This is a genomic window from uncultured Rhodococcus sp., assembly GCF_963525155.1.
GTDB classification, from domain to species: Bacteria; Actinomycetota; Actinomycetes; order Mycobacteriales; family Mycobacteriaceae; genus Rhodococcus_F; species Rhodococcus_F qingshengii.
Genome location: NZ_CAURKP010000012.1, coordinates 1 through 56176 on the forward strand (window position 1 = coordinate 1; position 56176 = coordinate 56176).

A 56176-nucleotide genomic window follows, 5' to 3' on the forward strand; every position below is an offset into this window, starting at 1 on the left:
ACAAGGTCACCGGTACTGCGAAGCCGCCGACGGGTCCGGAGATCACTCCTCCGCCCGTGACTACCGAACACCCGGTGGATGGCACACCCGCGATCGAGGTACTGAAGTCCTCTGTTCCGTCCACCACGAACCGTGTGGTTGGCGGCCAGGAGATCACGTACACGCTCACGTTCAAGAATGTGGGTACCGCGGATGGTGAGATCAGCTTCTACGACGATCTGACCGATGTTCTCGACGATGCAGTAATGACGAAGAATCCGGCTACCACTTCCACGCTGGTTGTTTCGGGTGTCGTCGACAACGTCTTCACGGTCACCGGAAAGCTGGCCAAGGGTGAGAGCGCGACGGTGACGTACACCGTCAAGGTCAATCCTGAGATCGGAACGTTGTCAGGTCCCGGATTCACTCCGGGCGTCCTGAACAACTACCTGGTGGTTGGTGGCGAGAACCCGCCGGTGGACTGTGTCCCGGGCGACGCTCTCTGCACCGAACACCCGGTGGACCCGCCGGAGACCACCACCACGGTGCCGCCGACGACCACCACGACGCCGCCGGTCACGACGGAGCCCTGTGTTCCTCCGACGACGACTACGCGGATGGTTCCGACCACAACGGTTGCGACGACGACGGCTAGCGCGACCACTGCCGGTGACGCTGATGTGGCCGGTACGGAGGAATCCACCACCACGGAGGAGACCACCACAGAGGAGACCACGACAGAAGAAGTTGTCGCGGAGGAGATTGTGGATCCGTGTGGCGTGACGACAACGACGCCGCCGACGACAACGCCGCCGGTCACGACAGTTCCGCCGACCACGACGGTTCCGAACACGACGGTGCCGGTTACACCGACGATCATCATTCCCCCGATCGTCGTTGTGCCTCCGATCGTCGTTGTGCCTCCGATCGTCGTACCGCCGACGGTTCCGGGTCAGCCGGTTCCGAGCACGGTTCCGGGACAGCCGAAGCCGCCGACAGCAAACCCGGGTCAGCCGGGTCAGCCGAAGCCGCCGACGTCTGCTCCTCAGGGTGGAACGATCAACTCGGGTGGTGGCGCTGGTGAGAGTGGCGTGAACACCGGGTTGCTCGCAGCAGGTGGATTGGTTCTGCTGCTGGCGCTGGGAACGGGTGTTGTTCTCCTGACGCGTAAGCGTCGCGAGGATGGTGACAACTGATTCTCTTGAGAATCTGAGGTAAACGACGTGGGGCAGATCGCAGAGTATGCGATCTGCCCCACAGTCGTTTTCGTGTGTGTTACGAGCCGAGCCGAGATCCGTCCTTCTTCCAGGCTGCAACTACCGACGGGCGAGGCTGGGAAGAACCACCGTCGGGCCAATGGGATGCGGGGCTTTCGATGCTGGCGTCGTCGGTCTCGCCGGGGTGCTGGACGCAGACGATGACGCGCTTCTCGTCCACGATGGGGCCGCAGGTTTCGGCGCCGACGGGAACGGTGAGGAACTGCTTTGTCTCACCGCGGTTTTCGCCTTCGAGGACAACGCTGAACAGCCCGTCGTTGGACTTGAGTGCGTTGCCGTCGGTGGAGATCCACAGGTTGCCGTGCGGGTCGAAGGCAAGGTTGTCCGGGCATGAGATGGGGCTGACCTTGCTCTTGTCGAACCCGCCGAAGTAAGTATCGGCTGTGGCCGGATCTCCGCAGACGAGAAGAAGATTCCAGCCGAAGGTGGTGCCGGCGTGGTCGTCGGTGATTTCGAGGACCTGGCCGTTCTTGTTGTTGTTGCGCGGGTTCGCCTCGTCGGCCGCGGCACCACCGTCGACTCCGCGCTTGGTGTTGTTGGTCAGTGCGACATAAACCTTGCCGCTCTTCGGGTTTGCCTCGAAGTCCTCGGGGCGGTCCATCTTCGTTGCCCCGACCTTGTCGCCGGCCTGGCGGGTGAAGACGGCTACCTCTTCGGCACTCATGCCGTCGACCAGCGATTCGCCCTTGCCGTCTTCGCCGGTGCGCAGGATGGCTACCCACTCGCCGGTTCCGTCGAACTTGCCGTCCGACGGAAGTTTGCCGCTGCCGTCGATCTCGCCGGCGGAGTTTCCGCTGAGCTTTGCGACGTACAGTGTTCCGGCGTCGAGCAGAGTCATGTTGTGGCGCATGGCTGCTTGACTCTTGCCGTCCTGCATCTTTCGGCTGGAGACGAACTTGTACATGTAGTCGAAGCGCTCGTCGTCGCCGCTGTAGGCGACGACGGTGCCGTCCGACGTGATGTAAATGGTGGCGGCTTCGTGCTTGAAACGTCCGAGCGCTGTGTGCTTGATCGGAGTCGACGACGGATCCCAGGGATCGATCTCGACGACGTATCCGAATCGGTTGACCTCGTTGGGTTCTGCGACCAGATCGAACCGCTTGTCGAAGCGTTCCCACTTGCGCTCGGAAGCGGCACCGGCAAGACCGTAGCGCTTCAGTCGCGCTGCGACCGTGGGATCGGTGACACCCTCGGCGTTCGCGAAGTACTGGTTGAAGTTCTCTTCGCCGGAAAGCACTGTGCCCCAGGGTGTGACGCCGCCAGCGCAATTGTTGAGGGTGCCGAGCACTTTGGTTCCCGTGGGATCGGCACTCGTCTTGAGGAAGTCGCTGCCTGCAGCGGGGCCGGTCACGACAAATTCCGTGGTTCCGGTGATGCGGCGATTGTTCGATCCGATCTCCGGTACGAGCTTGCCGTTGTCGGATTCGCCCTTGACCTGGACGACCGACAGTCCGTGGCTGGCCAGGCCGATCTTGAACTGCTCCTCGGTCGGGTTCTCCGCATCGTAGCCGCGGAACATCGCCGGCTCGGTGGAGTATTCGTGATTGACCACGAGTAGGTAGGTGTTGGGCTGCCCGTCGACCGGGAGCAATCCGGCGAAGTCGTTGTTGAATCCGAACTGCAGTTCCTGCGCTGCCGCAGTCTGCTTGTCGAAGTCGAAGGCCGGGGCGCCGGCGAGAACGGCGTCACCCCAGCGAATCACGACGGCTTGATCGTATCCGTCAGGGACGGTGACCTTGTCTTCCTTGTTGGGCGCGACGGCGCCGAAGTTCGTCCCCGCGGGTGTCGATCCGCTGCTGCTGCCGCTCGTCGATCCGGTTCCCGGTTCGGCACTTGCGGATTCGTCCGAACAGGCGACGAGGGCGCTGCCCGCTCCCACCGCGAGCACTGCCATGCCGCTGCCCCGGAGCAAGCCGCGACGACTCAGCGCCGTGCGTGCGATGTCGCGGAAGTACTCGCCGCCCGAGGTGTTGGGGACCTCGTGAGAGCACGCGTTTCCGCACTTGTACTGGCAGGTGATCGACGAGCGTGCAGACACGCCGTCGTGTTTGACGAACAAGGCCAAAGGCTTGATAGCCACCGTGAACTCCCGAGATTCGATGTACGGACTTCGGGAACCGTAGAAGCTCGAAGCAAGGGTAAAGGAACGTAAAAATGAACGGCAAAACAACGAGGTGACCCTTACCCGCGGTTTACGACGCGTCCCCGCGGGGACGTCGCATGACATTTGTCATCGCTGATCCGTGACGGTGTCACCGCAGGTGATGACGCTGTGCACTGTTTTCGGCTCTGACTTCCCGCGAAGCTTGGAGGCATGAGAGAACCACATGAGGGAAGCCTCCTGACGGACCTGATGGACATCGGACCCGCACCCACGATGGGCCGCGAACTTGTAGTGATCGTGGTGAACATCGCGATCGTCGGAGTGGTGTTCGCGATCATCGGCTCCAATCCGGTGTTCTGGATCCTTGTTGCCGCTCTCGCTGTCTATGCGGGTATTCGATTCGCGATCGGACTGCGCGGCTGGAACCGAGCGGAGGCGCAGCGATGAAGGGCGATCCCGTGATCGACGTAGTCGGAATGTCGCGGCGTTACGGCTCCGGCAAGGAGGCGTTCGATGCTGTTCGCAATCTGGATCTGAGTGTTCAGGAAGGCGAGCTGTTCGGCCTCCTCGGAACAAACGGTGCCGGCAAGACATCCACTCTCGAAGTGATTCAGGGCCTTTCGCGAGCCAGTGCCGGAACGGTGCGCGTTCTGGGCATGGATCCGGTGCGCAACCGCAAGCAGATTCGCCCGTCGCTTGGCATCATGCTCCAGAAGGGTGGCTTGCCCCAAGACCTGACTGCTCGTGAGAGTTTGGCGATGTGGGCCGGAACCTGCTCGAATCCGCTGCCCGTGGACGAGGTGCTCGAGCGCGTGGACATGCGTGACCGTGGTGATACCCGCGTGAAGTTCCTCTCGGGAGGTGAGGCCCGGCGACTGGATCTGGCGTGCGCGATCATCGGCCGGCCACTCGTACTGTTCCTCGACGAACCGACTACTGGATTGGACCCCGAAAGTCGGCGTAACACTTGGCAATTGATTGCTGACTTGAAAGCGTCGGGCGTCACCATCATGTTGACGACGCACTACCTCGACGAAGCCGAGTCCCTGTGCGACCAATTGGCGATCATGCACCGAGGATCGGTGGTGCGCAGCGGAACCGTGGCGGACGTCGTCGCGGATCATCCCGCCCAGATCAAACTGCACCGTCCAGGTCTTCCGCTCCCAGCGCTGGCCGGCGCCGAGGTACGCGTCGAAAACGATCTGGTGGTGATCACCACTCGCACAGTGCAGGAGACGCTGACGGAACTGCTGCTGTGGGCACAGCACAACAACATCCTGCTGACTGGCCTGGATGCCCGCGCGGCATCCCTGGAGACCGTATTCCTCTCCATTGCAGACCAATTCGATCATCACGCAACTCTCGAAGGAGCGTCGGCATGAACCGCATAGCAACCCTGTCTCGTTCGGAGTTCACGCTCCTGGGACGAAATCGACTGTTGCTCTTCAACGCAATCGTCCTCCCGTTGATCTTTCCCGTGGGGATGCTGTACCTCTCACGCGATGGCGGGTTGTCCGACAAGTCGGTGTCGGCAGGCCTCGAGGTGTTTGCACTCTTCCTGCTCGTGTTCGTGGTCTTCTACAACCTCCTGTCGGTGTACGCGACGCGTCGTGACGAGTTGGTTCTCAAGCGACTACGGACAGGGGAATGCAGCGACGCCGAGATCCTCGCGGGCCCGGCAGTGCCGTCGTGGGTTCTCACCGGCCTGTTGACGGTGGTGATCGGAATCGCCGTGATGGTTCTGGGCGGTAGTGCTCCGGTCAATCCGGTCCTGGTGCTGGTCGCGGTGATCGGCGGCGCCGCGCTCTTCACGGCGCTGGCGTTGATCACTTCGGCTGTCACGCGAAATGCAGAGGCGGCGCAGATCACCTGCATGCCGATTCTGATTCTGGCGACGGCAGGTATGTCCTCGATCAGGAATGTCGTGCCGGACAACGTTGCTCGCATTCTCGATTTCACTCCGCTGGCCGCAGTAGTGGACCTTCTCAATCTCGGATGGCTGGGGCGGACCACTGGCGAACTGGCTGATCTGGGCGATGCGCCCGGTGCGGCAGCGGGATTTGTCGACACCTTCGGTTCGGCTGCGCAACCGCTGTTGGTCATGCTGGCGTGGATCGTCGGTTCGGTTCTGATCGCGAACGTCCACTTCCGCTGGGAACCGCGTTCGTAGAACTCTGAGAAGGTAGTGGGCATGATCGCGCAGAACTTCGGACGCTGGAATCCGAGACGGACGTGGCGAACCGCGTCGAACGTCGACAAGGTTCGCCTCTACACGCGGCAATCGTTCATCATGGTCGCAGTGGTTTTCGGTGGCTTCGGTGCGGTCACCGAGATAGTTGCGGATCGGTACCTGTCGGGTGTCTTCCTCGGAATCAGTGCCGTTGCGTGCGTCATCGCCGTGTCTCGGATGCCTGATCTGGGCGGAGTCGTGGCCAAGCCCGTCCAGATTCCTCTTGCCGTGATGACGTTGTCGGCGTTCTGCTCGGCGGGAATTGCCTTGGGAAGCAATGGCGAGAACGGCCCGTACTTCTGGCTGGCGGCAATCCTTGTCGTGCCCCTTGCGGGGTTGACGTCGTTGCGCTGGCTGATCGTGGGCTCGGTGGCCGCCGGGGTTGTACTGGGACTGCTTGCGGGTCCGGAAAGCGGCGTGTCCGTCGGAATCGTCGCCGCCTTCATGGGGCTGACCGTCTACATGTCGGTGTGGCTGCTGCGGATGGTCACCGAATTGGACGAGGCACGCGGAGCCGCTGCCGCTCTGTCCGTCGCCGAGGAACGGTTGCGATTTTCACGCGACCTCCATGACGTCGTCGGGCGGGCACTGTCTGCAATTGCGGTGAAAAGTGAACTTGCAGCTACTCTTTCACGACGCGGCGACGATCGTGCCGCCGCGCAGATGGACGAAGTACGCGAACTTGCGCAAGATTCACTCGACGAAGCGCGCGAGTTGGTTCGGGGATACCGGTCCATCGCCTTGGCGTCCGAGCTGGCCGGTGCGCAGTCTCTGCTCGAGGCCGCCGGAATCTCCACCGCGATACGTGGATCGGCAGATCAGCTGCCGGTGGAACTGGCCGAAGCTGCCGCCTGGGTCGTCCGTGAAGGCGTCACCAACATTCTCCGGCACTCGAGTGCCGAGAATTGCAGCATCGAAGTGTTCGCGGACGGCGTCGTGATCGCCAACGACGGCGCACGGATCGCAGAGCCGAACAACGGAACCGGCCTGAACGGATTGCGCGAGCGCGTCGGCGCCGTCGGAGGAATTGTCGAAACCGTGCAGGACGAAGATCGCTTCACCCTCACCGCCCACTTTCCGTCCCGAACGAAGGAGTCTCGGTGACCGAGCCGATCAAGGTACTGCTGGCCGACGACGAGAACCTGATCCGCTCGGCTCTGGCCATGATGTTGTCGCTCGAGGACGACATCGTTGTCGTCGCGGAAGCCGAATCGGGCGAGGATGCCGTGGTCGCTGCTGCAAAACATCAACCTGACGTAGCCGTGCTCGACCTTCAAATGGCAGGTATCGACGGCATCGAGACGGCGCAACAGATTGCGCAGACGGTCTCGGGGTGCGTCTCGATCATCGTGACGAGCCACGGGCGTCCCGGGTATCTGAAGAAGGCACTGTCAGCAGGCGTCCGAGGATTTCTGCCGAAGACGACGCCTGCGGCGACGCTCGCCGAGGTGGTCCGCAGCGTCCACGCGGGCGGGCGGTACGTCGATCCGTCGTTGGCTGCCGAGGCAATCGGCGCCGGCGACTCACCGCTTACTCCGCGCGAAGCGGACGTACTCGAGTACGCGGCCGATGGAGCATCCATCGAGCAGATCGCTTCCCGGGCACACCTCTCGGCAGGAACCACCCGGAACTATTTGTCGTCAGCTGTCACCAAACTCGGTGCAGCCAATCGGCACGAAGCTGCAGTGATCGCCCGCCGGCAGGGGTGGATTTAGGGCCTTCGGCCCCGTGCGCCTTTCTGGTTGCGGGCACTACCAAAAAGGCGCACAGGGCCGAAGGCCCCGCGATGTCGAGAATCCCCGACTTGCTTCGTCCCTGTAGTGAAGTGCGACCAGAATGGGTGGCACCGACACAGAGGAGATTCACGATGGCCAAGTACTTGCTGCTCAAGCACTACCGCGGCGCTCCGGCTGCAGTCAACGACGTGCCGATGGACCAGTGGACGCCGGACGAGATCACTGCCCACGTGAAGTACATGCAGGACTTCGCGGATCGGCTCGAGAAGGCGGGCGAGTTCGTCGACGGTCAGGCTCTCGCTCCTGAGGGCACCTTTGTCCGGTACGACGGTGAGGGTCGCCCGCCGGTCACCGACGGTCCGTTCGCGGAAACCAAGGACCTCATTGCCGGCTGGATGGTGATCGACGTCGACAACTACGACCGTGCCGTCCAATTGGCCGGCGAGCTCTCGGCCGCGCCCGGCGCAGGCGGGAAGCCGATTCACGAATGGCTCGAACTGCGCCCCTTCCTGACCGAGCCGCCGACCATCACGGACTGAAACCTGTCATGGACGACGCCCTGCTTCGGAGTCTGACTCCGAGCGTGCTCGGCATCCTCGTCCGCCGCGGAGCAGATTTCGCGTCGGCCGAGGACGCCGTGCAGGACGCTCTGCTCGAGGCGGTCAGGACCTGGTCGGACAACCCGCCGCGGGACCCGAAGGGCTGGCTGGTCACGGTGGCCTGGCGGCGGTTCCTCGACGGGATCCGGTCGGATGCGGCTCGTCGCAAGCGGGAGTTTCTGGTTGACGAGCAGCCAGGCGAGCGGCCGGTCAGCGGGTCGGTGCCGGGCGTGGACGACACACTCCAGCTCTACTTTTTGTGCGCGCACCCGTCGTTGACGCCGTCGTCCGCCGTCGCACTCACGCTGCGCGCTGTCGGCGGGCTGACCACCCGCCAGATTGCGCGGGCCTACCTGGTGCCCGAGGCGACTATGGCTCAGCGCATCAGCCGAGCCAAGCGCACGGTCTCCGGCGTCCGGTTCGAGCAACCCGGCGATGTCGCCACCGTCCTGCGTGTCCTCTATCTGGTCTTCAACGAGGGGTACTCCGGCGACGTCGACCTCGCTGCCGAGGCCATCCGGCTCACCCGGCAGTTGGCGGCCGCGATCGATCACCCCGAAGTCGCAGGGTTGCTCGCACTGATGCTGCTCCATCACGCTCGTCGAGCCGCGCGAACTGCCGCGGACGGCAGTCTGGTTCCGCTAGCCGAGCAGGATCGCAGCCGGTGGGACACCGATTCGATTGCCGAAGGAGTCGCAATCCTCCAGTCAGCTCTCGCCCGCGACCGGCTCGGTGAGTTCCAGGCCCAGGCCGCCATTGCCGCACTCCATGCCGACGCTTTCACAGCAGACGAGACCGATTGGGTGCAGATCGTGGAGTGGTACGACGAACTCGCAGCCTTGACCGACAGCCCGATTGTCCGGCTCAACCGAGCGGTGGCCGTCGGCGAGGCAGACGGACCACGCGCCGGATTGGCAGCTCTTGCAGCGCTGGATGATTCACTTCCACGCCATGCCGCAGTCGAGGCCTATCTGCGTGAACGCGACGGAGACCTGGAGTCGGCGGCGAGGTTGTATGCCGATGCAGCGCACAAGGCATCCAACCTCGCCGAACGCGACCATCTGATGCTTCAGGCGTCGAGGATCAACGCCCGTCGATCTCTGAAGCGTCCTGGGTCAGAGAACCTGTGACAGGAACGCCTGCAGTCGATCGGTCTCGGGATCGTCGAAAAGCTGTTCAGGAGTACCGGTTTCGACAACTGCGCCGCGGTCCATGAAGAGCACCTTGTCGGAAACGGAACGCGCGAAGCCCATTTCGTGCGTCACGACGACCATGGTCATGCCGGACTTCGCGAGATCGGCCATCAATGCCAGAACACCCTTGACCAGTTCGGGGTCGAGAGCTGACGTCGCCTCGTCGAAGAACATGACCTCGGGCTTCATCGCCAGGGCGCGGGCAATGGCGACGCGCTGCTGCTGACCGCCGGAAAGGTTGCCGGGCCGCGAGTCGGCCTTCTCCCTGAGCCCCACCAGATCCAGCTGCTCGAGCGCGAGCGCCCGAGCTTGCTCCTTCGACAAACCCTTGAGCTTGTTCGGCCCGAGTGCGATGTTCTCGGCGACGGTCTTGTGTGGGAACAGGTTGAAGTGCTGGAACACCATGCCGATTCGCTGGCGTAGCTCGTCGGGGTTGTCCTTCAGGACGGACTTCCCGTCGAGCAGCACGTCACCCTGCTCGGGCTCGTGCAGACGGTTCAGCACGCGCAGGAGCGTCGACTTGCCCGAACCGGAGGGCCCGATGACGGTGACGGTGTTTCCGGCGTCGACGTGCAGGTTGACGCCGCGAAGCACCTTGTTGGTACCGAAGGACAGATGCAGGTCCTTGCCGGTGAGCGATACGGACTTCAGTTCAGAGCTGGTGGTCATGTCCTCAGCCCCTTTCCACGACGATGGCCTGCTCGAGCGGATCCAACGTGCCTGAAGTGTCGGCGCGTCCGGTCCGGAGTCGGTTGTCGATGTAGTTGACGAGGTGCGTCAGCGGGATGGTCAGAGCAAGGTAGAACAAGCCTGCCGCAACGAGCGGGGACAGGCTGCCGGTCTGGGCGTTGAGATCACGTCCGACGGCAAAGAGTTCCCGCTGGGTGACGAGCAGACCGAGGAAGTAGATCAGCGACGAGTCCTTGATCAGCGAGATGAACTGGTTCATCAACGCCGGCAGAACGCGTCGTACACCCTGCGGGATGACGACCAGCGACATGGACTTTCGGTAGCTGAAACCGAGGGCACGTGAAGCCTCGAGCTGCCCGGACTCGACGCTCTGGATTCCGGATCTGAAGATCTCACCGATGTATGCCGACGCGAGCAGTGACAGCGCCGCGACACCGAGCCAGTACGGATTGCTACCGGTGATTCCCTTGACGATCGGTCCGACGCCGAGCCCGATGATCAAGATGATGACGACTGCGGGCAGGCCACGGAAGATGTCGGTGTAGACGCGGGCCGGCCAGCGCAGCCAACGGGTGCGCGAGATACCGGCGACAGCGAGCAGCATGCCGAGGATCGTGCCGATGATGCCGGACGCGAGCGCAAGGATCAGGGTGTTGGGAAGACCGGTCTTGAGGAGATCGGGGAATGCCTTCTTGTACAGATCCCAGTCGAAGAACGTGTCCTTGAGCTGTTCGAGCGTCGACTTCGGTTGGTACGACGCGGTATCGCCACCGTCGCCGTTTGCTGCGTTTTCCGCGGCAATGGCTGCGAAGTCGGGCAGTTCCGGAGTGGCCGCGGCCTTGGATCCGGGCTTCCAGCCTTCAGGGAGTTGGCGCGGTACCCAGTCGGCGTACAGCTGAGACCAGGTTCCGTCGTCGATGACTGCGTCGAGGCCGGAGTTGAGGGCGTCGATCAGCGGCTGGTTTTCCTTGTTCACCGCCCAGCCGACGAAGTTGTTGACCGAGAAGGTGTTCTGGATGATCGAGGTCGGATCACCGGGAGCGATTGCACCTTCGGCCTGCTGAGACGGAGCTACCCAGGCGTCGATCTGTCCGGACTTGAGGTTCGCGTACGCCGTGGCGTAGTCGGGAAACTTCACGGGATCGAGCTTGAGCGTGTTCACGACGTAGTCGTCCTGCACGGTTCCCTGTACGACGCCGATGCGCTTTGATGCGTCCAGGTCTCCGAAGCCGGTGATCGGGCTGCCGTTAGGCACGACGAGGGAGAAGTATCCGAAGTCGTAACCGTTGGTGAAGCCGACGGTGTTGCGACGGTCGTCCGTGGTGGTGATGGACGACGAGCCGACGTCGAAGCGTCGACCGGCAACCTGGGCGAGAAGCCCGGCGAACTCGGTGCCGACGAACTCGACCTTCAGGCCCAGCTTGTCCGCGACGGCCTTCAGCAGCTCGTTGTCGTATCCGGTGTACTGATTCTCGGAGTTGACGCAGATGCTCGGGGGCGCGTCACCGAGCGTGCCGACCGTGATGACCCCGGGTTTGATCAGATTCAGCTTCGAGGTGTCGATCTGATCGACCGGGGTGACGGTGGCCGTGGTGTAGCGGTCTTCGGCGCCCGCACCCGCTGCCGCGTCCAGATTGGTGGGCGCCGCGGTTGCGGCTCCCACTCCTGGAGGTGCACACAGGTCTGTGGGGGCTGCCGACGAATCCGAGCCACTCGAGCACGATGACAGAGTCAGCGCCAGGAGGGCAGTGAGGAGCAGTGCCACCACCAGGCGGATCTTCGCTGCGACGGAAGAAAACATGCGTGCAGCGTAAACCTAAGGGTAGCCATTTCTCCGTGTAGAACTGTTGACAGTTTTCGGACAAGGGGCCGTTGCGCTGCGGGCATGCCTTCAAATCAGCGTGATTTTAAGTATCGCCAGGTCGGGGAATCTCGTGCCGAAGAGATCGGCGTCAGCGGACGGGTGCGAGTTCGACGCCCGACGGAGGTACCAGGCGGCGCAGCGTTCCGTCGAAGCCGGTGACGTAGAGCGCCCAGCCGTCGCCGTCCTGTCCTATACGCACTGAACTCGGCCCGTTCCACCCATTCGACAGACCCGAAGCGACGACGCAGGAAGTGCCGGTTTCAGGGTGTACGCGATAGATCGAGCCTTCGACGTGAGCAGCGGCGTAGAGCATTCCATCCTGCGACATGGTCAGATCGTCGAGGCCGGGCATCAGGCTCGGGACCGTCGCTACAACTGTCCACGCGTCAGGGGTATCCAAGGGCACTCGAATGATCTGACCGGTGAACAGGTCATCGGTGTACACGGCTCGATGATCCGGACTGAGCGCGAGTCCCTCCGAACGCGGCACTGTCGACCAATTGGGCACGACGGCTCCGGAGTCGTGCAGATAGCGCGAGACGCCCTTTGGCGGACCTCCTTCTGTTCCGACCCACGTGGTCAGCAGATCGCCGTCGGGAAGCCGGAGCAGGCCGTTGCCCGCGAAGTCGGCGGGGGCGGACAGCTGATCCGTCGTGGTGTCCAGTTGCCACAGCTTGCCGTCCTGTCTGGTGAGGAAGGACAGCCTCGAACCGTCGAGCTGCAAACCGCCAGGAGCAGCAATGCCGTCGAGGACGGTTCGTACCTGTCCTTCGGCGTCGACGTGATAGATCTTCGACTCGCCGGAGAGGTAGAACCCGCCGTTGTCATCGGTCTCGAGGTTTTCGAGCTGTTCCAACCCCTGGGCTACGGTCTCGACCTGCCAATCGCCGCACATCGGCGCGGTTGTCAAGGTGGCCTCCGCCGGCGTCGCCGCGGCAGCGGTCCCGGCTGCGATTGCCGCGACGATCAACAACGCCCGAGTTCGGTTGCGTGATAGCCCCATTGCGCACAACTTACGGCAAATCAGATCAATATCAAACGGTCTGGTCGGTATAGCCGACGCCCAGGGGGTCGCTCCAGGTGGTCCACACGTCTGGCCCGAGTTCGATCTCGGCTGTGGTGAGTAGACACGCGTCGAGTTCTCGGTGCAGTCGAGACGGGTCGATGGATTGGCCGATGAAGACGAGTTCTTGTCGGCAGTCACCGACAGGTTCTTCCCACTTGTCGAGGATTCCGTCGCGACGGTAGTCGTCGGCCGGCCACTCGTCACGGGGTAGAAACTTCCACCAACGGCCGACGTATCCGTGGCGAATGAGATGACCGGCCTGAGAAATACTCCCGATCTCGGTGAACCGGCCGGCATTCCAGTAGTAGCCCTTGGCCCGAAGTAACTTTCCGTTGGTCCACTCGCTGCTGAGGAAATCATGCAGCCGTTGGGGGTGGAAGGGTGCGCGCTCGCGGTACACCACCGAACTGATTCCGTACTCTTCGGTTTCGGGGATGTGTTCACCTTGGAGTTCTTGTAACCATCCGGGGGCCTGTGCAGCCTTTTCGAGTGAGAACAAACCGGTGTCGAGAATCGTGTCGAGTGGGATGCGACCGAGCGTCATCGGAACTATCGCAGCGGATGCGTTCAAAGAGCGCAGGACTGCGGTCAATTCGACCAGGTGCTGGTGCGAGACGAGATCGGCCTTGCTCACCAGGATGACGTCGGCAAATTCGATCTGATCGACAAGCAGATCCGCGATGTCTCGTTCGTCTTCCGGGGCATCGGCTTCGACGCGGCCCCCAGCCGTGTAGTCGCGCAGAAAACTGTGGCCGTCGACGACTGTGACCATGGTGTCGAGTCGGGCGACGTCGGCCAGGGCATGGCCGTCGGTATCGATGAAGGTGAACGTCTCCGCGACGGGCAGCGGTTCGGAGATGCCCGAAGATTCGATGAGAAGGTAGTCGAATCGGCCATCGGCGGCCAAGGCGCTTATCTCGGAAAGAAGATCCTCTCGCAGAGTGCAGCAGATGCAGCCGTTGGTCATCTCGACCAGTTTCTCCTCGGAGCGACTGAGCGAGATCTCACGCTCGACTTCTGCACTGTCGATGTTGATTTCGCTCATGTCGTTGACGATCACCGCAACCCGGCGGCCCTCCCGATTTCGCAGGATCTCGTTGAGTAGTGTCGTCTTCCCGGCGCCCAGGAAACCTGACAGCACCGTGACCGGAAGTCGGGGGTCGCCCATGTTGTCCAGTGACCTTCCGAAGGAGTCAATCGTGGTGATCAGGCGGCGGTCACGCGAACCGCTGCGATCGCGTGACCGCCGCCTGGAATGCTGGAAGATCAGGCCGCAGGCTCGAGGTAACCCTCGAAGAGGTCGACAACGACGCTTCCGCCGTCGGTGTCGCTGCCGAACAATTCCTCCGCAGCGAACGTCACGTGGTAGGTGGGTTCTTCGCCGGCGTCGTTGCGGCCGTGACCGATTGCGTCGGGGAACGGCCACTTCTCGGTGGTCCGGTGAGCGATGGTCCCCACCCGTCCTCGGCAGTAAGCAGGCATTCGAATATGCCCGGGAACGTATTCGTCTCGCACACGTACTCGCTGACCGACCTCGAAGGTGGTTGTGTCGACGCGAGCCGGTCGGCCTTCGGATTCGCTTGGCCGTGAGAGTGGGAACGGTCCTCCTGCAAGGCTTTCGAGCTCTTCCTGCGTCAGGATTCCCTTTTCGACCATCAGCGCCGCGACGCCGATGACGTACCGCTCGTAGTACGGGGTCATCATGTAGTGGCGGGGCTCCATCCGCTCGACGACGTATCGAACTTCGTCGACGCTGAAGGCCCCGAGTTCGGCGACACCGGCGAACATCAGGCTGTACGGCAGGTGTTCCCACTCGGCGTGGAAGGTGGGGCCGATGTCGGCGTTGACGGTATGCGGGACTTTGCCGAAGCCTTGAACTCCGGCAAGATCGTGTACTCCATCCATGGTGTGCTTCTTTCTTGTCGGGGTGGTCAGACGGTGGGGACCTGCGGGACTGCGACGCCGATCAGGCAGTCCTTGGTGACGATTTCCTGCAGTTGTTCCTGGCTCCAGCCTTCGGTGCCTGCGGGACGTTGCGGTAGGACCATGTACCGAGTTTCGGCGGTGGTGTCGTAGACGCGGATCTCGACGTCCGACGCGATCTCGGTTCCCATCTCGGAGAGAACCTTCCGTGGCTCGCGGACCACGCGTGCACGGTATTCGAAACTCTTGTACCAGGTCGGCGGCAGACCGAGGATGGGCCACGCGGTGCATGAACACAGCGAGCACACGATCACGTTCTTGAGGGTCGGGGTGTCTTCGACTGCCACGATGTATTCGCCCTGGGGGCCCAGATATCCGTACTGGGCAACCGCGGCGGTACCGTCGGTGAGAAGCAGTTGCCGGAAATCGGGGTCGGTCCAAGCCCGCGCGACCAATTCCGCTCCGCGCCTTGGACTGAAGTCCTCCTCGAAGGTCTTCTTCCATCCCTCGACGTAACCGTCGGGTACCAATCCCTTACCGTCGAGTGCGCGGAACAGGGCCCACGCGCGATCGGAGACCGGCGCCTGGGCCGGTGCGGCGTTCTCCGTTGTGTGGTCGATCGTTACTGACATCTGGTTCACCTTTTCTATGCGGGCTGATCATGTGTGAATCGGTGGAATTTGTTGTGCAAGTGCGGATACAGAACTAGGTGAGGCTGAGTTGTGGTGCAGAGTCGGAGATGTGGTCGGCAGGCGTCGGAAACGCGCCGCGAAGCTTTTCGAATGCGCGCCCGACCCGGAGGACCGTCGCATCGTCGAAGGTCTTGCCGGTGATCATCATTCCGACCGGAAGCCCGTTCACCAGGCCGGCGGGAACGGACAGGGACGGGTGTCCGGTCACGTCGAATGGTGCTGTGTTGGCGATCATCCCGAGAGCCTTCGTGATGAAGGTTGCACGATCCACGTCGTTCGCCGGCAATTCGGATGCGACGTAGGGCAGTGTGGGCATCACCAGGACGTCGAATTGTCTCAAGGCAGTGTCGTAGGCGGCGCGGGCGAGCGGTACGAGGTTCCGGGCTTTGCCGTAGCTCGCGCCGCCGAGGGTGGTGATGCCGTGGTGGCCGGTCAGAGCCACCAGTTTGACGGTTTCGGACAGAGCGTCGGCGTGCTGAAGGCGTCGAGAAGCAAAGTGTGCCATCAGTTCCGGATCGTACAAACCTTCGGCGTTCATGCCGTATCCGTTGCCGTCCAACATCTGGTAGGCACCACCGTCCGTGGCGATCACGTTCCAGATGTGGAAAGCATGTAGGTGCCACGGGATGTTTACTTCCTCTACCGTGCAACCGATTTCGGCCAGACTGTGTGCCGCTGCGCGGACTGCGTCGTCGACCTCGGGCTGTGAGACCGCGTGCCCGAAACCTTCTCGAACGATCCCGATTCGCAGACCATCCACATCGGAGTCGAGGGTGGACAGATAGTCACCTGCTTCGACGCTGTCGGCTTGGCGTGGGTCGTTACCGTCGCGACCGGCGATGACCGAGAGCATCAGTGCGGCATCGTGGACCGTGCGTGTGATCGGGCCGAGATGGTCGATTGTTCGCTCGATGGGAAATGCACCGGTATACGGGACGAGCCCGAACGTCGGCTTGTGTCCGACGACGCCGCAGAATGCCGCCGGGATCCGGATCGATCCACCCTGATCCCCGCCGATGGCAAAATCGACGTCACCGTTTGCGACGAGAGCCGCACTGCCACCGGATGATCCACCTGCTTCACGCTGTGGGTCCCATGGATTGCGGACCGGTCCGCTTGCCGGTGTGAAGCTCGAACCGGAGAAACACAGGTCCTCACACACAGCTTTGCCCGCGACGGTTGCACCGGCCGCCAGTAGTCGAGTGACCACAGTCGCGTCGCGAGACGGAGTGAACCCCTCTACTGTCCGAGACCCGTTCATCATCGGAACTCCGGCCACGGTCACGTTGTCCTTGATCGCCACGCGTCGGCCGGTCAGGACGCCGTCCGACGTCGGCGGGATGCTTGTGGTCACATACCAAGCGCTCAAAGGATTTTCGCTCGCTGTTGGCACCGTGTGCTCACGTGACGTGGTCGGCGGGGTTGCCTCGTCGGCGTACAACTGGTCGACGACGTCGTAGGAGCCCAGTGCTCCGTCGATCAGTGCCGGCCACTCGAGCCGGGCTGATTGGTCGAGAGTGATGCCGTAATGCTTTGCGGCGGTGTCTATTGCATTGTCGTCAGGTCGGATTGTCGCCATGAGAAGTGTGCTCCTGATGTGATCGGCTTCACTTGTCTTTCAGACTAGGGCCGGATCCATAATTGCGTCAATAGGTATCGACATATTGACTCGTTAAGTTCGGGTTACGCGCGCTCAGAGAGAACGGGGGTACAGGCGCCCACGGCGTGATTCAGCGAGCAGAATCGGTCGATGCAGTGGAACGCCGTTGTTCGTAGAGCTTTTCGACGTCGTGACAAGCTGCCGAAGTACTGTTTCCGGATCGCCTGCGGACGTTCGTTCGACGGCGCGTGCGTAAGCGACGATCGCTTCGTACGTTGTCTCCGACAGGGAACTGAGCGGAGGCAGGAGTTCGTTCGAGCTCGCGCTGTATCGCTTTTCGAGGTCGTGATCGCCGGCTGCGGATTGAAAGTAGCCGAATGCCGCCCAGACTCCGTCGGCATCGGAATTGCCGATGAGCTGCTGAGTGGCCTCGTCGAGGACCAATGCAAACGTCCGCGTGGTGGCCCGCAGTCCGTGCTGGGCGCATTGTCGTTCGAAGAAGACCTCGTCATGGCCCACCAGGGTGGAAAGAATCAGTTCGGCCCCGGAGTCGGCTATCGACTCGATGATGCGTGAGAAGTCGGTTGTCCCCAACGGTACGTAGACTTCGCCGGCCACCGAACCTGTGGATTCGGCGATCACACGCCGGGCCGCCCAATGCGCTCCGAACGACCACGAATACTGCTGGCCGACCAGGAACCAAGTGCGAGAACCGGTCTCGGACATCATTGCGGGTATACCCGCTCGCGTCTGGTCGAGTGGGCGCTCACCCAATCGAAGGACTCCCGGACGCGATCGACCTCCCTCGTTGAGAACTGTGTGCACCAACAGCACACCGGTGTTCTGCAATGCAGATGCAGCGGCATTGAAGGTCGACGATGTCACGCACGCGAAAACGGCGCGACATCCGCTTTTCACCAATCGCAGTGCGGTCGCCGCTCCGGCCGCCGGGTCGGAAGCGTCATCGCCTGTCACCAAGTCGACGAGAACGCCGCCGATGCCGCCGTCGGCGTTGATTTCTTCCACGGCCAGTGCTGCGAGTGTTTCTGTCGCCTGGGCGAATACAGCTGCCGGGCCGGATTTGCTGACCAGCAGCCCGATCCGATGTCGGTCGGAACGCGGAGGTTCGGGTGGAGCGAATCCGCGCTTGTTGGCAAGCCAGGAAATGCCGTCCTGATCGAGGCTGGACTCGAGAACGATCCGGGTCCCGGCGCCGTCGGGAAAGAACCGGATCGTCAGGCGGCCGCGCCACGGTTGGTGGTGCACGATCACGACCGATCGGCCCCGCTTCACGCCGGCGACGTATCCCAACAGCGTGATCGGCATTCCGACTGGATCTGCGCGTGCGCCGTCGCCGACGGGAAGGGAGATGGCGGCAGCGGCCCCGACCGTCAGTTGCTCACATTCGAGTTCGAGCAGTTGCCCCGTTTCGAGGCGCTCGAAGGCTGACCCTGGTGGGTCGGTCGTCACGATCTGTGCCGTTACGGAGAGACCTGGCACGTTCTACTTCCTGCCTGAAATAGGTGCTGGGGCTCAACAAGGCCTCACGCTCGGCGACGCACCGATGCGACGTCTGAATCCTCAGTCGCAGTGGCCGGCAACTCGGAGGCGTTCGAACCTGCTTCCAGCGCTCGCCCGAGGACGTCGCGCAGGAACTGGAGTGCATCGTTGGCGGGCCCCGATGGATCTATCGAGAACAGGCGATGACGTCCTTGACGCCGTTCGACGATCACGCCGGACAACCGCAGCGCCTTGAGATGTGTGGATACCGTGGTGCGACCGACCGTCGAAATTTGATCGCTGATGAAGCCCGCGTTGCACTCGCCGTGGGTAGCCAGCGTGTCGAGAATCTGTCGACGCACTTGGTCGGCCAGCACAGCAAACGCCAACTCTTCGTTTCGTTGAGTAGTCACTGTCTGCTGTCCGCGCTTCCTCGATGGTCTCTACTGAGATATGTCGACACCCGTCAACATATCTCGAGTTGCCTCCGAGGGAAAGAATGTGGCCGAAGATTGCAGGCGACTTCGGTCAGTGCTCGGCGGTGATCACCGCGTCGCGCAGCATTCCGGTCCCGGGATGGCAATTGATGTACTCGTAGAGCTGATCGGCGGCATCGAATACCGAGACCTCATGGTAGAGACGCAATTTCGACAGGCCCTCGGCCACCCGGAAGAACGTCGTGAAGATCCGTAGATGGGTCGGGTGGGATTCCGACCACCGTTCGAGTTGGTCGAGGGAGGCCCAGTGGCCGATGTTGTAGCTCAAGTCGAGGAAGTTTCCGTCGATGTCGATATTGCGTACGAATCGGTTGCTGTAGCACCCGACGGCCGGGCCGTTGTCGCGGAGGAAGTCCATGCCCGATTGAAGAGTGGGCAGGATTTCGTCCAGGTAGAGGCTGCGCTCGTCTGCTTCCGCGTCGGCCCAGTCCTGCCCGGACCTGATCAGTGCGATGTTGTCGTGTCCCCGCACTACTACGCGTCCACCTACGGTGGGGTCACCGGCGACGACCCGCAGTTCGCCCGAGGCCTGCATCCAGTCGGTTTGGGAGATCGGAAACCGCTCGCGCATCGAACCCCAGTAGCCGTGCTCGTTGATTTCGCCGCTGACACCGTCCATGACAGCTCCCACCCCGGGGAGGTCGTCTTGGAACGCGTAGAGCGTTTCGAATTGTTCGGCTCTCGGTGCCACGATCTCGCGGAAGAACCCCAATCCGTCCGACAGGCGGTCTTCGGACTCCCACCAGGAGGACACTGGAGGTGATGTGCTCCAACGATGTTGGGAAGAAACATCTTTCCAGTAACCGACCACGATCAGGTTCTCGTAGCCCTGGTTGTCGATGTGATGGGTGAGATCGTGGTGTGCCGGTCCGTCCGGCAAGTCGAAGCCGGCGACGATATCCCGCATCGCCTGCAGTGCTGCCGGGCGCTGATCCTCGCCGCGGAACTGCACGCCGAGATAGCCCATCACGACTTGGTGCAATGTGTCGTCTGCGCGCCCGACCCACATGGGAAACGGTGGCGTATAGGTATCCGGAACCCGCCTGGTCAGAGTGCGCGGGCATTGAAGGTGTTCGCCGATTGCAGATTCCATGAGTGCTCCCTGTGATGTAGGTGGTCGAATCGGGTGCCTGGCACTTGGCAACGCCGTGCCGAAAATCTACGCCCGCTCAGCCGAGCAAACTTGGCCGTCAGCGCCCGATGCTTGGCCTACCGTGCCAAGAATTGTGGATACGCTTCGGCGACAGAAAATTTTGAACACCATGTTCAATGGGTAAGTGTCCGAAGATGTTACAGATCAGCGGGTAGTACTTGTGGGGGCCGCTGCTTGCGACCGGTATCGCCGCGGGCTGATCCCGAATTCCGCCTTGAAGGCTCGACTGAAGGCGGCCAGGTCGGTGAATCCCCAGCGGTGAGAAATCTGAGTCAGCGACCGCTCTACTCCGTGTCGTTGCACGATCTCACGACGGCAACCGTCGAGTCGACGGCTGCGAATCGACCGTGACACCGTCGTGCCGTGTTCGGCGAAGGCTCGGTGCAACTGGCGAATGGAGACTTTGACCGATCCCGCGATGTCCACCGGAGACAGGGCCGGGTCTGCGATGCGGGCGTCTATGACCGACAGGGCGGATTCGTAGAGGCTGGTTCGCCGCGAGGTGATCGGTCGCGCAGTTGTGTGAAGAACGGACTTGACCAGGTTGCCGATCTCGTTGACGACTTCCTCTTCGTCTCCGCTCGCGTCGGACGTCATGCGGACGGAGGCAAGATCGTGAAGAAAGCGACCGAGCAGACCACTCAGGCCCGCGTGTCCGTCGAAGGCGATGGCGGTCAGGCTCGTGACCTCCGCGTCGCTGAGCGACAGGTACGACCGTGGCCAGGTAAACACCTCAAGGCCCCAGATGCCGTCGTGTGCGTGTCCCTCGATCTGCCAATCGAAGGGGCGCGTGGTGTCGTACAGGACGTAGTCGCCACGTCGCAGGACGCATTCGCGGTCGTCTTGGCGCACGACCGCGCTACCGCGGCGGATCATCCCGATCTGCAGATAGTCCGCGCCGTCGCTTTTGATGAGGCTGTTGCTACGGACTATTCGTTGTTCCATCGATTGAACTGCGGATACCCGAACGTGTGCGAGTTGGGCCGAGTGGACGGCCCCGCTGAATCGATCGCCGTCTCCGATATCGGATACGTCGAGCGCGACAAAATGCTCGCGCAACAAATCTGCCCAGTCGCCCGTGAGAGTCGTGCGTGTGGGCAGGGAGAAGCCGGATCGCGCGAGCATTGCAGGGCGCCTCCTCGCAGAAAAGCCGAAGTTCTCGGGTGCTCGATGTTCAGAGAGTAATCCCGCACATCAGACATGTCGATAGAAGTCGACATGTCATCGCGTCGGGAAGAAATTGTTTGCCATACAAACAACGCCGAGTTATTGTTTGTCGTACAAACAAGTAGGAGTTCGTGATGGCCACCGAGGCAGTTCCCGCAGCGCGCGCGACGCGTGAGTCGGGCAAGCAGACGCGCATGGCGCTGTTCAACGCCGCAACCGAGCTGTTCCTCGAGCACGGCGACAGCGTCTCCATCGCGCAGATCTGCACGGCCGCCGGCGCCCATCCCAACCAGGTGACCTACTACTACGGCTCCAAAGAAAAGCTCTTCGTCGAGGTGGCGTGCGCGGCCGTTCTGCGCGCAGGCAAGCGTGCCGAGGTCGATGCCGCCGACGCCGACACGGTCGGCGATTACACCGAGAAGCTGGTCGGATCCCTCCTGGGCTCGGGCGCTCCCAGTGTCGAACTGTTCGTGGAAGCGATGATGATGACGGGTCGTCGTGGTGAACTCCGCGACCTGATCTCCGAAACGCTTCGCACTCTGCACTCCTCGGGCGAAACCGCCCTCCTCCGCACCTTGATCCGCACCGGCTGGCAGCTGCGCGCGGGCATCGACGTCGAGTCCAAGGCCTTCTGGTCTGCGATCTTCGGCCTCGTCATCCAGAAGACTGCCACCGGCGAGAGCTTCGGCTACTCCCTCGAGGAGGCGGTTGCCGTCATCTTCGCCACCCTCCAGATACCCGACGCCGTACTCAACAGCTCGATGGAATGAACTCTCTTCGAGCGTGATTCTCCGACAAGGACTTCGATGGATATCGTTCGCGTATTCGACAGCAACGTCACCAAGACCCCGGACAAACCCTTCCTGATATTCGACGGTCACGATCACACGTACTCCCAGGTTCAGGAGGGAAGTCGACGTGCCGCGGGCTATTTGCAGTCGCTGGGCGTGCAGCCGGGTGACCGCGTCGCGCTGATGTGTTACAACACTCCGGGATTCGTGTACGCGATGCTCGGTGCCTGGCGCTTGGGCGCCGTCGTGGTCCCCATCAATCACAAGATGCAGACTCCGGAAGTTGCCTACGTGCTGGAGCACGCGAAGGTGTCGGTGTGCGTCTTCGACGGTGAGTTGGCGCCGGTTGTCGGTCGACTGGAGACAACGGCCAAGCTGATCAGCACGGACTCTGTCGCAGACGGTTTCGACTTCTTCGACGACGCCATCACCCGCCAGGACGGCGTTGACGGTATCGACATCGACGAGAACGATCCGGCTGAAATCCTCTACACCTCGGGGACTACCGGCTCGCCCAAAGGCTGCGTCCACAGCCACCGCAACGTCGTCGGTGTTGCCGTCACCGCGGCCCTCGCCGTGTCGACGACTCGGGACGAGCGACTGCTCATGGCCGTCCCGATCTGGCACGCTTCCCCGCTCAACAACTGGTTCATGTCCACGCTCTACATGGGCGGAACCGTCGTGCTGCTGCGCGAGTACCATCCCGTCAAATTCCTGGAAACAGTTCAGGAACAACGCATTACCCTCTGCTTCGGCCCGCCGGTCATCTACACCACTGCACTCAACCTCGTGCCGAACTTTGCCGACTACAACCTCGGAAGCGTTCGTGCGTGGTTGTACGGCGGGGGACCGATCGGTGCGGATGTCGCTCGGCGACTGGTGGAGTCGTACGGCACCACCGAATTCCGGCAGGTCTACGGCATGACCGAGACCGGGCCAGTGGGCACCGTGCTGTACCCCGAAGAGCAGTTGAGCAAGGCGGGCTCGATCGGCCGCGTCGCGCTGGCCGGCGTCGACCTGCGCCTGGTTGCCGATGACGGCACCGACGCGGAGCCCGATCAGATCGGTGAGATCTGGCTGCGCGCCGACACCGTCATGCAGGGCTACCTCGACGACCCCGCTGCCACGAAGGCTGCATTTGCCGACGGCGGTTGGTACCGCACCGGCGATCTGGCGCGCAAGGATGTGGACGGCTACCTCTTCATCGTCGACCGTGCGAAGGACATGATCATCACCGGCGGCGAGAACGTCTACTCCAAGGAGGTCGAGGACGTGATCTCCGGCCACCCGGACGTCGTCGACGTCGCCGTTGTCGGAAAACCCAACGAAGAATGGGGCGAGACCGTCGTCGCGCACGTCGTCTGGCGTGAACCGGATGTCATCAGCGCCGACGACATCAAGGACTATCTCTCGGACAAGTTGGCGCGCTACAAGATTCCGCGTGAAGTGGTGTTCGCGACGATTCTTCCGCGTACACCGACCGGCAAGATCCAGAAGCACCTCATCCGCGCAGCGAGCTGAAAGGCCTGTCATGACTGATATTTCCGAGAAGACCGTCACCCACCCGGCTCCGCATCGCACCCATGCAGTGCTCAACCAGTCGGTACCGCGCACGGACGTCAACGAGTTCGTGCTCGATACGGTCCTGGTCGAAGGCGTCGCGCGTCACGACGCCGATTGGGCCACCAGTGAACTCACCGATATCGGTGAACTGGTCGGCAGTGCCGGGTTCCAGCACGACGCCGAGCTGGCCAACACGGTGATCCCCGAATTGAAGACCTTCGATCGCTGGGGAAACCGCATCGACGAGGTCGAATACCATCCGTCGTATCACCGGATCATCTCTGCCGCCGTTGCGCACGGTGCTCACACCTCTGCCTGGGCTGACCCCAAGCCGGGTGCCAACGTGGCTCGGGCCGCGGCATTCATGCTCTTCTCCCAGGTCGAACCGGGCCACGCGTGCCCGATCTCCATGACGCACGCTGTGATCCCCTCGCTCGAGCTGCAACCCGATGTAGCCGCCATCTGGACCCCGCGTGCCCTTTCTCGGAGTTACACCCCCGAGTTAGATGCTCCCGGAAAGGCATCCGCGATCTTCGGAATGTCGATGACGGAAAAGCAGGGTGGCTCCGACGTGCGAGCCAACACGACCATCGCCAAGCCGGCCGGACGTGGCGGCCCGGGTGCGGACTACCTCCTCACCGGACACAAGTGGTTCTGCTCCGCGCCGATGTCCGACGCCTTCCTGGTTCTTGCTCAGGCCGAAGGTGCTGCCGGCGAGGGACTTTCCTGCTTCCTTCTCCCCCGCATCCTGCCCGACGGCACACGCAACGTCTTCCGTATCCAGCGTCTGAAGAACAAGCTGGGCAACAAGTCCAACGCGTCGTCCGAGATCGAACTCGACGGCACCGTCGGCACCATGATCGGCGAACCGGGTCGTGGCGTGCGGACCATCATCGAAATGGTGTCCCAGACGCGACTCGACTGCATCCTCGGCAGCACGGCAGGTATGCGTCAGTCGGTCGCCGAAGCGGTGTGGCATGCACGGCACCGCAGCGCTTTCGGTGCCGTCCTGGCAGATCAGCCGGCGATGACCTCGGTGCTTGCCGATCTGGCTCTCGAATCCGAAGCCGCGACCATCACCGCACTGCGATTGGCCCGTGCGCAGGACGAGGACGCGAATGAGCAGGAAAAGGCGTTCCGCCGACTCGCGACGGCTGTTGCGAAGTACTGGATCTGCAAGCGCGGCCCGCACCACTCCTACGAAGCCCTCGAGTGCCTGGGCGGCAATGGTTACACCGAGGACTTCCCGCTTGCCCGTCGCTACCGTGAGCAGCCCGTCATGGCCGTGTGGGAGGGGTCGGGCAACGTCATCGCGCTCGACGTCCTGCGCGCGATGACCCGTGAACCCGACTCCGTTGCCGCCTTCGACCACGAGATCAACCTCGCCCGCGGCAACAACCCGGTCCTCGATCAGCACCTCGATCGGGTACGACGCCAACTCGGTGAGCTCGCCACGATGGCACCTGCCGACGCCCAGTTCCGCGCTCGGACCGTCGTCGAGGCAATGGCGTTGGCGCTGCAGGCTTCGCTCATGGTGCGCCACTCCCCGGCCGCTTCGTCCGATGCGTTCATTGCCGCTCGCCTCGGCGCCGACCGTGGTCACGAGTACGGAACTCTGCCTGTGGGAACAGATTTCGCGGGAATTCTCGCGAGAGCCTAAGGCTGCTCCCTCAGTACCCTGGTGACGGTGTGTACTGCCGGCGTCGGATTGTTGGGTCGCCATGCCATCGCGATTTTCAGCGTGGGCGTGGCCCCGGCGATCGGCAGGTACACGACCCCGTCCATGGACAGATGCGCCGTCGACTCCACGACGACGGCAATCCCGACCCCCGCTCCGACCATGGCCAACAGGCTGTACGGATCGGGGGCTTCGTGCGCGACGGTGGGCGTGAAACCTGCTGTGGCGCAAACGGACAACGTCGCATCGCGCACCACCGAGCCGTGCTCGGCGGGATACATCACGAATCGCTCGGTTGCCAGGTCTTCCGGTGACACCGAGTCATGCGCACCGAGGTGATGCCTCGCAGGAACCGCGACCATCAAGGTTTCCTCCCGCACCGTGTGTGTCTCGAATCCGCGCGGAATGGGCAGGCCGACTATGCCCATGTCCAGTGCTCCGCGTCGGAGAGCGTCGAGCACCTCACCCGAGTACATCTGCGGCCGTAGTTCCAGTTCGATTCCCGGATGGGAGTCGGCCAAGGACCGTGTGAGGGCCGATAGGACGGTGTAGCCGCCTGTTCCGCCGAAACCCACTGTGACACGGCCCGTCTCGCCAGTCGACGCGGCCGATGCGATTTCTCGTACCACGGCGATCTGCGCTTCGATGATTCGTGCGGGCGTGACCAAGGCTTCGCCGGCTGCGGTCAGTTGCACTGATCTTGTGGTCCGGACGAACAGGTCGGTGCCGAGTTCGCGCTCGAGCGCCCGAATGGTCTGGCTGAGCGGGGACTGCCCGATGTGGAGTCGCTCGGCGGCCCGGCCGAAATGAAGTTCGTCGGCGACTGCGAGAAACGCGCGCAGCTGACGCAATTCCATGTCGCTCCTCCCGGTCTTCATTATGTGGTTCTCCCACATAAATGAGTCGAACTAAGTCTTGGACTCTACATGGATTTCGGACGATAGTGATTCACGCCTCACATTGCATCCCTTGGTGATGCCCGACGCGAGAATCAGGGAGAACCGTGGATCAAAACCCAGGTCAAGACACCAATCCGCCTGAATACAACACCAAACAGGCACGCAAGGCCGGAATCACGGCGTTCGTCGGAACGACCATCGAATGGTTCGACTTCTACATCTACGGAACCGCATCCGCCTTGGTGCTCGGCCCGCTGTTCTTCCCGGATGCGTCGCCGGCGGTGGGGACACTCGCAGCCTTCGCGACTTTTGCCGTGGGATTCGTGGCTCGTCCGGTCGGCGGAGTGGTGTTCGGTCATTTCGGAGACAAGTTCGGTCGCAAGAACGCCGTGATCATCACCCTCGCGCTCATGGGGTTGGGAACTGTCGGTGTCGGCCTCCTCCCTACGTACTCCCAGATCGGGATCTGGGCACCGATACTGCTTGTGGCACTGCGTGTTCTCCAGGGCATTGCCATGGGCGGCGAATGGGGCGGTGCCGTGTTGATCGCCACCGAATTCGCTCCCCCGAAGAAGAAGGTGCTCTACGGCGCGTTTGCGCAGCAGGGTTCACCGGTCGGCAACCTGCTCGCGACGCTGGCCTTCCTCGGCCTGACGTTGATGTCGGATTCCGTGTTCGAGTCGTGGGGTTGGCGTCTGCCGTTCCTCGGATCCGCAGCTTTGGTGATCGTCGCTCTCTACATCAGGTTGCACATCTCCGAGACACCTGAGATGAAGAAGGCTGTTGCGGCACAGGAACGTACACGGATGCCGCTGGTCGAAGTGTTGCGTTCGCATCCCGTCGAACTTGCTCTCGGCGTCGGCGCTGTGGTTGCCGGTGTTGCCATCACGTACGTCAAGACAACCTTTGCGCTCTCTTGGGCGACAACGGATCTCGGCTTCGAGCGTAGTGACTTCCTCCTCGTGATCACCGTGGCACTGGTAGCCCAGGCGCTCGTACAGCCTTTCGGTGCTGTGCTGGCCACGCGGATCGATCCGTCGAAAGCGGTCCGTTGGATGCTGCTTCCGGAAATCGTGCTCCTACCACTGATGTTCGTGCTGGTTCAGACGGGCTCCGTGCCCTTGGCGATTCTGGGGATGGTCCTCGCGACGGCGCCTCACGCAATGTATTACGCCGCGTTGGCCGGCATCCTGGCACAGGTTTTCCCCACCAATGTTCGGTATACCGGCATCTCTCTGTCGTACCAATTGTCGACCGCCGTATTTGCCGGAACGGCCCCGATGGTCAGCCAGTATCTGCTGACGCGAACCAACTCGATCTGGCCGGTCGTAGCTCTAGGGCTCGTGTATGTCGTTCTCTCCCTTGTCTGTATGACTGCTTTGTTGCGCAGGAGTGCGCTGCATGCGCAAGCGCCCGGGCTGGAGTCGACGAGCTCCTCGAACATGACCGATGCTTCCACCCTGAAAGGCGTTGACCACTGATGAACTTTGCACACACCGACCCCGCTCTGACAGCGGTAGTGGACAGATGGACCGCCGAGGCGGACCGAGAGACGTTGAACGGATTGCTCGACCGGCTGGGCCGAGATGCAGCCGGCCGTTTGTCCGAGCTTGCCGACATCGCGGACAAGAACCCGCCGGTGCTGCAGCAATTCGACAAGGCCGGTGACCGCGTCGACCGGATTTCCTATCACCCGGCCTACTTGGAACTGTGCCGGGCGGCGTACAACGAGTACGGCCTGTCCGCCATGTCGCACCGAAAAGGGTTGCACGGATGGGACTCCGTGCATCCGCCACTCGCGAAGTACCTCGCGTCGTACATCTTCGTGCAGGCCGAGTTCGGGCTGGCCTGCCCGGTATCGATGACAGATGCTGCTGCGCGGACCCTGCGTATGTTCGGTGATCCGGCCGTGTTCTCGCCATGGATCGACGCGTTGACGTCGACGGACCCCGAGCAGGCGAAGACGGGTGCGATGTTCATGACCGAGATTCAGGCAGGCACCGACATCGCCTGCACCGAAACACGCGCCGAGCGCGACGGTGACGGATGGGTTCTGACGGGCAAGAAGTGGTTCGCCTCCAACCCGGATGCCGATGTGATCATCACCCTCGCAAGATTCCCGGGCGGACAGGATGGTTCGACGCGTGGAGTTGGAATGTTCATGGTGCCCAAGACCTTGGGATCCGGCGAGCGCAACAACCTCACGATCGATCGTCTCAAGGACAAGCTGGGTACGCGTTCCATGCCGAGCGGCGAGGTGACGCTGAACCGCGCGCACGCACTCCAGGTCGGTGAACTCGATCGAGGGTTCCGCCAGATGGCTGAGATGGTCAACACGTCTCGCCTCTCCAATGCGATGCGTTCGAGCGCTCTCATGCGCCGAGCAGTCCGTGAAGCCGTCGAACATTCGAAGAGTCGAGTCGTGTTCGGTAAGAGGCTCTTCGACCAGCCGCTGATGCGTGCGACACTTCTCCCCCTTGCGCTCGATGCCGAGGCTTCGCTGGCTCTCGTCGCCTACAGCGCACAGTGTCTTCAGGCTGCAGACGTAGGGGACGAACAGGCGCGCGCGCTGATCAGGGTACTGACGCCGATCGCCAAACACTTTGTCTGCAAACGCGCGCGGGTGGTCACCGGCGAGGCAATGGAGGTCCGAGGAGGAAACGGGTACATCGAGGAATGGGTCAACGCGCGACTCGTGCGGGATGCCCACTTGGGCTCGATCTGGGAGGGCTCGAGCAATGTCATTGCGCTGGACGTACTTCGGTGCCTACGCAAGTTCAACTCGCACCGCACGGTCGCGGGAGCGATGACCGACATCCTGTCCACCGTCGGACCGGACTGCGAAGCCGGGTCCGGAGTTCTGTTGCGGCGTTGGGAGGAACTGGTCGATGAAGGAGATCGTCTGATCTCCGGATCTGACGATGCCGCGCAGGCTGCGAGTGCAAGGTACTCCGACGAGTTGGCTCGTACCGTCATGGCGACCCTGCTCTTCGACCTTGCGGATCACGGCATCCGAGAAGGTCGCGGGTACCGGTCACTGCTGGTGGCGAATTCCTACCTGGCCGGTCTTGTGGGGAAGGTGCCGTCGGCTGCACTCGGCAATCTCGACGTGATCACCGACGGCGGTGACGTCGAGCTGGATGATGCACGTGACGTCATAGCCGAGTTCCTCTCCGTAGCAGGAGGTCATCGGTGAATTCTCCAACAGGACCCAAACCCTTGGCCGGTGTCCGCGTGCTCGATCTGTCGAAGATCCTTGCCGGGCCGTACGCAACCATGTCGCTTGCCGATCTTGGAGCCGACGTCACCAAGATCGAACACCCTGAAGGCGGCGACCCCACGCGTTCGTGGGGGCCTCCCTTCGTCGGGGTAGATGCCGCCTACTACCTCGCGATCAACCGCGGTAAGAAGTCGGTCACGATCGACCTCAAGTCCACCGAAGGGCAGGAGATCATCCACCGCATGCTCGAAGAGACCGATGTAGTCGTGGAGAACTTCAAGCCGGGCAGCGGATTACAGAAGATCTTCGACTACCAGGCACTGTCCGAGCGATACCCGCATCTGATCACCCTGCACATCTCTGCCTTCGGTGAAGAAGGACCGCTGCGCGACGAACCGGGGTACGACATGATCGCGCAGGCCGCGGGCGGGCTCATGTCGCTCACCGGTGAACCCGGCGGCGCTCCGATGAAATCCGGATTTGCGTTGGGAGACTTGGGCGCAGCACTTTTCGGACTGGTCGGTGTCCTGGCCGCATTGGTCGAGCGAGGCCGGACCGGACGCGGACAGTACGTGACCACGTCGCTGTACGAGTGCCAACTCGCGATGCACGTCAACTGGGCGACCAGTTACTTCGCCACCGGTGAGCGCCCAACTGCGTTGGGCTCCGGTCATCCGAATCTTGCTCCGTATCAAGCATTTCCTGCCAGCGACGGGTACTTCGTCATCGCTGTCGGCAACGACGCGATGTGGGCGTCGCTGTGCGAGGCCATCGGAAGGAGTGAACTGGTCACCGATCCGCGTTTTGCCCACAACCGCGACAGGGTGGAGAACCGCGAGAGTCTGGAACGAGAACTCACCAGCGCCTTCACATCGGAAACCGTCGAACACTGGTGCGCTCTTCTCGCCCAACGCGCCGTACCGGTCTCACCGATCCGGCATCTCGACGAGATCTACTCCGATCCCCACACTGCCGCGCTCGGCATGGTCGGAACCGTCGCCCATCCGACGCTCGGACCGTTGAAGCAAGTGGCCTTTCCGGTCAACTTCTCCGGCCAGAGGCCACGTCTGACGTCGGCGCCGCCCGTTCTCGGCGCCGACAATGACGCAGTCCTTGGTACCGCTCAGGCCAGCCCGCTCAACGCAGGCGGCGTGTTGTCGTCGCGCCAACCGATGGCCTCGGCAAGCGTCGTGAGGTCGTAGTCCGGTCCGCTGACGCCGACGGTGAAGAGCGAGACGCCGTCGGCGACCAGGTCAGCAGCATTCTCGAGCCCAGGCCACGGAACCGAGTGCTCTACTTCCAGCGGGTTCCGGCCCACGTCGGCGCAATGGTCGGAGAGGATGCCTGACTTGCGCAGGTGTGTCTCGCGGTCACCGAAGCTGTGCCAGACGTCGGCGTACTCGGCGACCAGGCGCAGGGTCTTCTTCTCGCCACCACCCCCGATGAGGACCGGGATGTTGCGCGTCGGCGGCGGGTTGCCCTTCGCCAGGCGGCCCGTGATGCGGGGGAGGTATTCGCCCAGCAGTTTCAGCCGTGAACCGGGAGTGCCGAAGTCGTATCCGAACTGGTCGTAGTCCTTCTCGAACCAGCCGGCACCGATACCGAGGATCAGGCGCCCACCGCTGATGTGGTCGACGGTTCGCGCCATGTCGGCCAGCAGATCCGGATTGCGGTAGCCACCACCGGTGACCAGGGCGCCGATCTCGACGCGTTCGGTCTGCTCGGCCCAGGCGCCGAGCATGGTCCAGCATTCGAAGTGTGCGCCGTCGGGATCGCCGGTCAACGGGTAGAAGTGGTCCCAGTTGAAGACGATGTCCACCCCGGCGTCCTCGGACCGCAAGACGGCGTCGCGTATCAACCCGTAATCGGGTGCGTGCTGGGGTTGGAGTTGAACACCGATGCGTACCGGACGAGTCATGCCACGCTCCTGACGAGAGGAATGGTTGTCTTCTCCCATCATGGCCGGGTGTGCGCGGTACCGCTACCGCCGCAGGGTCGGCGAAACGATCACGCGCCGACAGCTTCGTGTACTCCCAACTCTTCGAGGAGTCGAGTGCGCAGCGCGGCGTATCCCGGCTGTGAGGGACTGCGCGGCTTCACGAACGACACGGTCTCGAGAATGCTGACCCGGCCGTCTCGCAGCACCGCAATACGATCGGCCAACAGGATTGCCTCGTCGATGTCGTGAGTCACCAGAAGGACCGCGGGGCGATGTTTGCGGCACAGCTCCGCAACCAATGCCTGCATGCGGAGACGCGTAAGCGCATCGAGTGCAGCAAAAGGTTCGTCCAGCAGAAGAAGCCGCGGGTTACGTACCAGTGCTCGTGCCAGGGCCACGCGCTGGGCTTCACCACCGGACAGGGTCGTGGGCCAAGCACGTTCACGCCCGGCGAGCGACACTTCTGCCAGCGCGGCCGCGGCCGCTTCGCGGTTCTTCCGGGTGGAGCGTTGTCCGAGGATGACGTTGTCCTGGACTCGCTTCGACGCAATCAAACGAGGCTCTTGGAAGACGACGGTCCGGGCTTCCGGTGCACGGACCTCACCGGCATCGAAATCCTCGAGTCCTGCAAGGATCCGCAGAAAGGTCGTCTTGCCGCTACCACTGGCTCCGAGAAGTGCCACGAACTCCCCCGGTCTCACGTCGAGTGAGAAACCGTCCAGAATTGTCCGATCGCCGAAGGTCTTCACGACGTCGACAGCATGGACACCCGAATCCGTATGTTGGACGGTCATGCGCTCTTCCCCCACTGCTTGTAGGGCATCAGGATTCGCTCGATACCCCGAACGAGGAGGTCGACCGACAACCCCCAGATTGCGTAGATGATGACGACGACCACGAGGACGTCGGTCTGGAAGTATTGCTGCGCAGAAGTCATGAGAAATCCCAGACCCTTTGGTGCATTACTTAATTCGGCGACGATGAGTGCGAGAAGTGACACCGACAACGAGACCCTCAATCCGACGAGCACCGAAGGAATCATTTCCGGCAGAATCACCTGACGAATCAGTCCGAGACCCCGTAGTCCGAACACACGTCCGGCCTCGATGACCTTGCGGTCTACATTGCGGACTCCACTGTGAGTGTTGATGTACAGCGGAAACAGTGCTGCGGCCGCGATGATGATGATTTTGGGACGCTCGTCTATACCGAACCACAGAATCAACAGCGGTGTGATCGCAAGAAACGGGATCGTGCGGAGCATCTGGAGCGTGGGGTCCACAAGCTTGTCGGCGAGAGCGAACAATCCTGACGCAATACCGAGCGAGAGTCCGAGGGCACCGCCGATGGTAAACCCGATGGCTACCCGCGCAAGTGAGACCGAAAGGTTCTCCCACAGAACACCAGTCGTCACGAGTTCGACAAACGCCGACCACACGGACCAGGGAGACGGGAAGACCTTTTCGTCGATTCGGCCCGTCGCTGATCCGAGTGCCCACACGGTGACTAATGCGACCGGAACACTCGCGCGAAGCGCAGTATCGGAGAGCCGGCTTCGTCGACGCTTGGCAGTGCGAGGCGCGATTCTGTCTGCATCCGAGACTGCCGCTGCCGCTGCAGGTAACTGGGGTGCCTCGACGCTCACGAGACAGCCCAGGTCGTGACGTCGAATGCGTTGGGGGCCTTTCCGGACTTGACCAAGAAGTCGAGAGTCGAACGGACGGTGTTCAATCCGTCAGGGTCGACAGGCTCACTCTGAAAGTTCCAAAGCGTTGCTTCCTTGACAACGTCCACCGGTGATCCCGTTGCGTCGAAAACGAACTGTGCGTAGGCGTCGTGATCGGCATCGATCGCCTTGTCGCCTGCTTGAATGACTTCCCAAACAGCCTTGCCCAGATCGGGATTCGAGTTCAGCGTATCCCGCGACGTCAGCGCCACGCTGGTCGCGAGGAGATCCGGATCGTCGACGCTGGCCTTGGACAGGACAGGAAAGTCGATTTGTTTCCTCCAGATGCCGGCTGTCGTGGCCGGAAGGGGCACGGCGTCGATGTCACCACGTTGCAGAGCGGGGAGTGCATCGGCAAAGAGCAGATTGACCAACTCCACCTTGTCCGCGACACCGGCTCGTTCGAGGACCGCCCGGCCGTACTTGTCGAAGTTCGACCCGAACTGCAGTCCTACCTTCTTGCCTGCCAAGTCTTCGATCTTGGATACTCCGCCCTCACGGCCGAGGAACCAGATATCCGACGACGGTTTGTCGATCACGAGGGCCGGCACGTCGATTCCGCTGGCCTTGGCCTGAACCGCGGGGGTATCCCCGATCAATCCCACCTGCACGTCACCGGTCTGCAGCGCCTGCACCACCGGAGGGCCGTTGTTGAAGCCCACGAAGGCTTTGTACTCGAAGCCGTACTTCTCGAGGATGGGTTGCGCCAGGCCTTCGTGCACGGCGTACCCGAACGAGGTGGTGTCGGTAGGACTCTTGCCTGCAGCCCCGTTCCAGGGCGCCCCGACCGTCAGTGGGACAAGGTCTTTCGAACTGCTGTCGGAAGCCGCGGAGGTGGACGAGCATGCCGCTGTCGTCGCGAAAAGCGCAATTGTGAGTAGGGCTGTCAAGCCTTTGGCGCGAGATCGGGTTTTCATGGTGTTCTCCTGGCGTTCTGGGCGAGCTGGTGATAGTCGGCTGTGGATTGGGTCGGACGAGGGGACGATTTGCGCCATCCGACCCGTTCGCGGTACATCCCGAGCAGGTTCTGCCCGATCAGATGCTCCTCGTCGCGTAGTTCGGAGTCCTGAGGCTCAGGAGTACGCGACGGTGAGACGAAGATGGCGTCGGCGGGGCAGTACGCCTCACACTGGAAACATGTCTGACAGTCCGAATGCCGCGCGATCGCGGGTGGTGAATCTGCTACGGCTTCGAAGACGTTCATCGGACAGATGCGGACGCAGATGTCACACGTCGTGCACCGGTCGATGCTGATCAACTCGATCATGATGCACTTCCCTGCTGAGCCAATGCACTGCCGACGCGGGGCAACTCGGTATCGGGGGCAACCCAGATGTCGTTCAAGCCGCCACTGAGCAAGCGATGGGTTTGGTCCACGTCGGTGGCGGGAAAGTCGATGCGAGTATGCATGCCGCGAGTTTCGGTCCGTACCAAGGCCGAACGAACCGCCCAGCGGCTCATCGCGAGCATCCCAGCCGCTTCGCGTTGCGCGATAGCCTCTGTTCCGGCGGTTGTGTGGTCGAGGTCGCGAGATGCGCTCTCCCAGAGACGATCAAGTCGAGTAGCCGAATCGATCAACCCGTCGTTGCTTCGGAACACGGACTTGTCGATCGGGAGCATCTCGGACTGAATGGCGCGAACAGAGCCGCGTACGTCGTCGAAACCTCGATCTCTCACACCGAGCGTTCCTGACGATCGAGTGTCGGATAGGTCTGTCGCTCTTCGGCTATCGGAGAAGGACGCGGCTGCTCGTCCCGCCCAGGTGCCGGTCGCAATGGCCCACGACAGGTTGGGGCCACCCGCTCCGGTGGCTGCGCCGACGATGCGATCCCGTGCGGCGATGTCTCCAGCGGCGTAGAGTCCGGAAACTCCGGTGGACGCGTCATGGTCGAGGATATGTATCCCACCGGTGCCTCGGACCGTTCCTTCTTGAACCCAGTCCATCGGGAAGCGTTCGTTGAACGGATCGACCCCCAACTTGTCCGTGACCATGAAGAAATTGGGCATGGCGGCTCGCAATGCCGGTTGCACTTCCTCGCCGAACTGTGTGAACTGTGCGGTGATCGTGCCCCTCAGCGATGCGCCGAGAAGCTCTGCGCGGCTTTGATGTAAATCGTGATAGTGAATCGGTTCACCGAGATGATCCCAGTACGAGGCAGTGACGAAGAATCCATTCTTGTCCATGCTGGTTCCGAACGGCACCATTCCGTAGAAATTGGAGAACTCCATGCTCGAGAGGTGCGCGCCCACCTCCGCGGCCATCAGATGCCCGTCTCCGGTATTGACGTCTCCGCCGAGGGAATGGCTCTTCCACGTCGTTCCGCCGGTTGCCAGGATCACCGCACCGGCATCGACACGCCACGGCCGTTTCACTTGGCGCTGGTAACCCGTTGCACCGGACACCGTCCCACCGGCATCTACGAGAAGTTCCAGTGCCGGACTGTGATCGAGTACGAGTACACCGGACTTCTTCACCTTCCCCCGAAGGAATCGAAGGTAGTCCGGAGCTGCACCGGAGAACGATCGCTCACCGGGGCGGGCGCCGAAAAGTGTTCCGGAACCGCGCGGCTTCGTACTGGGTTTGTAACCCCATTCGGGAATGAGAGCGGTTCGCGCCCAGGCCTCGTCGAGTACCGCTTCAGTCCAGATGCGATCGGTGATGTATCCACCTGAGCGTTCACGCTTCGAAATCTCCTCGTCGCGGCGCTCGGCCACCGGCGGCACGAGCCAATGGCCGACTCCTGCAGTGGCGGCGACTCCGCTGGCACCGACATAGCCTTTGTCCACCAACGTGACGGCCGCGCCGGATTCGGCGGCGGCGACGGCCGCCCACGTAGCGGCCGGACCCCCGCCGACGACGAGGACGTCAGTCGACACGAGAAGGTTTTCGACGTCGTCAGTGACCACGTGCCCGCGAAAACGTGGGAGTGAGCGCGCCATGACAGCGCACCTCCGATCTGGAATGCGTTGGGAGAGAGAAGTACGAGATGTTCGCTCTAGCTACACGACGGTGAGAGGGAGGCCTCGAGGCGTTCGAGTCGGTCGGTGATCTTTGCCAATTCCGTGAGGATTCCGGCTTGCCCGGCCGGTGCGTACCGATTGGCGTGTGCAACGCCGACCTCGATCAACCCCAAGGCTTGATGGGTGGTTACTTGGAAGAAACCGAGCTGATCCAAGACTTCCGCCGCGTATCCCGTTGTCGCGTTGGCCAACGCCCACACAAGATTTGCTCCGTTGACGATGGAATTGCCGACGAGTTGCGCGTCGGTCACAGCCGCTTCGAGGATGGCTCTCGCCTCGGGGCCGAACGTCACGTCGTTGTCGTCGAGTGGGGTACCGTCGGGCACCACAAGGTCGAGAGTCTTCTGGATCGACGTCCGTGTCAGGCCGAGGTGGTCGAGGCCTCGCAATATCAGGTTCTCTTCCTCGTCTAGCAGCGCCTGCAACAAGTGTTCGGAATCGACTGTTCGTGAGCCTTTTCCAGCAGCTGCCGCGGGTGCCAGAGAAATTACCGACGCAAGATGTGGGCTGAAGGGTAGATCGGTGTCGATATGCTCGGTGATACGCACGGCAGAATCAGGAATTTCGCGATCGAGTGTTCCGCGGAGTGCCATCTGGCAGATTGCCGAGACAGGCAGTCCGCGTGCGCGTACAGCAGCAGCGAGGTCATCCGGGAGATAGATGTTGACCTTCGGCATCGATTCTTCCTCTTCTACCTGATCTCGACCGCTTGACCTGCACTGATGTGCATAACCCCATATAACCCCCACGGATGGTGTCGGGCAATCGTCGGTGCCGTTGTTCCGGCAGGAAAGCCCAGTTCAGGGGTTTGGTTCAGGCTGGTCCGAATCTGGTCGCGTGCGCACGGTCTGCCCACAGCAGACAGGCGGGGCCGCGGCACTGCCGCGCCGGTAGGAATGGATTCATGACTACTGAAGCGCCCACCGATACCGGCTACCGTGACCTGTTGACAGACAGGCTCTTCCGACAGCGAACCATTCTTCTCACCGGCGAGGTCAACGACGCCATGGCCGAACGTGTGTGTTCGGAACTGGTGCTCCTCGCCACCACCGACCCCAAGCGCGACGTCGTGCTCTACATCAATTCACCTGGCGGGTCGGTGTTTGCCGGTCTGGCCATCTACGACACGATGAAGCTCATCCCCAACGACGTCGTGACGGTCGCGATGGGCTTCGCGGCCAGCATGGGCCAGGTGCTTCTCTGCTCCGGCACCCACGGCAAGCGAATCAGCCTGGCGCACAGCCGCATCATGATGCACCAACCTTCGGCGGGTATCGGTGGCACTGCGGTGGACATTGCGATCCAGGCCGAGAGTCTCGAGCTGATGAAGCGTCAATCGCAGGAAATCCTCGCCGCCGAAACGGGCCGGACCGTCGAAGAGATCGAGACCGACAGCGATCGGGATCGCTGGTTCACCGCCGAGCAGGCGCGCAAGTACGGAATCGTCGACCGCGTCGTGACGTCCTTCGCCGAGATCGCACCGCAAGCCACCTTCCCCAAGATCGGATTGTGACGTCATGTCCCAGTACACGATTCCCAGCGTCATCGAGCGAACACCAACGGGTGAGCGATCTTTCGACATCTTCAGCAGGCTGCTCAACGAACGCATCGTCTTTCTCGGCACAGAGATCGACGACGGCGTCGCCAACGTCGTGATGGCTCAGATGCTGCATCTGCAAGCCGACAACCCGGATCGTGAAATCGGTTTGTACATCAACTCTCCCGGCGGTTCCACCACGGCGATGCTCGCGATCTACGACACCATGCAGTTCTTGAAACCGACGATTTCCACGTACTGCATGGGTCAAGCGGCTTCGGCTGCTGCAGTGCTTCTGGCCGCCGGCACTCCAGGCCATCGGCATGTTCTTGCCCATTCGCGGGTGCTGCTGCACCAACCGTCGACGCAAGGTAGCGGCACCATCTCGGACCTCGCGCTTCAAGCAGCCGAGATCCTGCGAATCCGGGAGCAGACCGAGGCGATTCTGAGTAAGCACACCGGTCAGAGCGTCGAGCGATTGCGTAAGGACACCGATCGCGACAGGATCTTCACCGCCGACGACGCTATCTCCTACGGACTGGCCGACACCCTCATCGAAGGGAACTGACTAGGCCGCCATCAGGACGGGACCCGAGATCGGTGCGGGAGAGTGCCCGAAGGTGAGGGAGTTGAGTGCAACGATCCGGTTGCCCGCTCGGAACAGTAGATGCTCGAGCGGCATCCCGAGCGCTTCGCAGATTGCGCGCAGAATTTCCGACGACGGTTCCTTCTTGCCCCGTTCGATCTCGGAGAGGTATTGCTTCGACATCCCGACCTTTGCGGCTACGTCGTCGAGAGTTCGGTCCTGATCGCGTCGAACCTCCCGCAGCACTCGTCCGTAGGCTTCACGAATCAGTGGGGGTTTGCGCACGGCAACAGCCGGATCGGGGAGTTCCGACTCACCCTTGACCAGGACCAGTCTGCGCGGCGCATCCATAGGCCGAGTATTCCAGCCGACCGGTACGGACACCACCCGGTTCACCGAGGGCTGACATCTAGTCCGTTCGAACACCACCGGCAAGGAACATCGCTCGAAGAACGAAGGCCGCCTCGGGCCCGATGATCTCGCCGACAAGGCTCGTGTAGCGGTCGACGAACTCGGGCCCGTGGGAAGCCTCGTCGGAGGCGGGGTCGCCGAGGTGGTGCGCAAGTTCGTGCAAGACAACGAATTCGCGTAGCGCCCACCGGCCGTCACGGTCGTCCGGGACGGCGATGACGTCGTTCGAGTAGTGAGCGGCGGCATTGCCGCCGCGGGAGCGCACGGACACCGGAATGGTTGCGCGAGTCCAGGTCTCCCGTACCCAATTCAGCCCGAGTAGCTGATCGCAGTACGCCTGGACCGACTCCACGGAACCGAATTTGCGCTCGACCGGCAAGGTGATGGTGGAACCCATGACCTCGACGCTCCGAAGTCCGCGCTGGTCGGCGCGATCGAACATGGTGCGCACCAACGTCTCTGCCTCGTAGACGGCGCTCCGCTGCGTATCCCTCACGAGTCGAGCTGCCCGCGCACCCCGCCGATCTCCGGAAGGTTCCCCAGACGTGCGGAGCGCGCCGCCCGATCACCCGCTCGTCGAGCATGTGAGGAATGCCCGGCGCTTGCGCGGCCGCCGCCCCGCCACGTCCCACGCGCTTTGGAGTTGGACGAGTAGTAGTCCTTCAGCTCGATTTCCTTGTTACGCAGCACGAGTGCGGTTTCGGAAGACGACGTGGCAGATTCTGCGATCGCGGTCTTCTCCGTCTCCTGCTTCGTCTCGGCCAACCGAGCGCCGATGCGGGACGCGTACGCCATCTGGAAGTTCAGGCGCGCCGTCACTCCGGCCACCGGCTTGCGGACCTGCGTGCTGACGCGTCGTCGTCCACGAGTTTCGACGACGGTCCGCACGGACGTTTCGCCGCGGTACGCCCCGGAACGCACGTACGCGTCGGAGTCACGCACCATCTGGAAGAGCAGGCTCGAATACAGGGCCTCGCACACGTCGATGTCGCCGGCGAAGCCGTAGGCGTAGATGACGGCCGACGTCTGCGCGATGTCGCATTGCACGTCGTTGGCAGCGGCGATGGCGATGAACAACTGGGCGTACGTTCGCAGTCCGCGCTTGCCCGGTTCGCCGATGGTGATGAGCCGTTGAGTGGGCGTCGCACGCTTTTCCGAAGACGCGGTGTGCGCACGCGCGACCGCCAGGTCGATCGCGGAACTGGTGGCCAACCGCTGAGCGGCAGCCATGAAGGCTTCACCTTCGTGTGGATTGTCGGTGGACTCCGCTTGGCGAAGCAGCGCACCGATGCGGGTCAGCATCTTCTCCGAACTCACCGTGAAAGACTACGCTCGCGCGCCGACACGGACGTTTATGCTGCTAGCGCACACGCTCACCCTCAACTTGGATCGTCCGGCACGTTCCTGCCGGTAGAAGGGATCAACCCCGTCATGGCTTCAGTGACTTTCGAGAGCACCACCTGCCTTTTCCCCGGATCGAACACTCCGGCAGTGGACAAGCTCGACCTCGAGATCGAGGACGGCGAGTTCCTCGTCCTCGTCGGACCCTCCGGCTGCGGAAAGTCGACCACCCTGCGCATGCTCGCCGGGCTCGAAGACGTCCACAGTGGACGCATCCTCATCGGCGACCGCGACGTCACCGGTCAGGAGCCGAAAGAGCGCGACATCGCGATGGTCTTCCAGAACTACGCGCTGTACCCGCACATGTCGGTGGCCGAGAACATGGGTTTTGCGCTCAAGCTCGCCGGAACCAACAAGACGGAGATCCGCGCCCGCGTCGAAGAGGTCGCGAAGATGCTCGATCTCGAGCCGTACCTCGATCGCAAGCCCAAAGCGCTGTCCGGTGGCCAGCGTCAGCGAGTGGCGATGGGCCGCGCCATCGTCCGCCAGCCGCAGGTCTTCCTGATGGACGAGCCGCTCTCGAACCTCGACGCGAAACTCCGTGTGCAGACACGTACGCAGATCGCTCAGCTGCAACGACGCCTCGCGACGACGATGGTTTACGTGACCCACGACCAGGTCGAGGCCATGACGATGGGTGACCGCGTCGCCGTCCTCGAAAAGGGAATCCTGCAGCAGTGCGCCTCGCCGCGCGAGCTGTACAACAAGCCGAAGAACGTCTTCGTCGCCGGCTTCATGGGTTCACCCGCGATGAACCTCTTCACCCTCCCCGTCGTCGACGGCGGCGTCGCATTCGGTGACGGGATCGTTCCGGTTCCGCGCGAGACGATGAACGGCGTCGTCGAAACCGAGGTTGTTCTGGGTATTCGCCCCGAGCACCTCGAGATCGCCGCCGAAGGCCTGCCGATGGAGGTCGACGTCGTCGAGGAACTCGGCTCGGACGCCTACGTCTACGGCCGGACCACGATCGGCGGACGGCTGCAGCAGATCGTCTCGCGTGGTGACTGGCGCAATCCGCCGCAGAAGGGCGAGCGCGTCAACCTGCGCGTCGACCCCGAGAAGGTGCACATTTTTGCCACCACCGACGGGCGTCGCCTGGGTTAGGTCGACCTGTCAAACGACACATGACCGATTCAGGTTCGGCGTAATACCCACAAGTACGGGTGTCTCGTGCCACAGTAGGGGCCGATGCCGGGAGCCGGCACTCATGGCGCATGCCGTGAGCAGGCTCTCGGTGACCGTCTATTTGTCATACACATACGGGGAGCGAATCCATGGTTCTGAACTCGAAGGCGATGCGCCGCGCTGCAATTGCAGCCACGGCAGCGTCCATGCTGGTACTGGCAGGCTGTTCGTCCGATTCGGACAAGGACAGCGGAACCAGCACCACGGCCGCATCCGGGGGATCGTCCTCGAGCGAAGGCCGCGGACCCATCACGATCGTCGAGGGGCAGGATGCCCTGAACGAGGCGCTCGAAAACATCATCTCCGACTGGAATGCCGAGCATCCGGACGAGAAGGTCACGCTCAAGCCGCTGGCGAAGGAAGCCAACGCGCAGGTCGACGACATCACCCAGCGCATGCAGGCCAAGAGCGACGAGTACGACCTCATCGGCGTCGACGTCGTCAACACCGCTCAGTTCGCCGCAAACGGTTGGCTGCTGCCGCTCGAGGGTGACCTCGCGATCGACGAGTCCGGCCTCCTGCCGTCGACCGTCGCTTCGGGCACCTACAACGGCAAGCTCTACGCAGCGCCGAAGAACACCAACGCAGCGTTCCTGTACTACCGCAAGGACCTCGTCGAGAAGGCCCCCACCACGTGGGCCGAGCTCAAGGAAAACTGCCCGAAGGCTGTCGAAGCCGGCATCTCCTGCTACATCGGTCAGTTCAAGAACTACGAGGGCCTGACGGTCAACACCACCGAGATCACCAACGCCTTCGACGGCCCGTGGGTCGGCCCGGACGGACTCACCCCGGCCATCGACGACAAGACGAAGGCAGGCGTTCAGTCGATCGTCGACAACTTCGCCGACAACACGATCCCGCAGGAAGCGCTGACCTACTCCGAGGGCGAGTCGCAGACCGCGTTCGGCGACGGCAAGGCACTCTTCATGCGCACGTGGTCCGGCTTCTCGGTCGACGGTGAGAAGACCTCGGTTGCCGGCAAGTACGGCTACACCGTTCTTCCGGGTGTCGACGGACCGGGCGCTTCGACCGTCGGCGGCTACAACGTCGGCATCAGCGCGTACTCGGACGCACCCGCCACGGCTCGTGACTTCCTCGAGTTCATGCAGACCAAGAAGTCGCAGACGTACTTCACCGAGGTCGGCGGCGCACCCGTCCTCTCGGCTGTCTACGACGATCCGGCAGTGCTCGCTCAGTTCCCGTACTTCGCGACCCTGAAGGAAGCACTCGCCACCGCTCAGCCGCGCCCCGTCACGCCGTACTACACGCAGGTGTCGAAGTCGATCTCCGACAACACCTACGCTGCTATTCGCGGCGAGAAGACCGTCGAGCAAGCCTTGGCGGACACCAAGGCCGGCATCGAAACCGCCGGTAACTGATCTACCAGGAGCAATAAGCAATGGCAGAACCGCAGGATCCTTCCGCGGCTGTGCCTACCAACCCCACGGTCGGGGCCGGTTCAACCGGTCCCGACCGTTCGGGCGTTGGTGGGAGACACCGTGCACCGGAACCGCTAGAAGAGCCGTCGGCATCCGAGGCAGCAGGGACATCCCTGACCAAGGTTCTGCCTGACCTTGCAGCTGCTCCACCCCCGCCGACCTCGCCCCCGCCTGCGTCGGCCGACAAGCCGAAGAAGCGTCGACGAGTTCCGGTGTGGGCGTTCGTCGCACCGTCGCTGATCGTTCTCGCCGTCATCATTCTGTATCCGCTCGGACGAGCGATCTGGATGTCGATGCACAGCGACGGCAAGAAGCTCGATCCCGAGACCGGCATGTTCGTCACCGGTCAGTTCACGTGGTTCGACAACTACAAGAACTGGATCACCCAGTCCTGCAACACCGCCAACGGCTCGATTCCCTGCCCGCCCGGCACACTCGGATCGCAGTTCTGGCAGTCGATCGGAAATACGTTCGGCTTCACCGTCGTCACCGTCCTGCTCGAGACGGTGATTGGTCTGTCGATGGCGTTGATCATGGCCAAGACGTTCCGCGGACGCGGTTTGCTCCGCGCTTCCGTGCTGATTCCCTGGGCCATCCCCACCGCCGTCACCGCGAAGCTCTGGTTCTTCATCTTCGCCAACGACGGCATTGCCAACAAGATCCTCGGCACCAACATCCTGTGGACGGCGGACCCCTGGCCGGCGCGATTCGCGATCGTCGTCGCCGACGTCTGGAAGACCGCGCCGTTCATGGCGTTGCTGATCCTCGCGGGTCTTCAGATGATTCCCGCCGACGTCTACGAGGCCGCCAAGGTCGACGGTGCGACGGCGTGGCAGCGGTTCCGCATGATCACGCTTCCGCTGGTCAAGCCCGCACTCATGGTGGCGGTGCTCTTCCGCACGATGGACGCGCTGCGCATGTACGACCTGCCCGCGATCATGATGGGATCCAATCCCGCCACCTCCACCATCTCGGTTCTGGTGGTCGATCAGATGCGCGTCGGCGCCAATTCGGCGTCGGCACTGTCCACCATCACGTTCCTCATCATCTTCGCTGTGGCCTTCATCCTGGTCCGATTCCTCGGAGCCAATGCGGTCAGCACGCAGGAAAAGCAGCGGAAGGGGGAGCCGGTATGAACAAGGCACTACGCGGCAAGATCGGCACCTACATCGGCGTCGTACTGATCATCGTGTGGGGACTCGCTCCCTGCTACTGGATGATCGTGACGGCGCTGCGCGACCCGGCGGACACGTTCTCGACGTCGCTGTGGCCCACCAATCTCACGCTGTCCAACTTCACCGCGGCGCTCGATCCCGACGCGAAGGTGAACTTCACTCGTGCACTGATGAACAGCCTCATCATCGCGGGCGCGACCACGCTGATCGCCTTGGTCATCGGCGTGTTCACGGCGTACGCGCTCTCGCGTTTCGATTTCCGTGGCAAATACTTCGTCACCGGAATCATCCTCGGCGCGTCCATGTTTCCGGTTGTCGCCCTCGTGACTCCGTTGTTCCAGTTGTTCACCGACATCGGCTGGATCGGCAGCTACAAAGCGCTGATCATCCCGAACATCTCGTTCGTGCTGCCGCTGACGGTCTACACGCTGACGTCGTTCTTCTCCGAGCTTCCGTGGGAGCTCGAGGAGGCGGCGCGTATCGACGGCGCCACCCGTGGCCAGGCTTTCCGCCTGATCATGCTGCCGCTCGCCGCGCCGGCACTGTTCACCACCGCGATCCTCGCCTTCATCGCAACGGTCAACGAGTACCTGCTCTCGCTCCAACTCTCGAGTGACGAGACCGCACCCGTCACCGTGGCGATGGCCAAGTTCTCCGGAACGGACCCATTCGTCACGCCGTACACCTCGATCATGGCCGGCGGAACCCTCGTGATGGTCCCGCTGGTCATCATGGTTCTCATCTTCCAGCGACGCATCATCGCCGGTCTGACCGCAGGCGGCGTCAAGTCGTGATGCGCGCTTGCGCACGGTTTCGATGAGGCGGGCTTCGCGCGCCCAGCGTATGGAGCTGATTGCCGGCTTCATCTCGGTCTTCGCCCTCATGGCGTTGATCGGCGCTGTGGTCGCGATCGTCAAGGGAGACCCCGGCGTGATGCCGTCTTTGGTGCTGCTCGGTTGCGTCGTCGCTCTCGGGCTCGCGTTCCGCGGATATCGGAACGCGGTCCGAGCAGAACGTCGCGAGTAGCCAGCCCGGTAGGGTGACATTTCGGTATCGCAGTTGCCGGGAGTTATCTGATCGAGATATCACCCTGGTGGAATGGTGCCGGTAAGTCCGGATCCACGACCGGGAGTGTTGAGTGAGTCCATCGAACAGATCGAGTGCGACGGGTGGCGATCAGTCGTCGGCTCGATCGGGCAAGTCGGCTAATTCGCCCCGGTCGAACAAGTCGGCCAAGCCCGCGAAAAAGCAGCGCTCGAAGTGGCGGTTCGTCCGGCGGACCATCTACGTGCTCGTGCTCCTGATGGTCATCGTGCCCGCGTCGGTTTTTGCTGTCGCGTACAGCCGGACCGATGTCCCGCGCCCCTCTGACATGCAGACCAATCAGGTGTCCACCATCTACATGGCCGACGGCACGACCGTGCTCGGCAAGGTAGTGCCGGCGGAGGGAAACCGCACCGAGGTCGCGTTGTCGGCCATCCCGATTCACGTCCGCGATTCGGTGCTCTCGGCGGAGGATCGTAACTTCTACACCAACCCCGGGTTCTCGATCTCCGGATTTGCTCGCGCTGCCCGCGACAACGTGATGGGCAAGGAAAGCGCCGGCGGTGGCTCGACGATCACTCAGCAATACGTGAAGAACGTCTTGGTCGGTGACAAGCGCAGTATCGACAGGAAGCTGCGTGAGCTCGTCATCTCCGCCAAGATGGCGCGCGAATGGTCCAAGGACGACATTCTTGCCGCGTATCTCAACACCATCTACTTCGGTCGCGGTGCGTACGGCATCGCCGCCGCGTCGAACGCGTACTTCGACAAGCCGGTCAGTGAGCTGAGCGTCGAGGAAGGCGCAGTTCTCGCGTCCGTCATCCAGAGCCCGTCGTTCCTGGACCCCGAGACCAATCTGTCCGCGCTGCAAGCGCGCTGGGACTACGTTCTCAACGGCATGGTGGAACTGGGCAGCCTGACCAAGACGGATCGCGACGCGATGCAGTTCCCGGCCGTCGCCCCCGCCAATCGGCCGACCGATCTGAACCAGGCGCCAGGACCCGAAGGCCACATCAAGACCCAGGTACTCAAGGAACTGGCCGAGGCCGGTATCAGCGATCAGACGCTGAACACCGCTGGCCTGCAGATCACGACGACCATCGACCCGGTTGCGCAGGAAGCTGCGCTGAACGCCGTCAGGCGGAATCTCGAGGGCGAGCCGGAAGACCTGCGGACCGCAGTAGTGTCCATCGACCCCAAGACCGGTGGCGTCGACGCCTATTACGGCGGTGACGACGGAGCCGGCTTCGACTACGCCCAGGCGCCGCTGCAGACCGGTTCCGCGTTCAAGGTCTTCGGTCTGGTCGCAGCATTGATGGAAGACATTCCGCTGTCCGCACGGTTCGACAGTTCACCGCTCACGATCAACGGCGTGACCATCGGAAACGTCGGCGGCGAATCCTGTGGTCGATGCACCATCGCCGAGGCACTCAAGCGTTCGCTGAACACCAGCTTCTACCGGTTGATGCTCTCGATGGAGAACGGTCCCCAGAAGATCGCCGACGCCGCCCACCTGGCCGGCATCCCCGAGCACATTCCCGGACTCGACTACCCGACGCTCACACAGGAGGGTGGTCCGCCGGAGAACGGAATCGTGCTCGGCCAGTATCAGTCTCGCGTTATCGACATGGCGTCCGCTTACGCGACGCTCGCCAATTCCGGTGTGTACCAGCAGCCGCACTTCATCCAGAAGGTCGTGACGGCCGAAGGTGAAGTCCTGCTCGATCGCCCGGTCTCTCCCGGTGAGCGTCGTCTCGATGCTGCCGTTGCCGACAACGTCACGCAGGCAATGCTCCCGATCGCGTCGTACTCGAACGGTCACGCGCTTGCCGGTGGACGCCCGTCTGCTGCCAAGACCGGCACCGCGCAGTTGGGTGACACGGGGCAGAACAAGGATGCGTGGATGGTCGGTTACACGCCGTCGCTGTCCACCGCGGTGTGGATCGGAACTTCCGACGCTCAGGCCATCACCAACTCCTACGGTGGTTTGATCTACGGCTCCGGAGTGCCTGCGGACATCTGGAAGAGCACGATGGACGGCGCGCTGAAGGGATCCGACTGGGAGAGCTTCCCGTGGCCGGACCCCATCGGCGGGCAGGCCGGCGTTCCCGCGAACTCCGGTGTGACCTCGGGGGACGGGACGGGCACGCCCACGACGGGCGCGGTCGCTCCCCCGGCGCCCATCGAGGTGCCCGGCCTACCGCCGATCGAAGTGCCGCCGCTCCCCCAGTTGCCGCGTCAGATCGAGATCCTGCCGGGCATCGTCATCCCACTACCGGGCTGACAAGCAGCGCTCGATTTCCGGTTCTCAGGCCTGATCGTCGAAGAGACCGAGTTGGGTGGGCGCTGCATCCTTGGCGGGCAGTACGACGACGCGCAGTCCGCGCCTGAGGTTGCGGATCGCGTGCGTCCACGCGCGCTTCTCGCCCGCACACAGGTCGGTGTCGTCGTCCTTGCGGCGGATGGACTCGGTCAACGCCTCGTGCCAGGCAGTCTCCTGCTCCTGGCTGATCCGCAGGTAGTCGAGAATGGTGTCGCGGTCGTGCTCACAGATCACGGCAACCTCTTCGGCGCTGAGCTCGCCCGTTCCGTCTGCGTCGAGTTCGAGGAGCGCCATGAGAGCCGGCGGAAATTCGTGGCACTCGTGCGACTCGTATTCGGCACCGGGATCTTCGTGCTCGGAGGCCATGCCGTCGTTGAAGGCGGTGTCTCCGGTTGCGCGGATGGGTTGCCCGCCCAGTTCTTCGGCGAGTTCGTCGGATGCTTCGGCCAGTTCGGCGAACGAGCGCAGAGCCCGCAGCAGGTGCTCGGCGACGAAGGGTGCGCCGTCCACGCGGACCACGCCCAGCACACTCTGCTCGACGAGAATGAGCTTGATGGTCGGCCATTGCCGATTGAGCTGAGCAAGAATTACAGCAGCGTTCTCGAGGTTCTCCACCGAATGCACGACCCGCGAGAACACCTCCACGTACTCGTCGTCCTCGAGGACACGAACATAGGTGACCTGCTCACCGCGGACCAGCGGGATGTCGCCGTCGTCGTCACGCTTGGGCGGATGACCGAGAAGGCGCTCGACGGCCCCGTCGACCAGGATCCGCAGCATGTCGCCCGAACCCGAGGGAGCGTGAGACGGCGTCGTGGCGAACGCCGGCGTCGACTTGCGCCCACTGGTGCTGGCACGCAGGAACGACGGGTGCGCAATGCTCCACATTTCACGGAAGACGCGCAACACCTTTGTCACCAGCTCCTCGGGACGAGCGCGGTCGACGTCGATGTAGAAGGACATGGACCCATTGCCCTCGGGTTCGTGCTCGCACAGATCGGGAGCGTTGAACCCCATGTCGAGCAGCGTTGAATGGTCTTCCGGTTCGAGCATGCGCAGTGGATGCAGAAACCTGTTGGAAGGAACTTCACAGCGCACGGAGGTCTGGTTCCATGCGAAGAACTGGATGCACGCGGGTGCGTCGGCCAGTTCGTCCATGCTGTCGTAATGCGACTCCACCACGAGGGTGTCGTCGTCCTCCATCACGGAGATGTAGCGAGCGAGATGAGTCTCGAAAGTAGTCCAGGCACTCAGGATTTCCAGATCGAAAGTATTGTCCGACATCGTCGCTCCTCTGGTCCGGGGGCGCATGGGGCCCTACCGACGACTCGCCGAAACCCCTGCTTTTCAAACCCCGCCTACGACGTTAGTCGTGGGGTCCGACAGTGACAGTGTTCGTAGGATCCGAGTGACCGTGTTTCAGTCAGGGGATTATCTTCCGAGCCTGCAGATTGGCGAAGATGTCGAGGAACATCGCTTCGGTGTCGACGTGGCGGTGAAATCCGAACCGCCGAGCTTTCGATCCGTCAGCGAAAAAGTCGTAGTCCCATCCGAATACGAAGTCACCGAACCCCCAGGACGAGACATCGGAATACGGGGTCCGAGCAAGTTGGTGTTCCTCGACGAGTTCATCCCACACCGACTCCTTGTCCGCCATTGCGACATCGAGGGACATCGGGAGCGGAGGTGCGACGTCCATGTCGAAGAAGGCTGCGATCTTCGGCCACATCTCCTGCCAGCGGAACAGGTCGCCGTTGTTGATGTTGAACGCCTGATTTGCGCACTCGGGGTTGGTCGCGGCCCAGACCGTCGCTTCGGCCAGGAGTCCGGCGTCGGTCATCTCGATCAAGCTGGTGTACGCGCCGGGTTTGCCGGGGAATCGGAGTGGGACACCCAGTTTCTTCGAGATGGTCGCGTAGACGGCGATGACCATCGCGAGGTTCATCGGGTTACCCAGTGCGAATCCGGAGACGACCGAGGGTCTGATCGCCGACCATGTCCACGACTTGCCGAGCTGCCGACGTTCGAGGAACTGCTGTTGGTCGACGTTGAACTCGGGTGGCATGTGCGGTGGATCGCTCTCGCGGGCCGGAGTTTTGAACGGTCCGAGGTGTGCCCCGTAAACCTTGTAGCCCTGCATCAGGCTGACGTGCTCGAGTCCGCCCGCAACGGGCTCGATGGCGTCGAGAGTGTTGACCAGCATCGCCAAGTTGGGCGGAACCAGCTCGGCCCATGTCGGGCGGTCTTGATAGGCGGCGTAGAAGACGTGAGTGACGTCGCCCAGTCCGCTCAGTGCCGCTGCAGTCCGGTAAGGATCGAGCAGGTCGACTGCGATGTGTTCGACCCGGTCGGTGTCCGTACCGCCTCGCCGCGAGAGTCCGATGATCTTCCATTCTCCGGTCGACTCGAGGTGATCGATCAAGTTCCCACCGATCACGCCTCGGGCTCCGACCACGAGTGCCACTTTGTCGTGCTGCACCATTTCAGCCTCCCATTGGTATATCGCGATGTTGCGATATAGTGAGTGAACCACACATATCGGCATTTCGCGATCTAGCGGTATGCTCACGAACATGGAAGACGCAACAACCGAGTGGGAAACGGCGTTCAAGGCGCTGGCCAACCCGATGCGTGTGCAAATCCTGCAGTGGTTGAAAGACCCCGGGAGCTTTCCCCCTCAGCTCGAGCCTGCCGAGGAGGTCGGAGTGTGCCTCAAGCACATTCAAGCGAGGGCGAAGGTGTCGCAATCGACGGCGTCTCAGTACATGGCCGCACTCCAGGCCGCGGATCTGGTGACCACCACACGAATCGGTCAGTGGCGGCATTACAAACGAAACGAGCAACAGATCGAGAAGCTTGCTGCATTCATCAGGCAGGGTTTGTAGGTACCAGCACCTGACCGATCCCTCCGGGGCCGCCAACGTTGTGGCAAAACCTCACATCGCCGGCGCCGTCGGTATGTGCATTGTGGTCGTTTCTCGGGTTGCTCGTTGTCCTTACGCTCGGCAGAGGGTACTGGCAAGGAGAGGCGTGCGATGAGTCGTGAGAGCTGGGTGGGCCGTGATGCCCGATCCATCGCCGAGGCCGTGCGGTCGGGTCAGGTGTCGGCGCGGACCGTCGTCGAAGAACATCTCGCACGGGTCGACGAATGCAATGTCGAACTCAACGCACTGGTCACCGTGTGCGCCGAGGAGGCTCGCACGGCCGCGGATGCCCTGGACGAGCGACGCCTTCTCGGTGAGACACTCGGCCCCCTTGCCGGGGTTCCGTTCACGGTCAAGGACCTGATCGCCACTGCCGGCGTGCGCACCACTGCCGGTTCTCGCACTCTGGCGGACAACGTCCCGGCCGTCGACGCCCCGGCCGTCGCGGCATTCAAGGCTGCCGGTGCGATTCTGATCGGCAAGACCAACACCCCGGAATTCGGCGCGTGCGGCCTGACTCGAAACGAACTGTTCGGAACCACGGCCAGTCCGGTGCGACCGGACGGCGTCGTCCGGTCCCCCGGCGGGTCGAGTGGCGGCGAGTCCGCGTCGGTTGCTGCCGGAATGAGCGTGCTCGGACTCGGTACGGATTTTGGTGGCTCGGTGCGTTGGCCCGCCCACTGCACCGGCCTCACTTCGGTTCGCCCGACGCTCGGACGTGTCGATCCGGAAGGTCAGTATCCAGGCGTGCTTTCGGATGGACGGGTACTCGCCAACCCTGCGACGATGCACGGCACGATCCAGACCATCGGCCCATTGGCCCGCAACCTCGGTGATGCGGCGCTTGCGTTGCGCGTCCTGTCGATGCCGCATTTCTCGTGGAGCGAGCCTGATTCGGTCGACGTCGACGACCTCGACATCCGCTGGGCCACCGGCGAGGGAACGATTCCCGTCGACGAAGAAATCCGGTCAGCGGTTCGGACGGTGGCGATCAGCCTGGACGCGAGCGAGTACGACGGTCTGGCTCTGCCGCGGGCCAACGCGCTTTTCGGCGCGTTGCGATCGGTCGAGACCCACGCGGACATCCACTCTCTCGCCGCAGGTTCAGCGCACTCTTTCGACGCGGACATCACCGCCATGCTTGCGGCAGGCCATGATCGGAGTTCCGCCGAGGTGGAAGCGCTGTGGGCGGATCGCGCGGTGTTGATCAGCGAATTCCTCGGCGAGATGGGAGACGTACTGATTCTGCCGGTTGCGTCGGTGCTCGCTCCGCCGCTCGGTGTGGAGAGCTTCGAGGTGGACGGTCGCAAACTCACATGGATGGATGCGCTCGCGAGTTGCCGGGCGATCAGTGTGCTCGGCCTTCCGTCGGTCGTGGTTCCGGTAGGACTCTCCCGCAACGGTTTACCGATCGGGGTGCAGGTGGTGGCGAGACCGTTCCGCGAGCACGTTGCGCTGTCCGTGGCGGCGCGAATCACGTCGAAGGCGCAAGCTCTAGTCTGACTTCCATTTTTCGGTTTCGGCTGCGAAACGTGTTGCGTACGAGTCGGCAAGGTCGTGAAGAGTGGTGACGCAATCGCCGTAGTACGTCGGTGCATGCATGGTCGCCAGAATCCGCGGCTCGAGGTCGGCCAGGGCACGGATCGTGGGTTCGAGATCCGGGGTGAGGCAGGTGGCGTGGCCCAAGTCCTCGGCTTCCAAAGCGGGGCCGACGATTTCGTGCTCGGTGGTCGCGGGGTGGTGCCCGAACGCGGTGAACAGATCTCCGCAGAACAGCGTCGACGTCGTCTCCTCGAACATCAGGCCCGCGTCCCAACCGTGTGGGACGTGTGGGGTGTCGATGTGCCGGACTCGGCGGCTGCCGGTTTCGAGTACGTCGCCGTCCTGCAAGGGAAGTGGCGCCCGATCGGCCAGATCGTTGACCTGGACGACGCACCCCATCGCACCGTGTGCAACTTGCGCTTCGGGGGCCGCCGCAAGCCAGGAGTTCATGGACCCGCATTCGTCGGCCTCGACGTGACCGAACGTGATCCATTTCAGACGGTCGATGTCGATCAGCGTGGAGAGTGCGTCGGAAGCCGAGGTGAACAACGCTCGCTGCCCGGTGTGGAAGAGCAAGGGTTCCTCGCCGTCGACGAGAAACTGGTTCATCGTGAGGTTCGCTTCGTCCACGAAGGTCGACAGTCGGTAGATGTCCGGCGCGATTTCGGTGATCGTGGTGGTCATCGCTGTGCTCCGATCAGGGCTGTTGTACACGTCAATCTGTCTTCTCCAGCCTTCTCGCCGCCCCGCGCCTGCACAAGGCTCTGGAATAGTGGAGGACGTGTTCGTACTACTGCTGACAGGCCCGCCGGGCGCGGGGAAGAGTTCCGTGCTGACCGCGCTTCACGATCGACTCGGCGAGGCCGGGGTGAGCAACGCGATGATCGAGGTGGACGAACTCGAGCGGTGCTACCCGCCGCTGGGAACCGAGCGGGCAATCGCACACGTCGGGATGTTGTGCGCGTCGTACCGGGACGCGGGGTACGAACTCCTGTTCCTCACGGCTACCGTCGAAGACGACGACTACGGGCGCGCCCTGCTGGCCGCGACCGGCGCCGAGGGGCACCTGCTGGCGCGCCTCGAGGCCGATCCGGATACATTGCGTACCAGAATCATCGAGCGTGAACCGACCGGCTGGGCCGGGTTGGACGAGTTGGTGGAGGCGTCACAACTGCTGGCCGGTTCGATGCCGACGCTCAGTGGAGTCGACGTGGTTCTGAGCACCGAAGGCCGCGATCCCGAGAGTGTTGCCGACGATCTGGAAGCGGCTCTGCGAGAACACAGTCCGTCGCTTCTAGCCGTCGGTGTTCAGAGCGGTGACCACTGAAGCGAACATCGTCGACTTGATTGCCCCCAGTGTGCCCGCATTCTTCGGGCCGATCGGTGCAACCATTTCGATGGCCTTGGCGGTCAAAGCGTCGACGGATGCGGTGAAGTCCACCAAACCGGCTGCGAATGCGTCACTTCCGCCGTATCGCCGCCCCGTGGTCATGGCGACGATTGCCGACGCCGGGCTGAGCTTGGCCTGGATGAGAGCTGCCATTCCTTCGGTGAAGGGGATGTTGATGTCCACCTCCGGGAAGCAGTAGTAGCCGCGATCATCGCGCATGACGCGGTAATCGTGCGCGATGCCGAGCATGGCGCCGGCTCCGAAGGCGTGGCCGTTGATCGCCGCGACGGTGGGCATCGGGAACGTCAGCATCCGAGCGAACAGCGACTGCACCTGCTGCACATACCACTTCGCCTTGTCGCCGTTCGCGCCCAGCCAGTCGAGGTCGAGTCCGTTGGAGTAGAACTTGCCCGTCGCCGTGGTGACCAGGGCATGTGCGCTTTCGCTCAAAGCCTGGTCGAGTAGCTTGTCGACGGAATCGAGCCACTCCGGCGAGAATCGATTCTCGTCCTCGCCGAGATCGAGAACGGCGATCTTGTCTTCGAAGCGCAGAGTTGCGGTCATGATTGGCCTTTCCTGTTGCGTGGCTTGGGCAGTGGTGGGTCGAGATGCAGAACCGCTCGAACGGCGGCATCCAACCGCGCGCGTGCTGCGGCGTCGGGGACTCGCCAACCGTCGGCGCGTTTGGCGGGATGGATGAGCAGTCCGGTAGGCAGGCCGACAACACAGGCCTCGATTGCCTCGACGGCTCTGCCGTCCTTGCGGCCCCAGAGCGCGGTCGACAACCGGATGAACAACTCGACCAGAGACCGGTCGAGTTGTGTGAGTTGCTCGGCGATGTCGGCAGGGACGTCGGTGCCGAGCAGTTCGTCGCGCTGGATCGTCAACAGCAGCAACGCGGATTGTGGGTAGTCGAGCGCGAAGACAGCCGGAACTTCGGCGGCCGCGACGACGGCGGAAACCGCCGAAGTCGGCGACGGGTCCGCGAGAGCGTCGTCCACTCTCGATTGTTGAAGCGCGAGAAATCGTCGCGCAGCACGCAGCCACGCGCTACCGACCAGTCCACTGCGAGAGCCGAATGCGTGATAGATCGCCCCGTTGGATACACCGGTGGCGTCGGAGACTGCCCGGACCGTGACAGCGCTCGGCCCGGCAGTGGCGGCAAGTTTTTCGGCAGCGTCGAGCAGGGTGTCGAGGTCGTGGACGCGTGGCCGAGGCATGAACGCACAGTAACAGAGCGTCTGCTCTGTTACTAGTGTGCGGTCAGATCACCGAATTTGCGCGAAGATCCTCGATCTCCTCCGGGCGCAGGCCGAAGTCGGTGAGTACGTCGTCGGCGTCACCGCCGAGAGTCATGGGTGGCGCATTCCTGACGGGAAGGGTCTTGCCGTCCACCCAGAACGGTCCGCGGACAACGGGAATCGACGTTCCGTCGGCGCTCTGGGTCTGCTCGACCATCTGCAATGCCTCGACCTGCGGGTCGGAGAACACCTGATCGATCGAATGGATCGGGCCGCAGGGGATTCCGGCACCGCGGATCTCGGAGATCCATTGCGCCGCGCCCTTCGTGGTCAGTAGGTCCTCGAGTTCTTTGGTCAGTTGGTCTCGGTGCGCCAAACGTTCTTTACCCGTGGCATATTCGGTACGGAAGGCGAGCTCGGGGTCACCGAGTACCGAGCACAGTGCGATCCAGTGCTTGTCCGAGCCGGTGGCAATGTTGATCGGGAAGTCGGCAGTGTCGAAAGCGCCGTAGGGCGTGATCGTCGGGTGCGTATTGCCGTTCGGCGTCGAAACCCGCCCGGTGCTCAGGTAGTCCTGCGCCTGGAAGGTCATGATCGAGATCGCGGATTCCAGCAACGAGGTCTGCACGCGGTGCCCACGACCGTCGCGTCCGCGCGAAGCCAGTGCCGCCGTGATTCCCAGTGCCGCGTAGATGCCCGAGACCGTGTCGATGATGGGGATACCGACCCGCATCGGGGTCTGTTCCCCGGCGCCGGTGACCGACATCAGCCCGGACATTCCCTGGGCCACCTGATCGAGTCCGGGCGCGAACTGGTCCGGGCCCACCGGGCCGAAACCACTGATGCTCATCACGACGAGCCCTGGATTCTCCTGCTCGAGCGAGTCGGGATCGAGCCCCATGTCGGCCAGTACTCCCGGACGGAAGTTCTCGACCAGCACATCTGCGTCGAGGGCCAGGCTGCGAAGCAGTTTCCGCCCGCGGTCACTGCGCATGTCGATGGCGATCGACCGTTTGCCGCGGTTCACGGAAGCGAAGTAGAGGCTTCGATCGCCGTCGAACGGCGGCCACTGACGCGAACTGTCGCCGGAGCCACGGGTTTCGACCTTGACCACGTCGGCGCCGAAGTCCGAGAGCAGCGACGTGCACAGAGGGCCCGCGAGAGCGCGGGTGAGGTCGAGAACTTTGATACCGCTGAGCAATTGGTCCATGGGGGAAACCTCGGTTCTGTGGTGTGCAACGTCGCCCACTCGATCCGTCGCACCATCTGCGTGAATTGCCGCTGCAGTGATCGTCGGAGAGGGGAAGAATGAAGGTCAGGCCTGCTTTCGGCTGGGCTCGGTGACAACACTGGTCGAGAGCGCAAGGTGATGCGACGGCGACATTGCACAACTGCAGGGCCCGGATTTAGGCGCATTGTGTGACAGGCAGGATTGCGGTGGGCCGATACCGTGAACTCTCTACGGACGGCGATGCAAGCGGGAGGCGAGGCGATGCGCGACATTTCCACTCAGCTGGCGCAGTGGCACGCCCGCGGCGAGGATTTTGCACTGGCGACGGTTGTCCGTACCTGGCGATCCTCACCGCGCATGCCCGGTGCTTCTATGGCCGTCTCACGCTCCGGGGAGGTAGTCGGCAGCGTCTCGGGCGGGTGCATCGAGAGTGCGCTGTACGAGATCGCCCAGGAGGTTCTCGCCGACGGCACCAGCCGTGTCGAGGTCTTCAGCGTCTCCGACGACGACGCCATCGGAGTAGGTCTGACCTGCGGCGGAACCATCGAAGTGTTCGTCCAGGCTGTCGGAGCCGATTTCGTCGAGTTCGGTCAGGTCTGTGAACGGATCGAGGCCGATACGCCCGTCGTCGTGGTCACCG

54 protein-coding genes and 1 pseudogene (1 of these 55 cut by a window edge) are annotated in these 56176 nt (G+C 62.7%); 26 read left to right on the plus strand and 29 right to left on the minus strand.

Going from position 1 to position 56176, the window contains the following annotated elements; translation table 11 throughout:
• Positions 1–1175 (plus strand): annotated as a pseudogene (locus RWT78_RS04810) (isopeptide-forming domain-containing fimbrial protein); the annotation flags it as partial.
• Positions 1176–1254: 79 nt separating this feature from the next.
• On the opposite strand, the gene RWT78_RS04815 reads toward RWT78_RS04810, so the two are convergent.
• Positions 1255–3336, minus strand: coding sequence for a PhoX family phosphatase (locus tag RWT78_RS04815; RefSeq protein WP_054825620.1), 2082 nt, complete (start codon positions 3334–3336; stop codon positions 1255–1257).
• A 234-nt stretch (positions 3337–3570) separates the two neighbouring features.
• Between RWT78_RS04815 and RWT78_RS04820 the strand changes: the two genes are divergently transcribed.
• From RWT78_RS04820 to RWT78_RS04850, 7 genes are all read left to right on the plus strand, one after another.
• Complete coding sequence (locus tag RWT78_RS04820) at positions 3571–3807, plus strand: hypothetical protein (protein WP_223304396.1); 237 nt, start codon at positions 3571–3573, stop codon at positions 3805–3807.
• Positions 3804–4742 carry an ABC transporter ATP-binding protein gene (locus RWT78_RS04825; protein WP_003945975.1) on the plus strand — a complete coding sequence of 313 codons (939 nt, stop codon included), beginning with the start codon at positions 3804–3806 and terminating at the stop codon, positions 4740–4742. Before RWT78_RS04820 ends, RWT78_RS04825 begins: the two co-directional genes overlap by 4 nt.
• On the plus strand, positions 4739–5530 hold the full coding sequence (locus tag RWT78_RS04830; RefSeq protein WP_003946064.1) for an ABC transporter permease: 792 nt from the start codon (positions 4739–4741) through the stop codon (positions 5528–5530). Before RWT78_RS04825 ends, RWT78_RS04830 begins: the two co-directional genes overlap by 4 nt.
• 21 nt (positions 5531–5551) lie before the next feature.
• Positions 5552–6694 carry a sensor histidine kinase gene (locus RWT78_RS04835; protein ID WP_007735262.1) on the plus strand — a complete coding sequence of 381 codons (1143 nt, stop codon included), beginning with the start codon at positions 5552–5554 and terminating at the stop codon, positions 6692–6694.
• The gene (locus RWT78_RS04840; RefSeq protein ID WP_003946002.1) at positions 6691–7305 is read left to right on the plus strand and encodes a response regulator transcription factor; all 615 of its coding nucleotides are present in this window, start codon (positions 6691–6693) and stop codon (positions 7303–7305) included. The genes RWT78_RS04835 and RWT78_RS04840 overlap by 4 nt, the downstream gene beginning before the upstream one ends.
• A gap of 152 nt (positions 7306–7457) precedes the next feature.
• Positions 7458–7865 (plus strand): YciI family protein, encoded by a 408-nt coding sequence (locus RWT78_RS04845; RefSeq protein WP_003945999.1) that lies wholly within the window; start codon positions 7458–7460, stop codon positions 7863–7865.
• A gap of 8 nt (positions 7866–7873) precedes the next feature.
• On the plus strand, positions 7874–9055 hold the full coding sequence (locus RWT78_RS04850; RefSeq protein ID WP_314674336.1) for a DUF6596 domain-containing protein: 1182 nt from the start codon (positions 7874–7876) through the stop codon (positions 9053–9055).
• Here RWT78_RS04850 and RWT78_RS04855 read toward each other — a convergent pair.
• The 11 genes from RWT78_RS04855 to RWT78_RS04905 form a co-directional block, all read right to left on the minus strand.
• A complete protein-coding gene (locus tag RWT78_RS04855) occupies positions 9041–9787 on the minus strand; it encodes an amino acid ABC transporter ATP-binding protein (RefSeq protein ID WP_003946070.1) in 747 nt (248 codons plus the stop codon). The two genes, RWT78_RS04850 and RWT78_RS04855, sit on opposite strands and share 15 nt — an antisense overlap.
• A 4-nt stretch (positions 9788–9791) precedes the next feature.
• Positions 9792–11609 carry an ABC transporter substrate-binding protein/permease gene (locus RWT78_RS04860; protein WP_003946057.1) on the minus strand — a complete coding sequence of 606 codons (1818 nt, stop codon included), beginning with the start codon at positions 11607–11609 and terminating at the stop codon, positions 9792–9794.
• 151 nt (positions 11610–11760) lie between these two features.
• Positions 11761–12675 carry an SMP-30/gluconolactonase/LRE family protein gene (locus RWT78_RS04865; RefSeq protein WP_314674340.1) on the minus strand — a complete coding sequence of 305 codons (915 nt, stop codon included), beginning with the start codon at positions 12673–12675 and terminating at the stop codon, positions 11761–11763.
• A 31-nt stretch (positions 12676–12706) separates the two neighbouring features.
• Positions 12707–13906: a zinc metallochaperone GTPase ZigA gene (gene zigA / locus RWT78_RS04870; protein ID WP_314674342.1), complete on the minus strand. Its 1200-nt coding sequence runs from the start codon at positions 13904–13906 to the stop codon at positions 12707–12709.
• A gap of 98 nt (positions 13907–14004) precedes the next feature.
• Positions 14005–14643 (minus strand): nitrile hydratase subunit beta, encoded by a 639-nt coding sequence (gene nthB, locus RWT78_RS04875; protein ID WP_003946075.1) that lies wholly within the window; start codon positions 14641–14643, stop codon positions 14005–14007.
• Positions 14644–14669: 26 nt separating this feature from the next.
• Positions 14670–15293, minus strand: a complete 624-nt coding sequence (gene nthA, locus RWT78_RS04880) for a nitrile hydratase subunit alpha (protein WP_003946052.1) — start codon at positions 15291–15293, stop codon at positions 14670–14672.
• A 73-nt stretch (positions 15294–15366) separates the two neighbouring features.
• The gene (locus tag RWT78_RS04885; RefSeq protein WP_118605719.1) at positions 15367–16932 is read right to left on the minus strand and encodes an amidase; all 1566 of its coding nucleotides are present in this window, start codon (positions 16930–16932) and stop codon (positions 15367–15369) included.
• Between the two features lie 114 nt (positions 16933–17046).
• A complete protein-coding gene (locus RWT78_RS04890; RefSeq protein ID WP_314674346.1) occupies positions 17047–18453 on the minus strand; it encodes a substrate-binding protein in 1407 nt (468 codons plus the stop codon).
• A gap of 44 nt (positions 18454–18497) precedes the next feature.
• The gene (locus RWT78_RS04895; RefSeq protein WP_007735244.1) at positions 18498–18866 is read right to left on the minus strand and encodes a helix-turn-helix transcriptional regulator; all 369 of its coding nucleotides are present in this window, start codon (positions 18864–18866) and stop codon (positions 18498–18500) included.
• 115 nt (positions 18867–18981) lie between these two features.
• The gene (locus RWT78_RS04900; RefSeq protein ID WP_314674348.1) at positions 18982–20043 is read right to left on the minus strand and encodes a phenylacetaldoxime dehydratase family protein; all 1062 of its coding nucleotides are present in this window, start codon (positions 20041–20043) and stop codon (positions 18982–18984) included.
• Positions 20044–20247: 204 nt separating this feature from the next.
• Positions 20248–21228: a helix-turn-helix domain-containing protein gene (locus tag RWT78_RS04905; RefSeq protein ID WP_047270147.1), complete on the minus strand. Its 981-nt coding sequence runs from the start codon at positions 21226–21228 to the stop codon at positions 20248–20250.
• A gap of 176 nt (positions 21229–21404) precedes the next feature.
• On the opposite strand from RWT78_RS04905, the gene RWT78_RS04910 reads away from it, so the two are divergent.
• The 3 genes from RWT78_RS04910 to RWT78_RS04920 are packed head-to-tail and all read left to right on the plus strand — an operon-like array spanning position 21405 to position 25284.
• Positions 21405–22040, plus strand: coding sequence for a TetR/AcrR family transcriptional regulator C-terminal domain-containing protein (locus RWT78_RS04910; protein WP_030537647.1), 636 nt, complete (start codon positions 21405–21407; stop codon positions 22038–22040).
• Positions 22041–22076: 36 nt separating this feature from the next.
• Complete coding sequence (locus tag RWT78_RS04915; RefSeq protein WP_314674352.1) at positions 22077–23582, plus strand: long-chain-fatty-acid--CoA ligase; 1506 nt, start codon at positions 22077–22079, stop codon at positions 23580–23582.
• Between the two features lie 10 nt (positions 23583–23592).
• The gene (locus tag RWT78_RS04920) at positions 23593–25284 is read left to right on the plus strand and encodes an acyl-CoA dehydrogenase family protein (RefSeq protein ID WP_276117468.1); all 1692 of its coding nucleotides are present in this window, start codon (positions 23593–23595) and stop codon (positions 25282–25284) included.
• Here RWT78_RS04920 and RWT78_RS04925 read toward each other — a convergent pair.
• Positions 25281–26159 (minus strand): LysR family transcriptional regulator, encoded by an 879-nt coding sequence (locus RWT78_RS04925; protein ID WP_003946037.1) that lies wholly within the window; start codon positions 26157–26159, stop codon positions 25281–25283. The two genes, RWT78_RS04920 and RWT78_RS04925, sit on opposite strands and share 4 nt — an antisense overlap.
• A 146-nt stretch (positions 26160–26305) precedes the next feature.
• Here RWT78_RS04925 and RWT78_RS04930 point away from each other — a divergent pair, with 146 nt between their 5' ends.
• The 3 genes from RWT78_RS04930 to RWT78_RS04940 are packed head-to-tail and all read left to right on the plus strand — an operon-like array spanning position 26306 to position 30623.
• The gene (locus RWT78_RS04930) at positions 26306–27682 is read left to right on the plus strand and encodes an MFS transporter (RefSeq protein ID WP_003946054.1); all 1377 of its coding nucleotides are present in this window, start codon (positions 26306–26308) and stop codon (positions 27680–27682) included.
• Entirely contained in the window at positions 27682–29397 is a 1716-nt protein-coding gene (locus RWT78_RS04935) for an acyl-CoA dehydrogenase family protein (protein ID WP_314674355.1), read from the plus strand. The genes RWT78_RS04930 and RWT78_RS04935 overlap by 1 nt, the downstream gene beginning before the upstream one ends.
• On the plus strand, positions 29394–30623 hold the full coding sequence (locus tag RWT78_RS04940) for a CoA transferase (protein ID WP_314674356.1): 1230 nt from the start codon (positions 29394–29396) through the stop codon (positions 30621–30623). Before RWT78_RS04935 ends, RWT78_RS04940 begins: the two co-directional genes overlap by 4 nt.
• Here RWT78_RS04940 and RWT78_RS04945 read toward each other — a convergent pair.
• The 7 genes from RWT78_RS04945 to RWT78_RS04975 form a co-directional block, all read right to left on the minus strand.
• Entirely contained in the window at positions 30545–31339 is a 795-nt protein-coding gene (locus tag RWT78_RS04945) for an LLM class F420-dependent oxidoreductase (protein ID WP_080909443.1), read from the minus strand. The genes RWT78_RS04940 and RWT78_RS04945 overlap by 79 nt on opposite strands.
• A gap of 89 nt (positions 31340–31428) precedes the next feature.
• Positions 31429–32154 carry an ABC transporter ATP-binding protein gene (locus tag RWT78_RS04950; protein WP_003946013.1) on the minus strand — a complete coding sequence of 242 codons (726 nt, stop codon included), beginning with the start codon at positions 32152–32154 and terminating at the stop codon, positions 31429–31431.
• Positions 32151–33005, minus strand: a complete 855-nt coding sequence (locus RWT78_RS04955) for an ABC transporter permease (protein WP_314674357.1) — start codon at positions 33003–33005, stop codon at positions 32151–32153. Before RWT78_RS04955 ends, RWT78_RS04950 begins: the two co-directional genes overlap by 4 nt.
• A complete protein-coding gene (locus RWT78_RS04960; protein WP_054831701.1) occupies positions 33002–34003 on the minus strand; it encodes an ABC transporter substrate-binding protein in 1002 nt (333 codons plus the stop codon). Before RWT78_RS04960 ends, RWT78_RS04955 begins: the two co-directional genes overlap by 4 nt.
• Positions 34000–34353 (minus strand): ferredoxin family protein, encoded by a 354-nt coding sequence (locus tag RWT78_RS04965; RefSeq protein ID WP_003946006.1) that lies wholly within the window; start codon positions 34351–34353, stop codon positions 34000–34002. The genes RWT78_RS04960 and RWT78_RS04965 overlap by 4 nt, the downstream gene beginning before the upstream one ends.
• Positions 34350–36026 (minus strand): FAD-binding protein, encoded by a 1677-nt coding sequence (locus RWT78_RS04970; RefSeq protein WP_314674358.1) that lies wholly within the window; start codon positions 36024–36026, stop codon positions 34350–34352. The genes RWT78_RS04965 and RWT78_RS04970 overlap by 4 nt, the downstream gene beginning before the upstream one ends.
• A 56-nt stretch (positions 36027–36082) precedes the next feature.
• Positions 36083–36784 (minus strand): Clp protease N-terminal domain-containing protein, encoded by a 702-nt coding sequence (locus RWT78_RS04975; protein ID WP_003946017.1) that lies wholly within the window; start codon positions 36782–36784, stop codon positions 36083–36085.
• Between the two features lie 227 nt (positions 36785–37011).
• On the opposite strand from RWT78_RS04975, the gene RWT78_RS04980 reads away from it, so the two are divergent.
• Together RWT78_RS04980 and RWT78_RS04985 are read left to right on the plus strand one after the other, a co-directional pair.
• Entirely contained in the window at positions 37012–37620 is a 609-nt protein-coding gene (locus RWT78_RS04980) for an ATP-dependent Clp protease proteolytic subunit (RefSeq protein WP_314674360.1), read from the plus strand.
• A gap of 4 nt (positions 37621–37624) precedes the next feature.
• On the plus strand, positions 37625–38212 hold the full coding sequence (locus RWT78_RS04985) for an ATP-dependent Clp protease proteolytic subunit (protein ID WP_003945993.1): 588 nt from the start codon (positions 37625–37627) through the stop codon (positions 38210–38212).
• Here the strand turns inward: RWT78_RS04985 and RWT78_RS04990 are convergent, their stop codons facing one another.
• From RWT78_RS04990 to RWT78_RS05000, 3 genes are read right to left on the minus strand one after another with little or no spacing between them, the layout of a single operon-like run.
• Positions 38213–38581: a helix-turn-helix domain-containing protein gene (locus RWT78_RS04990; RefSeq protein WP_003946041.1), complete on the minus strand. Its 369-nt coding sequence runs from the start codon at positions 38579–38581 to the stop codon at positions 38213–38215.
• A gap of 58 nt (positions 38582–38639) precedes the next feature.
• Positions 38640–39137 carry a TIGR04338 family metallohydrolase gene (locus RWT78_RS04995; RefSeq protein ID WP_042450620.1) on the minus strand — a complete coding sequence of 166 codons (498 nt, stop codon included), beginning with the start codon at positions 39135–39137 and terminating at the stop codon, positions 38640–38642.
• Complete coding sequence (locus tag RWT78_RS05000; RefSeq protein ID WP_030537724.1) at positions 39134–39958, minus strand: DUF2786 domain-containing protein; 825 nt, start codon at positions 39956–39958, stop codon at positions 39134–39136. Before RWT78_RS05000 ends, RWT78_RS04995 begins: the two co-directional genes overlap by 4 nt.
• A 114-nt stretch (positions 39959–40072) precedes the next feature.
• Here RWT78_RS05000 and RWT78_RS05005 point away from each other — a divergent pair, with 114 nt between their 5' ends.
• From RWT78_RS05005 to RWT78_RS05030, 6 genes are all read left to right on the plus strand, one after another.
• The gene (locus RWT78_RS05005; RefSeq protein ID WP_003946073.1) at positions 40073–41146 is read left to right on the plus strand and encodes an ABC transporter ATP-binding protein; all 1074 of its coding nucleotides are present in this window, start codon (positions 40073–40075) and stop codon (positions 41144–41146) included.
• A gap of 170 nt (positions 41147–41316) precedes the next feature.
• Positions 41317–42606 (plus strand): ABC transporter substrate-binding protein, encoded by a 1290-nt coding sequence (locus RWT78_RS05010; RefSeq protein WP_007735225.1) that lies wholly within the window; start codon positions 41317–41319, stop codon positions 42604–42606.
• Between the two features lie 20 nt (positions 42607–42626).
• Positions 42627–43802: a carbohydrate ABC transporter permease gene (locus RWT78_RS05015; RefSeq protein WP_209910596.1), complete on the plus strand. Its 1176-nt coding sequence runs from the start codon at positions 42627–42629 to the stop codon at positions 43800–43802.
• Positions 43799–44635, plus strand: coding sequence for a carbohydrate ABC transporter permease (locus RWT78_RS05020; RefSeq protein ID WP_314674365.1), 837 nt, complete (start codon positions 43799–43801; stop codon positions 44633–44635). Before RWT78_RS05015 ends, RWT78_RS05020 begins: the two co-directional genes overlap by 4 nt.
• 22 nt (positions 44636–44657) lie before the next feature.
• Complete coding sequence (locus RWT78_RS05025) at positions 44658–44867, plus strand: hypothetical protein (RefSeq protein ID WP_019746112.1); 210 nt, start codon at positions 44658–44660, stop codon at positions 44865–44867.
• Positions 44868–44979: 112 nt separating this feature from the next.
• On the plus strand, positions 44980–47169 hold the full coding sequence (locus tag RWT78_RS05030) for a transglycosylase domain-containing protein (RefSeq protein ID WP_204855178.1): 2190 nt from the start codon (positions 44980–44982) through the stop codon (positions 47167–47169).
• Between the two features lie 24 nt (positions 47170–47193).
• Here the strand turns inward: RWT78_RS05030 and RWT78_RS05035 are convergent, their stop codons facing one another.
• Both RWT78_RS05035 and RWT78_RS05040 read right to left on the minus strand, forming a co-directional pair.
• A complete protein-coding gene (locus tag RWT78_RS05035; protein ID WP_314674368.1) occupies positions 47194–48492 on the minus strand; it encodes a T3SS (YopN, CesT) and YbjN peptide-binding chaperone 1 in 1299 nt (432 codons plus the stop codon).
• 139 nt (positions 48493–48631) lie between these two features.
• Entirely contained in the window at positions 48632–49690 is a 1059-nt protein-coding gene (locus RWT78_RS05040; RefSeq protein WP_042926153.1) for an SDR family oxidoreductase, read from the minus strand.
• Positions 49691–49781: 91 nt separating this feature from the next.
• On the opposite strand from RWT78_RS05040, the gene RWT78_RS05045 reads away from it, so the two are divergent.
• Together RWT78_RS05045 and RWT78_RS05050 are read left to right on the plus strand one after the other, a co-directional pair.
• Positions 49782–50093: a helix-turn-helix transcriptional regulator gene (locus RWT78_RS05045; protein WP_007735219.1), complete on the plus strand. Its 312-nt coding sequence runs from the start codon at positions 49782–49784 to the stop codon at positions 50091–50093.
• Positions 50094–50243: 150 nt separating this feature from the next.
• Positions 50244–51635, plus strand: coding sequence for an amidase (locus RWT78_RS05050; protein ID WP_312638173.1), 1392 nt, complete (start codon positions 50244–50246; stop codon positions 51633–51635).
• Here RWT78_RS05050 and RWT78_RS05055 read toward each other — a convergent pair.
• Positions 51627–52358, minus strand: coding sequence for an MBL fold metallo-hydrolase (locus RWT78_RS05055; protein ID WP_314674377.1), 732 nt, complete (start codon positions 52356–52358; stop codon positions 51627–51629). The genes RWT78_RS05050 and RWT78_RS05055 overlap by 9 nt on opposite strands.
• A gap of 97 nt (positions 52359–52455) precedes the next feature.
• On the opposite strand from RWT78_RS05055, the gene RWT78_RS05060 reads away from it, so the two are divergent.
• A complete protein-coding gene (locus tag RWT78_RS05060; protein ID WP_254593812.1) occupies positions 52456–53001 on the plus strand; it encodes a hypothetical protein in 546 nt (181 codons plus the stop codon).
• On the opposite strand, the gene RWT78_RS05065 is transcribed toward RWT78_RS05060, so the two are convergent.
• The 3 genes from RWT78_RS05065 to RWT78_RS05075 are packed head-to-tail and all read right to left on the minus strand — an operon-like array spanning position 52969 to position 55515.
• Positions 52969–53628, minus strand: coding sequence for an enoyl-CoA hydratase-related protein (locus RWT78_RS05065; RefSeq protein WP_007735215.1), 660 nt, complete (start codon positions 53626–53628; stop codon positions 52969–52971). The genes RWT78_RS05060 and RWT78_RS05065 overlap by 33 nt on opposite strands.
• Positions 53625–54284 carry a TetR/AcrR family transcriptional regulator gene (locus RWT78_RS05070; protein WP_003946066.1) on the minus strand — a complete coding sequence of 220 codons (660 nt, stop codon included), beginning with the start codon at positions 54282–54284 and terminating at the stop codon, positions 53625–53627. Before RWT78_RS05070 ends, RWT78_RS05065 begins: the two co-directional genes overlap by 4 nt.
• Positions 54285–54327: 43 nt before the next feature.
• The gene (locus RWT78_RS05075) at positions 54328–55515 is read right to left on the minus strand and encodes a CaiB/BaiF CoA-transferase family protein (RefSeq protein WP_003946016.1); all 1188 of its coding nucleotides are present in this window, start codon (positions 55513–55515) and stop codon (positions 54328–54330) included.
• Between the two features lie 282 nt (positions 55516–55797).
• Between RWT78_RS05075 and RWT78_RS05080 the strand changes: the two genes are divergently transcribed.
• On the plus strand, positions 55798–56176 hold the 5' end (the start) of the coding sequence (locus RWT78_RS05080) for an XdhC family protein (RefSeq protein WP_054187262.1). The gene runs 737 nt beyond the window's last position; the window shows 379 of its 1116 coding nt (coding positions 1–379); it begins with the start codon at positions 55798–55800; its stop codon lies off the right edge, out of view.

What these genes read in the sequence shown, in the direction of transcription:
- RWT78_RS04905 (WP_047270147.1), bottom strand. Translation starts at nt 21,228, where the DNA reads ATGCTCGCGCGATCCGGCTTCTCCCTGCCCACACGCACGACTCTCACG.
- RWT78_RS05055 (WP_314674377.1), bottom strand. Translation starts at nt 52,358, where the DNA reads ATGACCACCACGATCACCGAAATCGCGCCGGACATCTACCGACTGTCG.
- RWT78_RS04850 (WP_314674336.1), top strand. Translation starts at nt 7,874, where the DNA reads ATGGACGACGCCCTGCTTCGGAGTCTGACTCCGAGCGTGCTCGGCATC.
- nthB (WP_003946075.1), bottom strand. Translation starts at nt 14,643, where the DNA reads ATGGATGGAGTACACGATCTTGCCGGAGTTCAAGGCTTCGGCAAAGTC.
- RWT78_RS04830 (WP_003946064.1), top strand. Translation starts at nt 4,739, where the DNA reads ATGAACCGCATAGCAACCCTGTCTCGTTCGGAGTTCACGCTCCTGGGA.
- RWT78_RS05040 (WP_042926153.1), bottom strand. Translation starts at nt 49,690, where the DNA reads ATGGTGCAGCACGACAAAGTGGCACTCGTGGTCGGAGCCCGAGGCGTG.
- RWT78_RS05025 (WP_019746112.1), top strand. Translation starts at nt 44,658, where the DNA reads ATGAGGCGGGCTTCGCGCGCCCAGCGTATGGAGCTGATTGCCGGCTTC.
- RWT78_RS04945 (WP_080909443.1), bottom strand. Translation starts at nt 31,339, where the DNA reads ATGACTCGTCCGGTACGCATCGGTGTTCAACTCCAACCCCAGCACGCA.
- RWT78_RS04965 (WP_003946006.1), bottom strand. Translation starts at nt 34,353, where the DNA reads ATGATCGAGTTGATCAGCATCGACCGGTGCACGACGTGTGACATCTGC.
- RWT78_RS04970 (WP_314674358.1), bottom strand. Translation starts at nt 36,026, where the DNA reads ATGGCGCGCTCACTCCCACGTTTTCGCGGGCACGTGGTCACTGACGAC.
- RWT78_RS05045 (WP_007735219.1), top strand. Translation starts at nt 49,782, where the DNA reads ATGGAAGACGCAACAACCGAGTGGGAAACGGCGTTCAAGGCGCTGGCC.
- RWT78_RS04980 (WP_314674360.1), top strand. Translation starts at nt 37,012, where the DNA reads ATGACTACTGAAGCGCCCACCGATACCGGCTACCGTGACCTGTTGACA.
- RWT78_RS04865 (WP_314674340.1), bottom strand. Translation starts at nt 12,675, where the DNA reads ATGGGGCTATCACGCAACCGAACTCGGGCGTTGTTGATCGTCGCGGCA.
- RWT78_RS04855 (WP_003946070.1), bottom strand. Translation starts at nt 9,787, where the DNA reads ATGACCACCAGCTCTGAACTGAAGTCCGTATCGCTCACCGGCAAGGAC.
- RWT78_RS04910 (WP_030537647.1), top strand. Translation starts at nt 21,405, where the DNA reads ATGGCCACCGAGGCAGTTCCCGCAGCGCGCGCGACGCGTGAGTCGGGC.
- RWT78_RS04950 (WP_003946013.1), bottom strand. Translation starts at nt 32,154, where the DNA reads ATGACCGTCCAACATACGGATTCGGGTGTCCATGCTGTCGACGTCGTG.
- RWT78_RS05010 (WP_007735225.1), top strand. Translation starts at nt 41,317, where the DNA reads ATGGTTCTGAACTCGAAGGCGATGCGCCGCGCTGCAATTGCAGCCACG.
- RWT78_RS04825 (WP_003945975.1), top strand. Translation starts at nt 3,804, where the DNA reads ATGAAGGGCGATCCCGTGATCGACGTAGTCGGAATGTCGCGGCGTTAC.
- RWT78_RS05050 (WP_312638173.1), top strand. Translation starts at nt 50,244, where the DNA reads ATGAGTCGTGAGAGCTGGGTGGGCCGTGATGCCCGATCCATCGCCGAG.
- RWT78_RS04835 (WP_007735262.1), top strand. Translation starts at nt 5,552, where the DNA reads ATGATCGCGCAGAACTTCGGACGCTGGAATCCGAGACGGACGTGGCGA.
- RWT78_RS04990 (WP_003946041.1), bottom strand. Translation starts at nt 38,581, where the DNA reads ATGGATGCGCCGCGCAGACTGGTCCTGGTCAAGGGTGAGTCGGAACTC.
- RWT78_RS04985 (WP_003945993.1), top strand. Translation starts at nt 37,625, where the DNA reads ATGTCCCAGTACACGATTCCCAGCGTCATCGAGCGAACACCAACGGGT.
- RWT78_RS05070 (WP_003946066.1), bottom strand. Translation starts at nt 54,284, where the DNA reads ATGCCTCGGCCACGCGTCCACGACCTCGACACCCTGCTCGACGCTGCC.
- RWT78_RS04885 (WP_118605719.1), bottom strand. Translation starts at nt 16,932, where the DNA reads ATGGCGACAATCCGACCTGACGACAATGCAATAGACACCGCCGCAAAG.
- RWT78_RS05015 (WP_209910596.1), top strand. Translation starts at nt 42,627, where the DNA reads ATGGCAGAACCGCAGGATCCTTCCGCGGCTGTGCCTACCAACCCCACG.
- RWT78_RS04925 (WP_003946037.1), bottom strand. Translation starts at nt 26,159, where the DNA reads ATGGAATTGCGTCAGCTGCGCGCGTTTCTCGCAGTCGCCGACGAACTT.
- RWT78_RS05005 (WP_003946073.1), top strand. Translation starts at nt 40,073, where the DNA reads ATGGCTTCAGTGACTTTCGAGAGCACCACCTGCCTTTTCCCCGGATCG.
- RWT78_RS04900 (WP_314674348.1), bottom strand. Translation starts at nt 20,043, where the DNA reads ATGGAATCTGCAATCGGCGAACACCTTCAATGCCCGCGCACTCTGACC.
- RWT78_RS05035 (WP_314674368.1), bottom strand. Translation starts at nt 48,492, where the DNA reads ATGTCGGACAATACTTTCGATCTGGAAATCCTGAGTGCCTGGACTACT.
- RWT78_RS05075 (WP_003946016.1), bottom strand. Translation starts at nt 55,515, where the DNA reads ATGGACCAATTGCTCAGCGGTATCAAAGTTCTCGACCTCACCCGCGCT.
- nthA (WP_003946052.1), bottom strand. Translation starts at nt 15,293, where the DNA reads ATGTCAGTAACGATCGACCACACAACGGAGAACGCCGCACCGGCCCAG.
- RWT78_RS04860 (WP_003946057.1), bottom strand. Translation starts at nt 11,609, where the DNA reads ATGTTTTCTTCCGTCGCAGCGAAGATCCGCCTGGTGGTGGCACTGCTC.
- RWT78_RS04975 (WP_003946017.1), bottom strand. Translation starts at nt 36,784, where the DNA reads ATGCCGAAGGTCAACATCTATCTCCCGGATGACCTCGCTGCTGCTGTA.
- RWT78_RS04935 (WP_314674355.1), top strand. Translation starts at nt 27,682, where the DNA reads ATGAACTTTGCACACACCGACCCCGCTCTGACAGCGGTAGTGGACAGA.
- RWT78_RS04920 (WP_276117468.1), top strand. Translation starts at nt 23,593, where the DNA reads ATGACTGATATTTCCGAGAAGACCGTCACCCACCCGGCTCCGCATCGC.
- RWT78_RS04845 (WP_003945999.1), top strand. Translation starts at nt 7,458, where the DNA reads ATGGCCAAGTACTTGCTGCTCAAGCACTACCGCGGCGCTCCGGCTGCA.
- RWT78_RS04915 (WP_314674352.1), top strand. Translation starts at nt 22,077, where the DNA reads ATGGATATCGTTCGCGTATTCGACAGCAACGTCACCAAGACCCCGGAC.
- RWT78_RS04820 (WP_223304396.1), top strand. Translation starts at nt 3,571, where the DNA reads ATGAGAGAACCACATGAGGGAAGCCTCCTGACGGACCTGATGGACATC.
- RWT78_RS05020 (WP_314674365.1), top strand. Translation starts at nt 43,799, where the DNA reads ATGAACAAGGCACTACGCGGCAAGATCGGCACCTACATCGGCGTCGTA.
- zigA (WP_314674342.1), bottom strand. Translation starts at nt 13,906, where the DNA reads ATGGGCGACCCCCGACTTCCGGTCACGGTGCTGTCAGGTTTCCTGGGC.
- RWT78_RS05065 (WP_007735215.1), bottom strand. Translation starts at nt 53,628, where the DNA reads ATGACCGCAACTCTGCGCTTCGAAGACAAGATCGCCGTTCTCGATCTC.
- RWT78_RS04960 (WP_054831701.1), bottom strand. Translation starts at nt 34,003, where the DNA reads ATGAAAACCCGATCTCGCGCCAAAGGCTTGACAGCCCTACTCACAATT.